Origin of the sequence: Streptomyces sp. NPDC020884, assembly GCF_044333935.1 — a bacterium.
Classification (GTDB): Bacteria; Actinomycetota; Actinomycetes; order Streptomycetales; family Streptomycetaceae; genus Streptomyces.
On sequence record NZ_JBIRRY010000010.1, the window covers coordinates 396,859 to 438,692 of the forward strand.

The window sequence follows — 41,834 nt, forward strand, 5'->3', positions numbered from 1 at the left end:
GGGGCCGGAACGGCGGCCGTTGCGGCGAGGAACCAGTCGGGGCCGTCGGCCTTCTCGGTGATCCAGGCCAGTTCGGCGGGGTGCAGCCCGCTCAGGACCTCGATGACGGCGGCGTGCGGCGTGTGCGGGTTGGCGGCCAGGGTAGCCAGGGTCTGGACCCGGCGGTGCTCGGAGTGGCGTTCCAGGAGCCGGGCCGGGCGGTCGTGGTCAGGATCGATGTTGCTCAGGACGCGGGTCAGCCTCGGGCTCGGAGCGGGGGAGACGACCGCGGGCTGGTCCAGGCGGGCGAGGTGGGCGCAGGCCGCGGCGAGGTGGTCGGGGTTGATGCTGAGGAGGGCCAGGTCCTCGGCGAGGCGCAGGATACGGCTGGTGAACTCGTAGTCGGTCTGCTGCTTGTCCACCCAGTCGAGCAGCCTGCCCCGGATGACGAGTGCGTCGGCGGCGGTGTGCAGCTGCTCGGCGGCGATGTCGGCCAGGCGCGGGTTGCTGTGGATACGGCTGGCGATGTGGTGCAGGGTTCTGCGGGCGGTGACCTCAGGGTTGGGCAGCTCGGCCAGCTCAGGACAGCAGAGGGCCGGAAGGCAGGCCCGCAGCAGGTCTTCGCTGAGGGCGCCGGCCGGATCGGCGGGCGGTTCCTCACCGTCCGGGTTGGTGGCGGCATGCAGCTGGGCGTCCTCGATGGCTTGGGCTTCGGCCCGGTCCAGCAGCAGGTGCTGAACAGCCGCCCCGAATACGGGGTGCGCCGCGAGTTGGGGCCATCGCTCGGGGCACCGGGCCAGCATCGCCCACGCGTCCCGGCCGCTCAGCTCCAGCGACCAGTCCCTCACATGCAGGGACACCGACTCCCAGCCCCCTTCCGGCAGAGGGTGGAGCAGATACGCGGTGAGCGGGGCCAGACAAGCCTCCAGAACGGCGTCGAACAGCTTCTGCGGCAGAGGTGGGACCGGCGCGGCGTCCTTCCTGCGGGTGTAGCGGTCCGGGTCCCAGTCCCGGACGACGCGCTCGACCTCGTGGGCGCGGAGGCGCGGCAGCAGGCCGATCGCCGCGTCGACCTGGTCGGGACGGCGTGCCAGAGCGGAGACCAGCCCGGGCCAGACCGGGCGGTGGCGCAGAATGGCGGGCAGATCCCCTGTGGTCACGGTGCCGTCGGCGGCTAGAGCGGCCAGCATGCTCTCATCGGCCTGCACCAGGAGCTGGCTCCGCAGCCGCTTGGCCGATGTCCGGGCCAGCAGCACGGGCAAGGCGGCCTTGAGTGCCTCCTCCCGCCACCGGTCGGCTTGGGCATCGAAGCCGCCAGCCGGCCCCGTCGCCGGGGAACACAGTGCGCAGATCACCGTCTTGAGCGCTTCCCCGGGAAGGTCCTCGCTCATCGCGAGGTCCCGCCACAGCGGGTACGTACGGGCGTGGACCACCCTGACACCTCCCCATACCTGACCCAGCGTCACCGCTCGGTCGCCAATTGTGGAACCCGACCGTACGACGCGTCCCGCTCCGGCGGTGTGCGATCAGCGAATCTGCTCACCACCCCCGCCTCAGCCTGGACAGCCTCGACGTACACCGAGCCGAATGGACATCAACTGGCCAGTTTGTGGCTGATTGCCGCTTTCGCCCGCAGGGCCGGGCGACACGGACTGACAATCGGTGCGTCGATCCCGGCACAGGAGGAACCTTGACCGAGCTGAATGAACCGCTGGAACCACTGGAGGGCTATCCCGACGAACTGCCTCCGCCCCGCCAGCCCGGCGACGTGGACCTGGTGAGCCTCCTCTGCACGGCCGACGACCTCGCCAACGACCTGTCGGAATTGAAGATCCGGGTACAGCTCCGCGACCCGAAGGCCCCGCTCTTCAGCCGGGAGAGGGACGGGGAGAACACGGAAAGGGAAGTCGACCGGCTTCTGGAGAAGGCCGTCTACCTCCAGCGCACCGCCCGCGCAGCCCTGCTCGGGCGGTGCGTTCTCGGCGCCGGCTCCGACGAGGACTGTTCCACCGAGGGCGCCAGCCTCCAGCTAAACGTCCGGGACGCCACCACGCGCCGGGACATCGTTGAGGACGGCACCTACGGCTGCGTCGCCCACACCATCGAAGTCGCCCGCCGGGTCATGGCCGACCCGGCCAGCCACAAGATCTTCCTCGGCTTCGCCAGTGACGACGAAGCAGCCGTCATCTCCCGCGCCCTCCGTTTGGGGCCGGACGACACCGAGCAGTTCGTCAGTAGCGGCCTGACCCTGCGCCCCGAGCACCGCGTCTTGTGACCTCACCGCCCAGCACCGCACGCATGGAGTTCCACGTTGACGTTCGAGCCGCGAGAACTGAACCTGACCGACCCGGAGAAGGGCTACCTGCACTTCGTCCTCTACACAGAGGCGGGCCGCGGCGTCGCGTCCGCATCGCTGAACGCCGAGCTGGACATCGAAGCGCGTCAGACCGTTACGCCTCACTTTCAAGAGTGGCTGAGCAGGCTGGAGCGCTGTGAACCTGACGCGTTGCACTGCACGCTTGTGGCGCCGGTGAAGATCCCGTCGCTGTTCCACCCGTGCGTCACGGAGGACAGGAACAGCCCCGCTGCGATCGACGGATCGGGCTGCACCTGCCGTCGCACCTTCTACGACCCCGAGTTCGGGCTGCCCGTCGTGGGCGAGCACTTCGAACACGCAGACCCGGGCGGCATCGACCGGTGGAGCTATACGACCTACGCCCCGCTCGAACTGCGCCCCGACGACACCTTCAGCAGGTTCATCACCGGCCGCGGACTGTTCTGGGCCCGAACGGCCAAGGGACTCCTGTCGATCCTGCCGCAGCAGCACGGCCTCGGATACAACCTCGGCTACAGCGGCGGCGGCCCCCACGCCCTGGCCGCCTACCTCACGCAGATCGCCCGCAACAACGGCGGGCCCACACCCGCCGGCACCGCGTACGAGTACGCCCATCCGGCGATCGTCGCCTGGACGCAGAGCACTGCGGACGAGCGCGGCACGAATGAACTCTCGCTCAACGATCTCCAGTCAATGATGGCGAGCTGACCGAAATCGACGAGCCGGCCGACAACACAACCGCACGACGTGCCAGGGAGCTCAGTGGTGTGTGCTCAGGAGCGGCGGCCCTGCCGCATGCGCCGGATCTCATCCTGCCGGGCGAACAGGCGGCGGTTCTCTTCCACCAACGACATCGGCCTCCCCGCAGCCGCCGCGGCCTTCTCCGCCTTGATCTTCGCCTTCCGCGCCCGCTGCTCCGCGGCGAAGGCACGCGCCTTGGTCTCGCACACGTCATGGACCGGCTTTCCGCGGGCCGGCCCCTGCTCCCGGCTGACCCACACTCTCCCGCTGACCGGGTCGCCGCACATCGCGCAGACCGTCGGCCCGCGACGGGAGGGACGCCGCGCCGTCGGCATTGCGGCTCTGGCCTTGCGGGCAGGCTGAGTCTCAACCGTGCCGTCCGCGTTGATGACGGTGACCTCCGAGGCCGGCGTCACCTCGTAGGACCGCAGATCACCCGGCGTGGCCCGGTGCTGCTGTCCCTTCCTGCCCCCGCGTCCGCGCGGGATTCGGCTGCTCATGCCGGACAACATAGGGCGCTGAACCGGGTCATGAACGTACGCCACGACGGCATACCGGATCGGAGTGCCTCGCTGAAGTCGTTCAGGTGACGGCGGCACCCCAGCCGGGGTCCGGGGCCTGGCGGCGTGCGGGGCGGCGGGGCGCGCGGCAGTCGTGGGCAGGGCTGAGCTCGTGGGGTACACCCTCAGGCCGCCGCCGGACCGGTGCCGGTAGTCGACCGGTCGCACCGGGCAGCGGCATGCCCCGCCGAGCCAGGTGCGTCGCTTCCTGGGCGCTCACGCTGACGGTATTGGCTCCCGCTGTGGCGGCAGAGGGCTGGATGACGAGGTGGATGCCGGTGACGCGGCAACCACACCCGGCAGCGGGGTGACATCGCCTGCAAACCCGCCTGAGAGAACGCCCGCGTCGGCCCGGCTGAACACCGCCCGGCCGCCTGGCCGGGCCGTGCCGCGTCGGCTGCGACATGGGGAGCGGCGAGAGCTGCCCGATACGCTCGGCCCATGACGGACTATGTGCAGGTATCGACGGCAACGCCCACGCGAGAGGAGGCAGTTGCTCTCGCCGGGCCGGCAGTTCAGCGGCGCCTGGCGGCGGGGGCGCAGATCGTTGGCCCCGTTACGAGCGTGTTCTGGCACCTGGGTGAGTACGGCACCGGCGAGGAGTGGCAGCTGCTGCTCAAGACCACCATGGTGCGGTACCCGGAGCTGGAGGCGTACCTGCTGGAGGCCCACCCGTGGGACAGCCCGGAGGTGTGCGCCGTGCCGATCGTGGCGGGTGCCGACCGGTGCTTGGCGTGGATCCGGGATTCGGTGTCCCCGGCCTAGGCCGCCAGGTGAGCTATCAGGCCACGGACTGCGGGGACGTCGTCGTGGTGGCGTAGGTCGTCGATGAGGGGAGCGATGCGTTGGAGGGGCCTTTCGGACGCGACACCGTGCGCCAGGTCGACGGCACGGCCCACGGTAGCGGCGGCTTCTTCGACTTCCCCGGCGGTGAGATAGGCCTGCGCCAGCCAGGAGAGGTAGAGCGCCTTGTCGCGGGCGTTGTCGTCGGCGTAGCGGCCCAGTGCGCGGGTGAGGACGGGGACGGCGCGCAGTGGGCGCTGGAGTTCCGTCCAGCAGCGGCCGGTCATGATGTCCAGTTCCTTGTGGTCGACCCAGGCCGCCCAGTCCGGTTGGGGCTCGCTGTCGGGTGCGCTGTTCAGGGCGTTGTGGGCCGCGTCCAGCGCGCGTTCGGCTCCGGTGGCCTGGCCGTCGAGGGCGCTGGCCCAGGCGAGGCGCTCGTAGAGGAGGGCGCGGACGGTGGCCGGGGTGCGGGTGGTGATCGTAGCGCAGGAGTCCTGGGCGCTCGTCACAGCGGTCCGCCTGTCGCTGGCGCCGTAGGCGAGGAAGGCGAGGCTGTTGCCGTACAGGTCGTCATCTCCGGCTTCCCGGGCGTAGTCGCGGCTCTCCTCGTACAGGCCGGTCGCGTCGCCGTGACGGCCTGCGTCGAACGCCGCCCATCCGGCCTGTTGAGCCTGTTCGGCGAGGAGCGCCGTCAGAGGGCGGCGGGTCTCGCCGGTGAAGGAACTGCGGCGCAGGAGGTACTTGGTGTGCTGGACTTCCGCGAGGTACACGCGGTAGGTGTCCCCACCGCCGAGGACCACGTCGAGGCGGCGCAGGCGGGCGGTCCGGGCCCGGAGGCGTTCGACGTGGGCGGGGGTGACCCGGCGGGGGGCGTCGGGCCGGTGGAGGGCAGGGAGAGCTACGGCGAGGCCGGTGGTGGTCGCGGCGTGGAGAACGGTTCGGCGGTCCAAGGGGGCTCCTTCGGTGACGTCGTCGCTGGCTTCCCAGGGCCGGGGGCTGAGGCCGACCATGTGCCCGGGGATGCGTAAGGCGTCCGAGATCCGTGCGATCTTCCCGAAGGTGCCGACGCGGCCGTGGCCACGGGCGAGCGTCCCGACGCGCTCTGCCTTGATGCCGCACTCCTCGGCAATTTTCAGGTAGCTGATGCCGGCGCGTTCCCGGACCAGCCGGAAGACGGTGCCGAAGTCATGGGCGGCGAGCGCCTGCCGAACCTCGTCGTCGCCGTCCAGGAGGGCGCGCGGTAGAGCCGTCAGTGGCTCGTCGGTCATGGGCACCTCCTGGTGGGGCGAGGCGTGGATTTCCACGGGGGTACCCATCATGGGGATCCCCCTGGTGGGCTTGTGGGGTTTTCACCGGAAGACCACTCTCAGACGACTGAGTCCCGGGGCAGCGGTGGCAACCGCTGCCCCGGGAGAAGACGACTGATACGAGCCGCCGTGCGGAAGCGTACCCACCTCAGGCCCCCGGGATGTGCCCGATGACCGCAGTCTGGGCGACCTCAAGTACAGCGTCAGGAACGCTAGTTGTCTCGTCTGCCGAGCGCTGGACGGCATCCGGGCACTGGCTGCTCGGGGCGGCCGAGGATCGCGACCAGGCGCGGAGAGCGTGGGAAGAAGGCGGCGTTGCGATGATGCGGTGCGGAGGACTCTTTTCCGCCGTGCGCATCCCGGAGGCCCGCATTCAGGACGTCGCGCTCAGCCGCGACCCGGACGACATCGACCGGTGCCTCGCGCGGCGCCTGGAAGGCGGCCCGGTGATCTGCGACCGTTTCGCGGGCTGGTACTACGCTCTTGTTCCGGCGTCGGTCGCCCGATCGTGGACGGAGCCGGGCACCATGTGCCTGGGCGTCGGTTCGATGGTCGGTGTCCCCGCGCCCGGAACGACAGGGGCCTCCGGAGCCCGGATCTACTGGTCGGTGCCGATGGACTCACCCGCGATGCTGTGCCACCCCGAGGCAGTGGCCGGGACCATCACGGCCGGTACTCCGGGGGTGATCAAGTGACGGCGAAGGACAAGGACCAGCAGAGCAGCGGCAGCGGGCAGCCCCCTCCGAAGGAGCAGCCTCAGCAGCCGGAGCCAAAGTCCGGCGGCTACAGATACTGACGGTGCGGACGAAGGGCGCTTGGCCGCCGTCGCCGATCACGGCCTGCTTGCGCCGCGCGTCGAGGGTCCGGTTCTCGCATGCCGGTGGCCCCAAGGAGCGAGGTCCGCGGCACGAAGGGCGCTCGCGGTGCGGTTTCTCGCCCACCCGGTCGGCCGCCTGCTGACCCTTTCTGGTCTCCGTCCCGCACGAGCCGACTCGGCTTGCGCGACGGGCTACCAGCGGGTGAGGTCGAGGAGCCGACTGCAGTGCGGGTCGCCGTCGGGCTGCTGACCGGGTTCGGAGAGGAGGGAGTCCAGTGCGGCGAGCACGGCGGTCACGGCTCCGTCGGGCCGCACGTCAGCCGCGACCACCGTGGTGTCGTTCTCGCGGTCGAGGTACAGGCGCAGCCGGTCGGGGCACCGCAGGTAGCCGCGCAGCCGCGGATCGGGCTGCTCCTCGGTCCAGGGCCGCACGAGTGTGCGCAGGATGTTCGTGGTGATGTCCGTCCTGTTCGGAGGTGCCGGGGTCATATTCGTCGGGTCGACGAGCACGAGATGCATGCCCATCACCGTACTCAGCCGGCTGCTGGAGTAGATCTGCGTGCCGGTATGCAGAGCGCGCACCAGGCCCAGGACCTCGTCGCCGCCGAGCAGATCCTCGGAGCCGAGATCGGTCCGCAGCGGGATCTCCCACACCGTCAGGTCTTCGGCGGGCGCCTGCGGAGAGGATCCGGTGGCAACCCGCACGGCCTCCGCCGGCGGGGGGGGCGGCAGCACGCCGAGGATGAACTGTCCGTCGGGCAACGTCTCGTTGAGGTGCGGAAGCAGCAGTCGCATCAGGTCGGCGTGCTGCTCGGCGATGTCGTCGTACGGGAGGTGCACGGCGGACAGAATGTCACCTATTGATCCAGTCGGGGCACATGTTCATGGCCCGACAAGCGTCGTTGTCTGAGCGGAAACCGAGGCCATGTGCTTCATGGGCTGACCGTGCCCGGACAGCGGACCGAGACACCCTCGGAGACCGCAGCATGCATCGATCGGATGACGCCAGTACCCCTTCGGCGACGGCGGGTGCGCTGTACCGGCGAGGAGTGATCGCCGGTACAGCGCACCAAGCATGTCGCACCCCTGATTGGGAAGTACACGGGGGCCGCTGGTCCCGTCTCAGGGCGATGGCACGAGGGGGAGACCTCCGCAAGCTGTCCTCTCCTGGACTGGCTCCACGAAGTTGCCAGCCCTCCAGAGACTACGGTCGGTAGAGGGTCGGCTGTCCAAGCGAGCCGTCGGCGTACACCGGATAGGCGCCCCAGTGGTAGATCGCCCGGCGAGTCTCCTCTGCCGTGAGAAAGTCACGGGCGGTCGCCCTGGTGAAGCCCTCGACCACCGCAGGCACTTCGGCCAGACTTGCGACGTGCAGACGTCCGTCCTCGTCCGCATCCGGGTGCTCGGTCGCGCGAAGCGGAAAGACGTTTCGGTCCGCAGCCTCGACGAGGTACTCAACCGGGGCGCCGCCGACACCGATGGCCCGCATGGCCGTCATCGCGGTGACGGTCGCCTGCATAGCGGCCGTGGCGTCGCGCTGGCCGCGCATGACCACCGTACGGGTGCCGTCCTCAGCGACGTGCTCGACGGTCCAGGGGCCGGAGCCGTCTCTCCAGTCGCTGCGCACTCGGCACTCGTGGCCGAGGTACCAGAAGGTTCGGTCGCCCTCATTCCCGTCGGGGGACCTGAGCAGCGTGGGGAGCGACGGGGTCATGTTGCGGTCGGTCAGCCTCGCGGCCGTGACCCAGAGGGCCAACCCATCGATGTAGTTGAGGACAAACACCGCGTCGGTAGCACTGCTGGCGGGCCGGGTGTGGACTACGACACCAGGCGCATCACCTATTTTCACCTGCATGTCCGGGGTGATCTTCTCGTAACGCATTCTCTGACCTCCGTCGCCGTCGTGGGTACATATCGACGCTGAGAGCCAGCCCACCTGGCAAGCACGCGCGAATGTCTCCACGCGGCCCAGCACGGCGTTGGTGCTGTAGCGGTGCACCTGGGTCTACCTCGCCGCAGCGGGAAGCTCCTGTCGATCCGCAGGATCCGCCCTGCTGCGACAGATGAGGGCTGCCCTGCCGGCCACGCGTTCGAGGCCCACTGAGTGATTCGCCGAAATCTCTCGGAGGAGTGCCACGTTCGCCTACCGTGGGTAGTGACGAACTTCCCCGGGGAGGACTGCAGATGAAGTTCACGCCGAAGGGTGCCGTCGTTCGCGGGGATGACCGCCAGTCCGGCGACGGCCAGGTCGGCGGGCCGTACTCAAGCCCTGGTGACCCGGGCAATCCCATGCCCGAGCCCGACGACAGCGACGAGTAGGCATTAGATGGCCGTCGATGCCGAAAGCCTCCGCTGGCGCTGCGCTGAGGAGATGAGCGCCAGCCCTCGCGGTTTCGCCGACGCCTCTTGGCTGCGGGACTCCTACCTCCGGGTGCCCCGGGAGCACTTCGTCCCGGACCGCGTATGGTGGCCCGCCCCGCGCGAGGACGGCCTCCACAGTCTCATCGACCGAGCTGCGCGGCCACGTGCCTGGCTCAAGGCTGTCTACAGCACCGGCGCCCCCCTCATCACCCAGATCGACGACGGTCGGGTCCTCCCGTCCGCCCCGGCCCGGGGGGCCTTCACCAGCTCGATCTCTTCCAGCGGCGTCATCATCGAGCTCCTTCGTCACCTCGCTCCTAGCCCCGGAAACCGCGTTCTGGAGATCGGGACCGGCACCGCGTACACCACGGCGCTCCTGGCAGCTCGCACAGGCCCCGGAACCGTCGTCAGCATGGAGATCGACCCCGACATCGCCGTCCAGGCTCGCACCAACCTCATCAGCCTCGGCTTCGACCCGCTCGTCATCACCGGTGACGGCGAGCTCGGCTACCCGCCCTCCGGCCCGTATGACCGGATCGTGGCCACCGCCTCGGTACGCCAGATCCCCCCAGCCTGGCTGGAACAGCTCCGTCCGGGGGGCGTGCTGGTTGCCCCGCTGGACAGCCCCTTCGGCTGCGACCTACTCGCTCGTCTCACTGGCAACGGGCGCGGGGGCGCCACCGGAAGGTTCGTGGCCAAGGTGGAGTTCATGCGAGTGCGAGGCCAACGCAACCCTCGCGCGCATACAGAACTCGGGTGGCCCAGCGAGCTCTCGACGGAGTGCTGGCAGGACCTCGGGATCGAAGCCGGGCCCAACGGCCATCAGATCCACATGCCCTCCGCACGGAACACGGTCAGACGTCCACCTCAAACGGCACGGAAGTAGAGCGAAATGGCAGCAGAACCATCGGCAGCCGAAGCCCTCGCCGAGGCAAAGGAACGCGGGTGGCGGGAGTTCACGGCGATCGATGCCGCGTTCACAGCTGGCCGGATCAACCAGCAGGGCTGGCACGAAGCAGTTCGCGCCCTCATCGAACCGGCATACCTCGCCGCCGGCACCCCTCGCGCTCAGTCCGGGCACAGCGGAGATGCCGCCCAGTGGGAACACGCCCGGCGCCCCCTGGTCCAGGCCCTACCGCCTGAAGGAGGAGACCTACTCGATATCGGCTGCGCCAACGGTCACCTCATGGAGTCCCTCGCTGCGTGGGCCGCACGGGACGGCATCACGATCGAGCCCTACGGTGTGGACATCTCCCAGGCCCTGGTAGATCTGGCTCGCGAGAGGTGCTCTCAGTGGACCACTCGGATCTGGCACGCCAACGCCATGGGCTGGACACCTCCGAGGACCTTCGCGCTCGTGCGCACAGGCCTTGACTATGTCCCTCCCACGCTTCGCGAGGACTACGTCCAGCACCTCCTGACCAACATCGTTGCCCCCGGAGGACGCCTGATCATTGGCATCTTCAACGAGGAGCGCGAGCAGAACGCCCTGGAGGCGGACGTAACGGCGATGGGTTATGCCGTAGGCGGCCGCGTCACGGCCCCTCACCGGCACCCAGGCGTCCTCTACAAGGCGTTCTGGATCGATGCGCCAGGTCAAGCGGTCGGTGAGTGACACCACCCCGGAGCATGCGGAGACCCTCCCTCATAGGCGAATCGCCGTGGAGAGCTGGTCGACCAGATGCTCAATCGTCTGAGCACCATCGAGCTCGAAGTCGGCGAAGCTCCGTTTGCTGGCAACGTGCTGATGGTGGGCGGCGCGCCCGCGCGCGAGATACCCAAGCAGGCTGGCTCTGGGGTCGCCGCCGTCCTCGAACTTCCGAAGAATCTTGCGTGCGAGTCGCACGTCGTCAGGCGTGTGCAGGTACACCGCCCAGCGGGCGAGCTCTCGGATCGGATGCTCCAGTGCAAAGGTCCCCTCTACAAGGACGCGCTTGGCGTCACAGGCGGCTCCGATGGCGTGCTGAACACCCGCCCAGTCGATCGACCTGGGGTCGCTGTGGTCGATCACATGTCCAGGACACTCGGAAAAGCTGGGCACCGTCGGAGCTCTATCCAGGTCCGTGTGAAAGTGCTGGTCTAGGTGAACGACAGCAGTGCCGGGCACGGTGACGGCGAATGCCTTCGCCAGGGCAGTTTTGCCGGAACCAGCACCACCGGCGAGTGCGAGAACAGGCAGGGAATCAAGGTGCAAGACAACGTCTCCCGAACAATGCAGTGGTGGCACACGCTGAGCATGAGCCACGGAGCCTTCTAGCCCCGCTCGCCGCCTCATTGGCTACCCGCTTTCCACTGAGACCCACCGGATGATGATCTCGTACGCCCGTAGCCGGTGCCGAACAGAGCTGACGACGCAGATGCAATCCGGACGTCCCTGCTCGAAACCATCGTCAGCAAGGGGCCAGCAGCCGAGAGGACCCCGGCTGTGACGCTTCCCCCGCCACCATCGTTCACTCGATGGTTCGCCTGGCCCCGGGCCCCGGAGCCGGGCCGAAGCAGTCTCCAAACTCTCAGGAGGAAACCTTGTCCTGCACAGTCACCGATACGCCCAAGGCGTGTGCCGCTGACCTGATCCGCGCATACATTCGTGCACTGCTGGAACTCAACCTGGCGCTGGAACAAGACCGGCAGGAGAGGATCCGCACCTACGAGCAATCCGGACATCGCATCGTGAGCGGCGGCCAGATCGGCCTCGCAGACGACGGGCAGAGCACCTGGGAGTACACCGACTGGCGAACGGGCGAGGTCATCGCGAGCGGCTGCGGCAGCACCGAACACCTCGACCCTGAGGGCAAATGGATTCATATCGACTACATGCCTGACGACGATGACGACGACGTCGAGACCGGCGGTGTCCCGGAGAGTCTCGCTGAGAATTTGCGGGACTGGCTTGGCACGACCACAACACCGGACGAAGACGTGGCGTTCCTCGCCGGCTGGCCCCTCGATGTAGTTCGCCGATACCGCGGCAGCGACTAGGCGATGACCCACATCCCCTTGGACAGGAAGTCCACCGCCGCGCCGGCCGCGCCTGCGACCTCCTCGCCCTTGTCGATACCGAACGCGAGGACCGCTCCCATGGAGATCAGCAGCAGGAACCACCCCCGCGACCCGGGCCTTAAGGGCCCGCTTCGGCTCCCGGCGCAGCACGTACTCCACGCCCTGGCAGGCGAGCCACGCAGGATGAACACGAAGGCCGCGCCGTACGCGAAGACGCTGGGGATGGTCTTGTCGAGGAGGCCGCCGATGCTCGCGGCGGGGCGCCGTGTCCGAGGAGCACCCACAGGATGGGAGCGATGAACTGCTGACCCTTACCCAGATCTCCGACCGGTTCGAGGTCAGCCGGCAGACCGTGCACACCGCGCGACAGCGAAGGGTCTTCCCCGCGCCGGAGCCGGTGCAGGGGAGCACGCGGCTTCGCTGGAGGGAGTCGGTCGTGGAGGCGTACTTCGCCGCTAACCCGAAGCGCCCGGGAACTCGGACGGACCTACAGGACGACCAGCCTGACGGCGGCTCACCGCGCGGCACGACGTGAGCCGTCCCTGAGCACGCGCATGGGGCCGGGCGGCGTGGACGTCCGCCCGGCCCCATGCGCTGGACGCGGGGAGAGTACAGCAACAGCCCCTTGCCTCGTTCGAGGCGGGGGCTGTGCGCTGCCCGGGAACTGGCAACGAGCAACAGGCCGATTCGGCTTCCGGTCTCCGGCAGGTGCCGAAGACTGGAGGCATGGAAACCAGCGAGTTACGCGGCGCAGACCGCGGCGGTCTTGTTCGGTCCGTGATCATGTCGTACGGCGACGGTCACCACGCAGCACCTCGGGGGTCGGCGCTCCTCGTGGACACCAGGGTGTTGCGGAATCCGCCGGAGGACCCGGCGGTGCGGGAGAGGATGCTCCACTCCAACGGGATGGTCGGTGAGGTGCGGGACTACGTCCTGGCCACGCCGGGGGCCTCGCGGCTGGTAGAGCGGAGCGTGGAGCAGCTGCTGGCCCTGCTCGACGTGCCGCCCCGGTCGGGCGAGCAGCCGCTGCGGGTGGACGTGCACGTCGTGTGCGGTGGGGGCCGTCATCGTTCGGTGGCGGTGGCTGAGGAAATCGGGGCGCGCGCCCGCGCGGCCGGGGTCGGGTGCGAGGTGGAGCACCTGCACGTAGAGCGACCGATCCTGACGTGAGCGGGAGGCGCCCCGCCCCCGGACAGGCCAGGGGCGGGCAGGGTGTCCCCGCTGGTCAGCGGCGTGAGTGGCGGAGGGTGGCGGATGGCGGCACTTCGCGTGATCGTGTTCCCGCCCAGCTCGCCCGACGGGCGCATGCCTGACCCGATCAAGCCGCCGAAAGTGATCACTCGTATGGGCCGAAGTCAGCGGACTGCCCGGCGCGCGGCAGCTCTCCGTCGTACGGTCGCCGTTCCATTTCGAGGAGGGACGGCATGCGTAGAGGCTGGGTACTGGCTGGAGTTTCGGGGCTCGCGGCGTTAGCGCTGGGCGGGTGTGGCGGCGGTGAGGCTGCGGTCGAACAGTCGCCGGCGCCCGGGGCTCGGGCGACGGCAGCGGCAGCGGCAGCGGCAGCGGCCGAGGGTGCTGCGGTGAAGGACGTCCGGATCGTGAAGTCCGGCGTACAGGACCACGAGACGTGGGGCGAGAAGGCCTTCGTCGTGGCGTACGAGATCACCAACAAGGGCGAGAGCACGTCGAACTACTTCGTCGGCCTGGACTTTCTGGACTCAGACGGTGACGTGCTGGGCTCCACGGGCGTGACGGCGGACAAGCTCGGCGTCGGCAAGACGCACAAGGGCGACACGGCGCCACTGCCTGCCGAGATCACGAACGGGAAGTTGACGGACATCCGGGACGTGCGTGTGTCGCAGGTCGACCGGTCTGCGGTAGGTCCGTGAGCCGGGTGGCCGCTGCCGCGATCGGCTGTCTGCTGGGAGCGGTTCTGGTGGGGTGCTCGTCGCCCAGCCCGGCCGAGGCCGGCGAGGAGTACGGGAGCACGGTGGTGCACAGCGATCCGCTCGTAACGTGCATCAACGAGGCGATCCAGCGGTACCCCGACAACGACGCGGACCGAGAGGCCTTCCGTACGGCGTGCAAGGAGCGGGCGGAACGCTGAGCGCGTTCGGGCGTCGAGTTCAGCAGCCCCGGCCGGGGTGTCCCGGTCGGGGCCGCCGTGCGTCTCGGGGCGTCAGGGCTTGAGGTGCTCGTCGACGTCGATCTCGTGCCGGAGACGCTTGACGAGGTTCAGTTCCGCCTCGTCCATGGCAGCCTTGAGCTCCAGGAAGCGAGGTTCGGTGATGTTGTCCGGCAGGTACGTTTCGTTGAAAGACTGCTCCAGGAATCCGCCCTCGACGACGTGCATGTTGAAGTCGCCCATGGCGGTGGTCGCGGTTTCCCAGAGGGACCGCACTGTCGGTGATCCGAAGAGGTCGACCCTGGCCGCCAGTTCGCGGCGCTTCTGGAACTGCTCTGAGGTGCTCGGCCCGTAGTAGCCGGGGGCGTGCGGCTCGACGGCGAAGGACATCGTGCCGTCGAGGTTGACGAGCAGCTCCAGGTAGAGCGCGGCGCGACGGTCCCACAGGTCCTTGGCGCGAACGGCGTTCTGCTGGTGCCGGGCCGTGAACCAGGCGGTGAGGATTCCGGCGCCGAGGGCGATCACGCCGCCCGTGATGACTCCGATGAGCTGTTCCATAGAGGTACTCCATATTCAGTTGAGGCGACTGACACTGTTCAGTCAGCGCGGCTGACATTACAGCCACGAGTGCCGGTTGAAACCGAAGGTGCCGACATCCTGTGGGGAGCGGGCCAGGGTGCTGCTGCTCTGCCGTCCGGGGCTCTCGAAGTGCCCGGACGGGGCGCTCGGCGTACCGCTGGACGTCCATAACCCGTTCGTCCGCGTCTCCCACTGCGGTCCCGTATTGACGCGCCTGGGGCCGGGAGCTGGGCGGCTAGACAAACTGGATCGAGAACCCGCCCAGCTCGTCCGTGAGGTCCTCGTTCGTCTCGTGGGCGAGCGCGTAGGCGTGCCCCGTGAGCTCGCGGGTCCAGCGCAGCCGCTGTTCCAAGGAGAGACGAAGGGGGATGGCGCGGTGTCCGCGTGCGTCGTAGACGGCGATCAGTTCGAGTACGTCTGCGGCGTTGCGATGGGGCTTCGCATCCGTGGGCCGATTGATGCGGAACTCGGCCCGCGCCGGGTCGATGTAGAGACGGTCTGCGCAAAGTCGGGCCGACTCCTGGCGGAGCGTGAGGGTACTCATGCGGGGATGTCCTTACCAACGGTGGCGGGCGGAGCTTCATACTCGGCGATCTACCGGCCACAGTGCGACACCGCGCGAAATCGCAAGCGGCGACCTCCCGCGGGTGTCCGCTTGAGCAAGGACCATGCCCGGTGTTCACCCACAGATGGCCATCAGGAGGTCCCGTGTCCGCCGACTACGTCTCACCCCCGGGAGACACCACACCTGACACCCCTGAAGAACCGGGCGGAGTCCGTGCGGACTTCGCCGCTTGGGGTTTCGTAGCCGAACCGACAGAGGACCATCCCCTGCCTGCTCTGGTACTGGGGAACGGACACAGCGAGCTCTATCTGGAGCTTGAGCCAGAGACCCTCGACTGGCTGCTCGCCGAACTCACTGCGCAGATTCAGTACCCCGAGGATGACTCGGACGACTATCAGGATGGGTACGTTCGACTGCCTCTGTCCAGACGTGTGGGCATGAGAGCCGCCGCGGCGTCAGGGTGGCCCGCAGCGAACAGCTGGTGGCGGGAAGCGGGCTCGAACACGAGGATCATCGTCGCCGGGGTCATCGCCGCAGTGATGGTTCTGGGGCTACTCGTGACGTTCTGAGCGGAGGCGTGTCCACCCTTCACGCTGCGGTTCGGCTCGTTCGCAGCCCGCGAAGGGACCGGTGCAGCGGCCAGCAGAGGACAGCTCCGAGAAGTCCAGTCCCGACTGACATAGCGGACGCCATATGCCCGCCACCGTGATCAAGGGCCCACGCGGTCGTCAGTGGAGCGATGATGATCGCCAAGGCCAGGTTCGTGCCCCACAGTCCGGCGTACAGTCCCCGAGACTGTGGGGGAGCGATCCGAGTGACCAGATCACCGGCGGCGATGAAGAGTACGACCTCTCCGGGCACAGCCAGGGCTGCGGCAACGCTGTAACCCAGCGTCGTGTCGGACAGGCCTGCAACGCCCATCGCAACTCCGAGGACGAACCCGCTGGCTGCCAGCAGGGCTGTCATGGGGCGTTCTGCACCTGCCCGGCGGCTGAGCCACGGTGTCAAGAGTGGGGAGAGAACGACGACTACGGCCGCATTGGCTACCTGGGTCGTGCCGTAGGCCGCGGCGCTCAATCCGTCCGCGGTCATCAGGATCGGAAGCGCGGTCAAGATTCCGCCGGCGCAGATCAGGGCACCGAGACTGGCCAGGGACAGGAGCCACAGTCGCCGGTCCCGAAACGCCTGGCCGTATCCCGCCCCTGCCGCTCGGGCGCCGCTGGTGCCCGAGCGGGCGGGCAGGAAGCGCATTACGGCGACGCCGAAAGCCGCGCAGGCTAGCGCGTTGACCCAGAAGAGGGCTTCGGTGCCGACACGGATCGCAAGGTATCCCCCCAGCGCTCCGGCCAGTCCTGCGGCACAGTTCACTGCGTAGTGGCGCCAGCCGTTGACAAGGGCTTGCCCCGCTTCAGTGGGCACGGTGTCGGCGATGACGGCCGAGACCACCGGCCGGGCCGCGTCGTAGACCATGCCGGTGAGGAACGCCGCCGCGAAGATGCCCGCAGTGCCTCGGAGTTCAGCGAGTGCTGGCAGGACTGCGGTGGCGACTGCCATCGCTGCGGTGAGGGTCGCACGGTGCCCGATGCGGTCCGAGAGCCGGCCGCACGCCACTTGCCCGACGAGCCATCCGACTCCGAATGCGGCGACGACCCAGCCGGTGGTGCGGGTGGAGTAACCGAGGCCGTCTAGGTGATACGGCAGGAACGGGTAGGCGAAGCCGAGGCCCCGGACGGCGAAGCAGCCAATGAGCACAGCCCAGATCGCGGGCGGCCAGCGCGCTGGATCGGACGGTGCGGAGAGTGTTTTCATCAGCCGGGCGTCTGGTCGGGGCACTGAAGGCTCCTGGGTGATGATCCGTGGGCCGGGACGGCGGGACGGTCAGGCAGGTGCGGGGGAGCGGAGCGATTCGGCGAAGAGGGCGACGCGGTCGGCGGCGGCAGCGATGCCGCTCCGGTCAGGACGGGCCAGGAGGGCCCGGACGATCGGCGATCCGACAACGACTCCGTCCACGAACGCTGTGACCGTCGCCGCGAGCTCGGGCGTGGAGACGCCGACACCCGTAACCACGGGGACGTCCGTGGTGCGCCGGCACCGCTGCACAAACCGCTCCAGTGCGGTGTGGTCGAGGTCGCCGGTGAAGCCGGTAGCGCTAAGGGCAGCGGGCACGTAGACCCACCCTGATGCGACGGCGCAGGTCCTTGCGAGTTCGGAATCGGTGCTCGGCCGGGGCGCGAACTGAGGAGTGCACAGCCCGGCGGCCTGGGCAGCGGCGTGCCAGGTTTCGGCCTCGTCCGCCGGAAGGTCGGGAATCATCGCTCCCGCTGCCCCGGCCTTGGCCAGGTCGCGGCTGAAGGCGCGGACACCGTACTGGTGAACGGGATTCCAGTACGACATGACAACGATGCTTGCCTCAGTGCTCGCTGCGGCCCGGGCGACGGTCGTGAGTACGTCCGTCACCCGGGTGCCGTGCTGCAGCGCACGCTGGTAGGCCGCGGTGATGTCCGGGCCGTCGAGCGTCGGAGCCTGGACCGGCACCCCGATCTCCAGAATTCCGGCACCGGCACGAGCAAATGCGGTGAGCGCCTCGGCGTCCAGGCCGGGGCCGGGGAACCCAGCGGGCAGGAACACCCCCAGCGTGCCCGGGGACTGACAGAGCCGGGCGGCAAGACCGGCGGCTGCGCGGTTCATGACCGTCACGAGTGCGTCCTTCGCGGAAGAGGGCGGTCAGGACACGGAGGGGGTGCCGGTCAGGTTCCAGCTCTTGCTGTTCTTGCCGTCGTCGGCGATGTCGTAGTAGGCGGTGGCGTCGGCGGTCCACTTCTTCTTCTTGGTCTTGACGTAGACCTCGCCATAACCGTCGCCTCCGGTCGGGTACGTCCTGGAGCCCTTCTCGGACCCGTTGATGTCTCCGCTGATCTCGCGCTGCTCACATATGCCGTAGTTGCAGTTCTTCTTGGTAGTCGTGCCGCTCTGGGCGTACATGAGAACCGAGAAGCCGTTGAACCGGGTGCCGCCCGTGTACCAGGACGTTCCGTCCCAGGAAGCCTTGTTCAGCCAGGCCTTGTAGTGCCGGTAGCCGCCGCTCGTGCCCTGGTACTTGATGCAGATGTTGAGGCTGACCTTCGCGTCGGGCTTGCCGGGCAGGGCGAAGGACTTGCTGCTGGTCTTGCACTGGGTGGTGGAGGCTGCCTGGGCTGTTCCGGCCAGCGCTGTCGTGCCGCCGAGGGCGACGGAAGCAACGAGGGCGGAGACGGCGGTGCGCTTCAGGGTGAGCATGAGGGGCCTTTCGAGTTGTGGGAGAGGGAGGTCACTGGGCTCGGCTGACCGGAGGTGCAGCGGGGTGCTCGGCGGCGTCGGTGGGCAGCGGCAATGTGGGGTCGGCGGGGGAGTCGCGACAGGCGGCCTGCTCGGCTGCCGGGCGGGGGGCGGGCCAGGGAAGGTTGGTGAACTTCGATGTCACGGGTCGGGCCTTTCGGGTCGGCGCCAGCGATGGCACTAAGCGGCGGACAGTGCGCTGTCGGCATCGGCAGGTCGGCGGAGGGATCTCGCCAGGGGGCGGCATGCGGCGACGGCGACCAGCGCGCAGCACAGGAGAAGCCCGGCCACGAGGGGCCGCCCGCCGGCGTGGAGAGCGACGGCGATGCCGAGCGGCGGGAGGGACGCGGCGGCCTGGCTGCCGCTGATGACTGCCTGGTAGCGTCCGGTCGCGCCTCGGGGAACGTGGGTGGAGATGTAGGCGCCCAGTCCGATCGAGTAGGCGATCTCGCCGGGGACCAGGAGCACCGCGGCGAGGGCGTAGCCCATCGCCGTGTGCTGCAGAGCGGCGAATCCGATGCCGAGCCCGAGGATGGCGCAGCCTGCCGCCAGGATGGGGGCCAAGGGGTATCTGGGTGTCTCGCCAGCGCCAACGAGAAGTCGGGTCAAGGGCGGGGTGAGGACAAGCACCGCGATCGTGTTCGCCAGCATCACGGCGCCATATGTTGTGGGTGGCAGACCATCGCTCGTCATCAGCAGCGGAAACACGGAGACGAGTCCCCAGGCGCAGGTCATCCCACAGAGTGAGGCGAGGGCGATCCAGCGCACCGAGGGGTCCGCGAGGACTTGTCGGTAGGTGACGCCGGGTTCCCTTTCGGGCGCCGGCGGGTGTGGAGCGAGCACCCGGCGTGCAACGAGCGCGAACGCAATGCAGGCAATCCCGTTGATGACGAAGAGCGCCCGATAGCCGTGCTCGTGGGCCATGTAGCCACCGACCGCAGCGCAGATGGCTATGCCCACGTTCGACGACCAGTAGAGCCAGGCCTGAGCGCGAGTTCGGCCGGCGTCGCTGTCGATCGCGATGTTGATGGTCGCGGAGACGGCGGGCCTGTGGGCTTCCATCGTCAGCCCCAGGAAGAAGGCGACGATGAGGAGCGCCGTGAGTGACTGGGCCAGCGCGAGCGCGAAACAGGCCAGCGAAGATAGGCCCATCAGGGAGATCAGTGCGGCTCGTTGGCCGAGACGGTCGGTGAGGGCGCCTGCCGAAGCAAGTCCCACGCACCAGCCGACACCGAAGGCTGTCAGAGCCGCGCCAGCGGCTGTGGTTCCGTACCCCAGGCCGTCTCCCACGTAGTAGCCGAGAAAGTCCCAGGCGAATCCGGCCGCCTTCAGAGCGAGCGAGGACCCGATCAGGACCAGGACCACGGAGCGCGCTGTCCGCGCTGTCGACGCAGTTCGGTCGGCGGTGGTGGGAGCGGCAGTCATGCCAGCTTCTCCTTGTCGCGAGCCGGTGTTGGCAGCCGGGGGCGGACCGCGCGAAGCCGGCCATGCCTGGGCACGGCCGGCTTCGCGGTGGTGTTACGCCGGGCGCTGGGCGCGGTACGGGCGGTTGCGGCAGGGACGCATAGCGGCACCTCCCCTCATGCAGTTCGGTCGGCCTCGCGGCTGCGGGGTTGAGCCGAAGTTACGAAGAGCTGGAGGGCGCGGCGACGGCTCATTTCCGCTGTGGGGAGACTTCAATATCGAAGTCTCCCCACATGAGAGATACGGGCAATTCGGTCACCGCCGCGTTCGGTATTGAGGGCGGGAACTCCGCCTTCAGGAGGAACGCCGACCGTGCGAAGAACCGCGAGAGTCGCAGAGGTAGCCCGTACTCCGCATGTCGTAAAGGGAACGACAGGTCCCTGCTTCAGTCCCTGCCAAAACACCTGGTCAACCGGGCTTCTGGAGCAGTTAGGGACTGAGTTTCCGAATTCACGTGGGATGGCCGGACGGAGACGAAGCCGCGCCCAAACCGTCAGGCAGAACAGCAGCCAGCGCAGCCACCGCGGCCCGGCGGATCGTAGGGCTCACGCCCCGCCTTCAGCCTGACGGCTGTCCTCGTCAGGCGGTTTGCCGCGTGAAGGACTCTGCACCGCGCAGCACGCTTCCCATGGAGGCCCGGGCCGGCACGCAGGCCGTACGCATCGCAGCACGACGGAGCAGGACCGCGTACTCCTGCACGGCGAGAGGGTCCTGGAAGAGTGCTCGTGAGCCGCTGGCGGTCAGGGTGGCGATCACCGCGTCGCCCCGCAGGACGGGCGTCGCCAGGGCCTGGCCGTCGACGGTCCGGCTCGCCGCCACCCGCGTCGTGGTGATGGATTCCAGCAGGCGTGGCTCAAGCCGCAGTCGCTGCCCCTCCGCGTCGCACGCAACGTGCCCGGAGATGAAGGACAGGGCTGCTCGGCCAGCGGCCGTGTGCCGCAGGTCCCCGTGCTGCTGGGCAGCCATTTCATAGTGTTCAGGCTCGGGACAGAGCAGCTCGACAAGTTCGAGATACATGCCGGTGCCAGGTCGCCACCCTGGTTCGTGGTAGGCGATCGCCAGGCCTGTCTCATCGTGCAGAGCCTGGACGGTCTGTTGGATCCGGGGCGTGCTGGAGCGCGCACTGACTTGCGCATTGAGGAACTTCTTCGTAAGCCGGTAGGCGCCGTATCTGGTTCCGTGCATCACCAGGCCTTCCTGCACAGCAGCGATGAGCATCCGCGACGCGTTCTGCGGCCGCAACTCAGCCACCCGGGCAACGTCGGCGACCTGGTGCTCCTGACGCGGGCCCAGGGTGGCCAGCGCTAGCAGTACCCGCATACCGGAGCGGGCGGACTGATTGGGCAGAGGACGGTTGACAGCGGAGCGGTCGCTGCGGTTGTCAGGGAGCGGCGGGATCGGGTGCAAATTGCCGATAGTGGGCATGACACTCCAGGTTCGCGAAGGCCTGTTGGAATTCCTGGCGTGGGGGCCTGTTGCCGTTACGCCTGATCGGTGCGGGATAGCGGGTTGCTGTCCCGCTGTTGCTCGGCTGCCTGGTATGCCTCGGGCTCGTACTTGGGCTCCAGGAAGAGCCGTTCCCAGCTGGGTTTCGGGGACAGCGGGGGCCGTCTCGTAGGCGAACGACGGTCCCTGTGAGCGGGAGGTGGCGCGGGCATCGGCTTGTGTTCTTCCTCTGCGGAGTCCGGGCGGGCGGACAGTCGGTTTGTACGCGGGCCCCGGGGAACCTGCCTTCCCCGGGGCCCGCGGGTAAGCGCTACGCGCTGTTGGCGTTGTCCTGGCGATGCCGGGATCGCCGGTTGAGATGGGCGGCCCCGATCGCAAGAGCGCCTGCAGCGACCAGACCGGTCGCCGCAACTCCGAGTGCCGTGTTGTCGCCCCCTCCGGTTTGAGCGAGGGCACCGCCGGCGCCGTCGGCCGCGACGTTTCGGGCGTCGCCCGAGGTCGGCGTGACGTCTGCTCGGGGGCTGCTGCTCTCGCCCGACTGGTCGTTGCCGGTCCCGTTGTCGCCGCCTGGACCCGAGGAGGAATCACCCTCGCCGCCGCCAGGCTTCCCCGAGTTGGTCGGGTCAGGCCCCCCGGGGTCGGTCGGGCCGGGGGTGGGGTCCGTCCCGGGGTCCGGGGGGTCCGTCGGATCCGTCGGGTCCGTCGGATCCGTCGGGTCCGTCGGATCGGTCGGGTCCGTCGGATCCGTCGGGTCCGTCGGATCGGTCGGATCGGTCGGGTCCGTGGGATCCGTCCCCGGGTCCGTCGGGTCCGTGGGATCCGTCCCTGGGTCCGTCGGGTCCGTGGGATCCGTCCCTGGGTCCGTCGGGTCTGTGGGATCCGTCCCCGCGTCCGTCGGGTCCGTTCCGGGGTCCGTCCCCGGGTCCGTCGGGTCCGTCGGGTCCGTCCCCGGATCTGTGGGGTCCGCCCCCGGGTCGGTCGGGTTCGTGGGGTCCGACGAGGGAGCGTCGCCCTTCTCCGAACCAGGAAGTTCAGCACCTTCGACAATGACGTCGATCCTGGCCTTCCCTTCCTGTCCCAGATCGGCGGCAGCCGCCCCGACCGTGGACAATCCCAGCGCACCCACGGCGATCGCGAACGTGGACGCCGCCCTCAACGCTGTGCTGCGTGCTCCTGCGCTTCTCTTCTTCATGCGGTCTCGTTGACCTCTCTCGGGTCCTGCCGTCTTGCGACAGCTACGGCTTCGAACTCGACGCACAGTAGGAACTCAAGCGGACACGCACGGATCTGCAACCTGGTCTCGGCCTCAGCCATGACGCACCATGCATTCCGGCTCTCAGGCCGAACGAGCAGAGCAGGTCATGTCCGCTTCGCTGCGTACGTTCTCGGGCATGTTGACGCAGCAGCCCCTGAGCCTCCGCAGAGAGACACCAGCTCCCGCCAGTAGCACTACCGGTGCGCGGAGCAGCCGATGAGTCGGGTCTCCCTCAAAGCCATGGCATTCACTCGGAGCTGGGCCGCGCACAACGTAACGAGCCCCTCAGCAGAAAAGGGGACCTCAGCCACCGCGGCGCGCCTCCGCAGAGTGGGGCAAGGCCTCTCTCTGCCCATTGCGGCAATGCCCACCGCCGGCCTGATGCTCCGCCTCGGACAAGAGGACATGCTCGGCCGTATCTCGTCTCTGCACCAGGCCGCCGCCGTCCTGTCGGGCGCAGGAGCGGCCGTACTCGACTTCCTGCCACTGCTCTTTGCTATCGGCCTCGCATTCGGACTGAACCAATCGCCCGACACAGCAAGCCGAGTTCTCTCCAGCGCGGTCGCGTACCTGATCCTCGCAAGGACCGTTCTGGTACTGAACCCTGCGGACAAGCCCGACACGCCACTGGCCCAGCAGCCCTATGGCGCCCTGCTCGGAATCATCGGCGCCCTCCTCGCCATGGCGACGTGGAAAGTGGTGGACAGATGGAGGCGCACCTTGCCGGTGTTCGCTGTCTACAGCTTGATCGCCGTGGCCTCCGTTGCAGCAGGGGCACTGCTCGGTTTCGTCTGGCCAGCTGTGGACGAAGCCCTGACGGTATCGGCCACAGCCGTCTCCGACCATTCCGTCATCGGCGGCGCCGCATTCGGAACTCTGAATCGGCTTCTCGTACCGATCGGAATCCATCATTTGCCGTCCACGGTCGTCTGGTACATGGCGGGCGACGAATGCGGCGAAGGGCTGCGCGGGGACGTCCCCTGCTTTTTCACCGCAAGGGATCCAGAAGCCGGGATTTTCCTTGGCGGCTTCTTCCCGATTGTTTTGTTTGCCCTGCCGGCCGCTGCACTGGCGATGTGGCGAAGCGCTCCGTCTGGGGCCCGGCGTCGTCAGGCGGCAGCTCTCCTCTTGCCCGCCGCCGCCCTGTGCGCAGCAACAGGTATCACCGAACCGATTGAACTGGCGGTGGCATATAGCGCTCCGGTGCTCTATGTCATTCATGCCATATTGACCGGCGTAAGTCTCGCTGTGGTCAACGCGTTGGACATTCACGCGGGATTTGTGTTCTCGGCAGGCGCAGTCGACTACGTCCTGCAGCTCCCGCTGGCCACGCGGGGGCTCTTGCTCCTGCCCATCGGAGTGATCTTCGGAGCGGTCTACTACGTGCTCTTCCGATGGGCCATCTCCAGGTTCGACCTCCCCACACCCGGCCGTGGAAACCCGGATCCGGCGGCTGACACCTCTACCCCTCACGGCGACCCGAAGGAAACCGTTCATGACCGTGTCGTGTGAGCCTCAAGCCGCATACGTGGGCCTCGGCGCAATCTTCTGTGTCCTCGTCCTGGACCAGCGGCCGGTGTGGGCCAGGAGTGCCCCCGGGGCGGTGCCAGAACGGACTCCCGGGGCTCACGAGCTGCTCGTCATTCGGTGGTGTGGCAGTTCCCACGAGGACCTCGCCCCTCCGGCAGTGCTGTCCCAGGCAGCCCGGACCGCACCCGCGCCCGACTGCGATGACGACACTCTGGCCGCCTGGCGGAAGGGGTTGCCCCCTGGGGTCCAGCTGACCGTGCTGCGCCCCTCCGCTCTCCTCGGGCCATGGGCAGACCGGCCCGGACAGCACCGCCATACACACGAAAGGCGCGAGAGCCGATGACCCCCAGTACTTCCACCACCGCTATTGGACAGGAGCCCATCGTGCACCGAATCGAGCCCCCTCAGGTAGCCGTCATCACGCCCACTGGGCTGCGCCCGGAACGCCTTGGATACCTCAGTGAACTGCACCGCAGTCTCCGAGGCCAGGAAGATGTCTCCTGGGAGTGGATCTTGTCGACCAATGGCGTCGACGCCAGCCCCGAGCGACTCCCACCGGAGATAGCTACCGATCCACGGGTCAAGATCTGTGCCCGGCGCCGGGCGGGCGCAGCTCCCGCACGCAACACCGCGTTGAACTATGTGACGGCCCCGTACGTGACTGCTGCCGACGACGACGATCTGCTCAGCACCCGAAGCCTGGCCGTGCGGTATGAACGGCTCGTCGAGACCGGCTTGGGCTGGGTCGCCGGCCATAGTGCCGACATGGCGGCAGACGGCACTTTGACCACCTGGGCCTGCCCAACTCCGGTTGGCAGACACGAGGCCGGTGAGGTGTGGACGTACTGGCCATCACCTATGGAGAGCAAGCCACCCATGGGTCACACCATGATCATGGCCCGCACGGACCTTGCGCGAGCATGCGGTCATGGCGGCATGCACAAAGGGGAGGATTATGCCTTCGTGATGGGCGTGACGGGGCGGAGCTCCGGCGAACTGCTGGGGCATGTCGTCTACCACTACAGGGACCATGAACATCAGTGGACAGAGCAGGCGGACTACCGCGATCAGGCTGAATTCGATGCCCGAGTTTTCGCCTGGAACATAGGAAGGTCCCTCCACCAGGCACGGCACTCAGGCGACAATTGTAGGTTCCGCGGTTTCGCGAGCTTTTCCGCGTGATCATGGGCACCGTTCGGGCAATTCCGCTGTTCGGTGAGCAGGCGATCTCGCGACCTGCGGGTTCGTCGAACCAGCGGGCTCGACCCCTGGGTCCTTAACCGTGCTGCTGCTCATAATTGGTCGACAGAGGCAGTGCTCACGAAGCACGGATTCCGGTGTTTCCGCAGGAACCAGTGCTTACCAACTCGCGGAACCTACAGACAAGGAAACCGCGAAGACGACGTGAAGGAGACAGACGTGACGCATCAGTTGGACCCGTGGGACCCCGAGCACCTCAAGTTGGAGGTGGAGCGGGAGCCCGAGGAGCCGTGCGGGGGGTGTATCTGGTGCCATGAGGCGAAGCCGAAGTTCGACCGAGTCCTGGACGGCGCCGACTACCTGCGGGTCAGCTATCAGGATCCCGAGCAGTTCAGTTACACCGCCACCGGCAACTATCTGCACCGCACGACCTGCTCCTACGTTCGCCGTCGTATGCCCGCCGACCACGTGCGCCCGGAAGGGGAGGCGTACGCCCGGGCCTTGCAGAAGTGGGCGCACGAGCACCACGACTACAACAGTCCGGAAGCTGAGGAGAGGTACAGCCCTCACCTGCGGCTCTACATCATGAGCCCGGCCCGGGCCCGCCAGTGGATCGCGGAGAACACGGGGCCTCGCGGCGGACGTAACTACCGGCTGTGTAAGGAGTGTCGGCCGAGCGAGCCGTGACGACGGCTCGCCTCTTCAACCAGGCGTCACAGACCTGCCGCGATGGCGCCCACCACCGGTGCCGCGGGCCGTCCTCCACGGCGATGACTGCCAGGCCTTCCTTCCCGCCGCGCCTTCCAGGCCGCCGCCGGAGACGTAGCCGTGCCCGGGGCGGGGTGCGGATGTCCGCACCCCGCCCCGGGCACCTGCCGGCTCAGCTGCTCCGGCTTTCGAGCTCCCCATCGACCGGCCCTGCCGCGACACCGCAGCAGGAGAAGTAGCCCCCGCTGTGCGTGGGCGGCGCGACCAGCGCTGTCAGCTGCTCCCACGGGGTGAACCGTGGGCCCGTCTCCACCAGCGCGTCCACCACGGTGACGAGGGGCTGGTTGGAGCTCGACGCCAGGCCGACAAGCGAGGTTGGCACATCGGGGTGCCACACGGCGTGCTCGATCGCGGCCGCGAGCTCTGCGGGCCGTCCCTGGGCCGGCAGGAGCAGAACCCGGTCCTGGTCGGTGATGACGAAGCCGACGGCCGGAGCCGGCTGCCCGTAGCTGCCGACAGGCTCGGTGCGCAGCAGCACGACCTCCAGCGGCGCGCCCGCCGAGGAAGTGGGTGCGGACATGACCCTCGGTACGTGGAGGGCGACGAGCCCGGTGCCGGGGGTGGTGGCGCACCAGGCCGGACCGGTGACCGCCGGCCAGGTTCCCAGCACGGCTCCGGCAGCCGCGGCGGGGTGGGCGTCGAGAGCGTCGAGGACGCGTTGCGCGCGGTAGCTGCCGGAGGCCTCGGCGGAGGTGACCTGTCCGGTGAACAGCGCGCGCAGCTGGGAGGGCAGAGGGTTCGTGTTGAGGAGCACGGTGCCCGCGCTACCGGGGTCGCCGAAGGTGTCCACGGCGTCGCGCGCCATGTGCTGGGACGGGGCATGTTCCATGACCCACTCCAGCCCCTCGTCGAAGTCACCGCTCGTCGCCGGGACGGGCGGCAGGTTGAACTCGACAGCGACCTGCCAGATACCGGCGTCGCAGTCCTTGGGCAGCGCTCCGAGGTCGGGGAAGACATCTCCACGCCAGTCCGAGGTGACTCGGTTCCACCGATACCTTCCCAGCTCCAGCACGGAGTCGCGCAGAGTGCCCTGCAGGTCGGCTGCGGCGCTCTCGCAGCGCCGGAGAAAAGCATGCGCCCCGGCCAGGGGCGGGGGAACGTGTTCCGGCAGCCGCTGGGCGTCCGGCGCCCAACTGGACACGAGCGCCGGGGTAGCGCAGCCGGGTGGCCACCACGGCAGCCGGTGGCCCAGGGCCTGTGCCAGGTCCCGCAGTTCGTCGGCGGACGGGCGCAGTTGCCGGAGTTGGCTGTGAAAGCGGTCTGCGTCGCGGCCGCCGACATCTCCCTTGTGCAGTTGGAGCACGCGCACGTCCCCGGACATGGAGCCGTACTCGGGTTCGGCGATGGTCGGGAGCAGGACCAGGGTGCCCAGCAAGTCGGTGTCCGCGCGGTGATCGGGCTCGAAGCCGGCAAGGATCTCGTGCACCAGGTGGTCCAGCGGGCTTTCATGGGGCCACCCGGGTGGCCAGCCGAGCAGGCGGCGCATCTCGCCCGGGGCGAGCACGGTCGCCAGCCACACGGACGGGCCGCTGCCGCTGGCGGTGGTGTAACGGATGACGTGGACGTCGATCGGCGGGCGCCGCAGGTCGGGGTGGTCGGGGATGTCGTCCTGCTGCAGCCGCAGCGTCTGCTGGCTCTCGCGGCGCAGGTGCGGGCCGTCCGGTCCCGGCATCAGCCAGGACGCGGTGCGCGGCGGCAGACGCCGGCCGGTACGTGCGCACCAGCGGGCCACGGTGTCACCACGCCACAACGGCCGTGTCGTGGTGCTGCCTGGTGCGTCGGGCTCGGGGAGGGCGTCGGGCTCGCCAGGGGTGCGCAGTTGGGACACCCGGCCGCGGGTGAGACCGGTCAGTCGGGCGATGTCGGCACCGGAGTAGGCGTCGGCGAGGGGGCGGTCGGCACGCGTCCAGAGAAGGGCCATCCCACAAGATTAAACGAAATGCTTAGCGCCGGTAGCTTTTTCCGTTCCGCTCTTCTCTATAGCCGAGGTCCGGGGCCCTGGGGGCGACTTGCGCGCAGGATGGCCGCGTTGTCGGCTTCCGGTCGTGGCACGGCTCGCAGAGCTCTACTTCGCCGGTTTGCGTCGAAACCGGGACACCTCCACCGCCCATGCGGCCAGAGCCGCCAGATCTCCGTTCGTCGGGGGACGGCCCAGAGCGGTTGCGATGCGGGGGTAGGCCGGATGCATGTCATGGTCGGCGCCGGTGACCAGTGCGGAGAGTAGCGGGGCGCTGCCGTCGCGGCTGTGGTCGATCCGAACCAACAATGACGTCTGCTCACCGCGCTCCAGGACAGGAAGCTCCGATGGCAGCTGCTGCCGGATCTGTGCCCACGTGAGGGTGGTCCCCGCGGACGCGGCCTTCTGCAGAATCGCCCTGACCGCCTGTGCCAGCGGGTCGAGCGGCGTGCGCGCGGGGCGGTCCCGGTTTCTGGCCGGCCGTGCGCTGTCCGTGCGCGCGGAATCGCGGCGGTCCGCTGCCCGCTGTCGCCGCTCGCTCTTCTGCTCCCACGACACGACCGCCAGACGGTCCTTGGGGTCGAGCTCATCGCCCGCGGTCTGCGCCGCGCGTACGAGGGTGCCCACGTGCCTCTTCAACTCCGCGGCGGACAGGGAGCGCGCTTCCCGGCGCAGGTACTTGAGCAGCTTGCGCGCGTCCGTGGCGGCTTCTCGGCGCCGCTGAGACCTCGTCTTCCGGGCGGCGGCCGGGCACGGTTCCTTCTTCGGCTTCTTCGGGGCCGGCGGCACCGGCCGGTAGCCCGCCTCCCGCCGGAGTGCGGCTGTGGCGCGGGGTTCTTCGATACGGTCCTGCCCGCGCAGGTAGGAGCGTGCGGCAGCGAGCACACGTTGCTCCGAGACGCTGGCGCCGCGCCGGGTCAGGGCGGCGGCCTGCGGAAGGCGGGAGCGCACGTCCCAGGCGCGGCGCTCGCGGACAGCCGCCTCGAGCTCGGCGAACAGGCGGTGCTGGTAGTCCTCATGGGTGGCCAGCCACGCGCGTGCCTCCGCCAGCGCGTTCTCCACCGCGGTTCGCACGCGCGGGGTCAGGCTCTGCAGCAAGGAGTCGCCGCCTGCACACAGCCGGCGTACGTGTTCGACCGTGCCGGTCCGCCGCGCGGCCTCCAGGCCGCGGACGAACGTCACCACGTTCTCCGGCAGGGCCGCGGAGTGGGCGGCCGGGCTCTCGGTAGCGGTGCGGCGCGGGCCGGAGGCACGGGCACGCAGGAGACGGGCCGCGGCCGGCGTGAGCAGGCCCTCGTCGCCCCAGGTGCACTCGCTGAGCGGAATCCAGTCCGTGGGGTGGGCGAGGCTCTGCGTTCCGATCCAGACCCGTCGGGACGCACCGTCGCTGTCGCACCGCACCCGGTAGACGTACGGACAGCCCGCCAGCGTGCCCGGCTCCGGCACCACACCGGGCCCGAGAACCACGGTCCGCTGGGCGGCATCCCAGTCAGGCCGGACCGAGCCGTCCATGTGGATACGGAAGGTTGTGCCGTCCTCCAGGTCCACGTCGACCAGGGAACCGATCGGCGGCGGGAAGGCGAAGCGCGCGGCGCGGCCGTGGTCCAGCAGCGACCGGGACATGGCCGACTTCACGTAGAGGTGGTCCGCGCTGGACGCACCCACGGCCGGCCGGCGGCAGGTGTTCGGCATGCCGTTCGGCTGAGGGAAGTGCTGGAAGTGGCACTGCCGATCGACGTAGAGCTTCGTGGCGAGCTGGGCACCGCAGCCGCCGAGCAGCACACCGCACCAGAATGTGTCGCCTTCATGGGCGTGGCGGAAGACGTCCAGTTCGATCGCTTCAGGGGGTAGGACGATGGGCACATCCGAGTGCTCGTCGCCGATGACCGCCGTCTGCACCAGCCTGGAATCGCGCACGCGCCGCCCCCTCTTCACCTTCCGAACCACGATAGGCGCGGCGTGCTGGTGCCACGGGCAGTCCGGCGTGAAGGGCCGCCGGAACCGTGTTCATGTCCGGATGTCGCCACTGGCGCGTCACACTGATCTTTCAAAGACAACATGGCGAGGGTGCGGCGGCGGCCGCGCCCCGTTCGGACCGCGCGCACAGGTGATGCACGGGTGAGCAGGACCGGTCGGGGACAGGCGCCGAAGATCATTCGAGATGCAGCAGCGAGCGGAGATTTCCCGGTACCTAAGGCTACCCAGGAGCGAAGCCGCCGGAGTTCCGTTCGGAGATACTGCCTTCTCGCCTGCTACTCCTCACTGATCCGGGCTTCAGAGTGCGGACTCGGGCACGCGCAGTTCCGGCGTCAGCGTGCGCTCTGCTCGATCAGCGGAAGGCGATCGTCTCGGTAGAAGAGGGCCGGGGGCCAGAAGACCTCTCCCGGCGCTTGCATGCGCTCCGCGTACCAGAAGGCATCGCTGAGTGCCTCCAGGTAGGGGCGGGCCTTCCTCCGGCGCCAGGCCCGCCCCCACTTGGTCCGTGCCCCGGAGACGTACTGCTCGGTGATGGCCAGGACGTGCCTCTTCACCTGCTGAAGGTGGTCCTGGACGAGCCACCCTGCCGACTCACGGGTGACGCCGTAGGTGTCGTAGTGAAATGCGAGCTCGGCTGCGTACCCCACCTCCTTCGCAACATCCCGCCATGCAGCGGCACTTCGGAACGTGAACTTTCTGGCAGGAACACGAGGGTGGCGGGCAGCAGCGAGCGGCATGGGTTCTCCGAGGGGACCGGGTGAAGGCGTGAAGCTGGCCTCAGGGTCCAGCGACGGAGTGCATCGGCCACTGCCACCGCGAAAAGTCACCACACTGCCGGCGCGACCGGATCCAGCGACGACCGTCGGCCGAACGGGCCATGGCCGCGATCGGCTCAGCGAACGAGTGCCTCACTCGTCGCGGTCGCCACTCCGCTGACCCGTTCGGCGAGCTCTCTGAGCTCGTCTTCCTCCGACCCGTCCGCGTTGTCGAGGATCCCGGGGAGTTCGCCACCAGTCGCTGCGATGACGCGCATCGCGCGCAGGAACTGCTCGTACCGGTCGGCCTCCGCGAGCGCCGCCTTACTCGGCGGTGCGATCGTCCCCTGGACAGGCTCCGCGCCGGCATCATCGCTGAAATCGCCGTCAGGGTCCTCCACCGCCCACCCTTCATCATCAGAGGGGCCTCCAGCCCCCGTGCCCCGTGGGGGCCGAGCGCCTCCCTGCGCAACGGTGGGCTCGTCCCACATGTCCTCGTCGGGAGGCGGTGCGTTGCGTGAGTGCTCTCGCAACGTGCGGTTGACGACCTCGTCTGCTTCCTCCGGATCATTGGACTCCGTGAGGCGGCTCTCCAGGGCATCCAAGACCTGCGTGTCCCGCGCGGCGGGGATCTCTCGCAGAGCCCGTTCGGTGAGTTTGAGTTCCAGAGCGTCATCACCGAGTCGCACGGTCAGCTCATGCGCGAAGGCCGCGAAGCGGGCGAGGCGGTATCGGTGAGGGCGCGAGGACTGCGTCAGTTCCTTGTGGACGTACTCACGCGGATCCTTGTACCCGAGCGGGACCCACGCCTTCACCCGCACAATTTCCCGCACGGTGTCGTCGAGTTCATCGGCAAGGTTCAAAGCCCGCTCGGTGAGCTCTCGGGCGTACTCCGGTGTGCACGGCGTCCCAGGGTCATCGGTGACCACCCCCTCTAGGACGTCACCCTGCGACGGCTCGTCGCCCGCCGGTGCAAGTTCCTGACCTGATGTGATGTCCACGCTGTTCTCCAGCTCCTGCGGCATGATGGGGGCAAAGCTGAGTCTGCGGTTGGAAGCGGACAACCTGTCTTGGAGATGTCAGCACAGGCGACATGATCACCGTGGCATTGGGGACGCGCCGGTGCGAAGCATGGTGGCTCTCGCAGCATGGCGGGAAGGCCGAGTTCCCGGTACTCGCCTGGAGGAGCCGGGTTCTTGCGGACAGCCGCGGGGAGGCGGTGTACGCCCGGAGCTATGCGCCCGCCGTCTCTCCAGTGGCCTGGCTCGGCAAGGAGGCCGGTGAGAGCCCGTCGAGGGCGGGAAGCCCCGGGACTGCCTGGGCAGCTGCGGTCTGAGGGGTGAAGGTCGTACCGCGGCCGGCCGCCATCTCCACCAGGACGTCCCGGGCGGCCTTTGCATCCCCCAGCGCCCGGTGACCGCCGCCCAGGGCAAGCCAGCGGCCGGAGCCGAGCCACGTCGCGTAGGACTCCATCAGGCAGAACCAGTTGGCGGGGTCGTCCAGGTGCATCGGCCACTTCCCGACCCGCTTGGCGTCGTTGGTGACGACGGTGCGGTCGAAGACCTCGTTGTACGCGCAGATCACCCGGCCCTTGGTGACCTTGCGCAGCCGCGGCAGGATCTTGTCGAAGGTGCGGGCCTTCGCGGCCACCAGGTCCTCGTCGCTGATGCCGTGCACCCAGTACGCCCCTTCGCTGATCGGCGCCTCGGGCTGTACGAGGGTGTCCATCAGCTTCTTGCCGGTCTCGGCGTCGACGACCGCGACCTCCACGGTGCGCCCGTACAGGTCGGTGGTCTCGGTGTCGAGGACGACGGCCGCGCCCGGCTTCAGCAGCTGCCGGGCCCGGCGGGTGATCCGGCCCCACGCCGGGCACAGCGTGATCTCCCCGGCGTACGCCCCGGCAGCCGCGTCCGCCTTCAGCCGGGCGGTGACGTCCTTCTTCGTCGGGGCTCCGTCACGCCGCTCCCAGTCCATCTCCCAGCCGCCGGTGTACGGGGAGCTCCAGGCCCACACGGTGACCCCGTACTGGTCGGCGAGGGCCTGGGCGAAGGCGCGGACCGTGTCGGCCCTGGTGGGCGCCTTCGCGGCGTAGGCGCGCAGTGGGCTCGGTACGCCCTTGGGGAGGTTCCGCGCGGCGGCCCAGTCCACGCCGGGGATCTCGCGCACCGCGCGGACGTCGGCGAGCCGGTACAGCGGCACGGTGACGGTGCGGTACCGGCTGGTGCCGGCGGGCATCTCCATCGTGGTCACCGGGGTGAGCCAGCCGGCGGCCTCGACGTACCGCAGGTCGGTGGGGTACCGGATCTCCAGCTCCTTCGCGGCCAGCTGGCCGGTGACGTGGCGCTCGCCCTCGGCCTCAAGCGGCAGGCGGTCGATGTCCGCGGTGAGGTAGCGGCCGAAGCGGCCGACCTTCACCCGCCCTTCGTCACCCATACGGGCGATGTCGCGCCAGTGCCAGCCGATCCGGGCGACGGCCTCGTCCCGGGTGATGCTGACCGCCTGCCACGCGGTCCGTTCGGCGACCAGCGGCTTCACCAGCTCCGGGGCCAGGGCGAGCGCGTCCTTCGTGCTGTAGAGCGCCCACCGCTTGTACCAGTCGGCGACCTCGAGGTGCTTCAACTCGACGAGTTGCACGACGTCGTCGGCCGTCACCGGCACACCGAGGCGCTCGGCGAGCAGCGCGCCGATCCGCTGCGCCCCCAGGGCCTCGGGCAGCGTCGCCTCCGGCGCCTGGGTGTCCTTCGGCGCGGTCTCCACGGCGGTTTCCGTCATCGGTACGCCTCCCGGCAGGTCGTCATCGGCATCGTGTTGTTCAACAGCATGGCGGCCACCACTGTCATTGCCCGGCCGATCCGGACGCCGCGCTCTCCGGGGCGGCCACCGTCCGCAGCGCCGCGGCGGTGAGCCCGATGACGCCGGCGATGGCCCGGGGGTCGTCCTCAAGTTCCGAGACGATGTCGAGCATCCGCTTCCGGCCGACCAACCCGTGCGGCACCTGCTGAAGCAGGCGCTTCGCCACGCCCCGCGCCCTGGCGGTGCCGGACACCTGGTCCTCGACGTTGCTCAGTTCGGCGGCGAGGCCGCGGCCGAACAGGCCGTCCTGACCTTCGGCGACGGTCAGGACGGTCAGGGCGTCGGCGTCGAGCGGCACCAGCAGGTCCAGGTCCGGGATGCCGGCGCGGGTGCGCAGGTGGGCGGGGCAGTCCTCGAACACGATGACGGACAGGCAGAGCTGGGCGATGTGGAGGGTGTGGAAGGGCGAGAAGTCCGCGGCGTGTGCGGCGAGGACGGGCAGGCCGGCGGTCAGGGGGGCGTCGGGCCGGGCGAGGGCGAGGGAGTACTCGGCCGCACGGTCCTGCACGATGGTCCAGTAGGGGTTCACCAGCGGTCTCCATCCCAGTCGCCGTCGTCGTCGCCGTCGTCGTCGTACGGGTCGCCGTACTCGTCCTCCGGCCCGTAGCCGTCCTCGACGGTGGGCTCGTCGTCCGGTTCCGCGAACCGGTACTTGTCCTCGTACGGGTCGTCCGGCTCGCGAGCGTCCTCGGCCATCTGCTCCCAGTGAGCGGTCTCTGCCTCGGCCTCCATATCGGCTTCGTATGCGGCGCGTTGAGATGGAGACATCCGCGCCAGCTTCAGCTCGAACTCGAGGGTTTCCACGATCGCCCGAGCCTGGGCATACCCGTCCCAGATCTGGACCGGGTAGTGCGGGTCCTTGGAGCAGTAGCCCCAGCCGCCGTCCCGGTGGAGGTGGCCGGCGGGACGGGCGCACCGCCCGCCATCGATCGGATGCACGAGGCCCGAGCACACGAGGACGAGGGCCTTCGACGAGGTCGTCGGGCGGGGCGTGTGGCGTAGTTCGGCGAGGACATCGGGGAAGCGGCGGCCGGTGCTCCGCGCGATCACGCGGGCTTGGCGTTTGAGGTGGTCGTGTCCGCTCTTGGTCACGGTCGTCTCCACAGCGGAATCCCACGCCTCCCGCCGGACGTCGCGTGTGTGCTCGCAGCCGGACAGACAGGTACTGCTGCGCGGGACTCTGGTGCGGTCCTTGTCCGGCGGCGCTGCCCCGGTGCGGCGTGGGCGCGGGGGCGAGCAGCGGAATCGGCGGTTCGCGGCATGCCGAGTTGTACGGGTACCACGGTAGCGGCTGCCACCGACAGTACGAACAAGATCGCCGGACGTGACCGGTATTGAGCGAAGGTGGCCTGGCGGTGCGTCAGGCTGTGAGCGGTACGGGAAGGGAGCAGGGGTGGCCAGTAAGGCGCAGGCGGCGTGGGACGCGCTGAACGAACGGCAGCAGGCGTACATGACGGTGCTGTACGACCACGACCAGGCGGTAGAGGCCGGGCGGGCGCAGGATGCCGCCGCCGGGTATTACGACGACACGCCGGCGTCTGTGTGGCGGTGGTTGGACGTGGTCACGCCGGGGACGAAGCTCACCTCGGTGCAGCGGGCGCTCGCGCTGAAGGACGTGCGGGACGACGGCACCGGGTCCACGCTCCAGGCGCTGCAGCGGTACGGGCTGATCGAGGTCCGTGACGAGGTCGTCGAGACGCACCGGGGGATGTCGAGGAAGGTGACGGTGCAGCTCACCCGGACTGGGCGTGCGGCGGTGCGGGCGGGGACGAAGGAGTCGGGACGGCGCACGACCGGTGAGCTGTCGGCGTACGCGTGGGAGCGGCTGGTCCGGCTGTGGAAGGCGGACCCGGCCACGGTACGGATCTGGGGCTTCAACACCCGCAAGGCGCTGGTCGAACGTCCGTCCCCGCCGTACGCCGAGGGCCGGGACGGCGACTACCGGATCACCGAGGCCGGGCGGGAGCACTACCGCACCCGGTGGGCCCGATACGCAGCTCTGTACCCGGACGTCGCGGCCCCCGACCCGGAAGGGGCCCCCGAGCCGTGGCCGGCCGAGTTGCAGCGCACCCTGGACCGGATGAAGTCCACGGTCGAGCTGGCGCACCGGGCCCAGTGGACGGCGCACCGCCGGTGGGAAGAGGCGGAGAAGGACGTCGGGAAGCACACGGCCACCCGGGAGCCCAAGGCCGAAGCTCAGTGGCACACCCTGCTGTTGGAGCAGGCGCAGGCCCGCGCGGCCCTGGCGATGGCGCACCGGGAGCAGGCGGCGCAGGAGGCGGTGGTGGCCATCCGCCGGTACGCGCACGCCCTCTGCGCGGCGTTCACCGCCTCGGTCGAGGGCAACCCCGCCGGGGCGAACCTGACCACGGCGGTGGTGGCCGCCGCCGACGCGGGCCAGGACAACCCGAAGGTCCCGAAGCCTCCGGTGTGCGGACTGCACCGGGTCGACACCGCCGTCCAGGAGGCGTACGGCACCCTGGCCGGCACCCGGACCCGCAAGCGCCCGCTGCCCAAGCAGATGCAGCCCGTCGCCCGGTCCGTATGGAAGGACTTCACGGACCCGCCCGCGCACGACCTGGTGGTGCAGCGGCTCCAGGATCTGTCGTGGACGGTGGCCTCGTACGTGGATGGGGGTGCGCTGCGCCGGGAGCTGCACCCGCCGGCAGCACGAGCCGGAGCGTCCCCAGCCGGGTCCTGACGGTTCACCGGATCGATAGAGTCGTGCCGTCACCATCGAGCACCGGGAGCGGTTGTGGACTACCACCTCGAGCGCGGGCAGGTCTACCGGTCCTGCGCCGTGACTGCTGGCCCCCCACGGTACGTACGGATCCTGGTGGGGGCGGCTGGGCGTAAGCGCGTGACGATCGTCGACGCGGCCACGGGCCGACGGGAGCGGGTCGTCGAGGCCAAGCAGCTGCACCCGTACCCGGTGGGCCCCCGGGGCGGCCAGCATCGCCGGGGATACGTGCACACCGCGACACGCGAGTGGGTGGAGCACCTGGTGGACCGGGCGCTGCGCGGCCACCCGTTCACCATCGCCGCGTCCTCGATCGCCCAGGACCCGTGGCGCGGTGGCTACCTGCGGCTGCGGCACGAGGTGACTCTGCCCGCGGTGCGCGCGATCGTGGCGGCGCTGGAGGCGGCGGCCTGGACGGTCGAGCCCTCCACGGCCGCCGAGGACGAGCTGCGCGTACGCCTGCGCGGACAGCTGACGTGCCCGGCCACCCGCGCCGGCAGCGCCGGCCGGTGGTACTGCGACCTGGACCGCGACCACCGTCACGAGCACCGGGACAATGAGACGTTGGAGACGTGGGACGACGCCGGGCCAGCCGCTCCCGGGGCACGCACCGGCGGTGTCTGACGTCCTCGGCCTGGGTCCTACCCTCGGCGGATGACCACGAACGACGACACACCGGCAGACGAGAGCCCTGAACTCCAGACGCTGCGCGCGGACCTGGAGAAGCACTTCGCCTTCCTGCGGGACTTCAGCGCCGAGGCACGCGACCCCGTCCTGAGCCGGATGACCGGGTATGCCTACGGCTACGCGATGGCCAAGCTCGAGGACGGCGACCCGGCGGCCGCGGCCAGGCAACTGGCCTGGATGGTGACCAGGTCCTCCCAGCACCAGGACGTACCCGGCTACCCCGGCCCCGGCAGAGCTGACGCCGGCCCGCGGTCAACTGCTGGCTGAGACCCGGGCACGCAGGTCGGCCACCGCGGCGTCGATCGCGGCGTGCACGTCGGGGACGAACTCGAGGACCGCGGCGACGGCTTCGGCTGGGGCGCCCGGGTCGGCCTGCACGGCGGCGAAGGCTTCGAGTTCGGTGAGCGGGGTCAGGTGCTCCCACCACGCCCTCTGCTTCTCGCCCCGGGCGTAGCGGGTGGTGAGGACTTCCAGCGGGGTCAGCGGCAGCCGCTCGTCGGGCTTGCCGGCCGGGATGAGGAGCCAGGACAGGCCGCGCTTGTCGACGAGGCCGCAGATCTCCGAGCCCTCCGCCCAGTGCTGCCCGCGGCCGCCGTCGGCGGCCTTGATCAGGCGCTCCACCATGTCGGTCTCCCGGCCGGGCTTGGGCCGGCCGGGGTTCTTGACCTTCGCGAGGTACTCCTCCACCCGGCTGACGGCCCACCATCCGTTGCCGCCCTGCAGGTCCTCCCCGGCCCGGGCCCAGCCGATCGCGCCGAGGGCGTACGCCTGCTGGGAGTAGCGCCGCTCGTAGCGAACCCCGTCGACGGCTTCCTTGTTGGCGGCCCGGGCCACCCGGGTGACCTCCGTGAGGGTGGGCCCGTCGGTCCACGACAGGGTCCACTCGGCACGACGGTCGTCGTACGCAGCCTCGATCCACTCGTGCTTGCTGTACTCGGGCTTGAACTGCTCGGAGACCAGCTTGCGGATGCGGGCAGAGCGGTTCTTGGGCGCCGTGGAGCGAGGGTATCGGCCGCGGCCGACGGGACAGCTCGGAAGGCTGTCCCGCCTGCTGCCCGGCTAGGGGTGTTCGCCGGCGGACGGCTCCAACTCCGGTTCGGCGCCCTGGGTGTAGGCGTGGTGGACGGCGCCCTGGACCAAGTCGGCGAAGAGGTCCCGTACAGCGCTGTCGCCGAACTGGCCGCGCAGCGCGGCCATCATGTCCAGGCTCAGGGCCGCGTGCTGATACTCCTCGGGAAGGCCCGGCCAGTGGCGGTTGAGCGCGGCGGCCGCGGTGCGGTAGGCGTCGGTGATGACGCGCTGGTCCTCGTCGTACAGTCCCCACGGGCGGCGGGCGCTCACAAGCACCAGCACGGAGACGTTGCGCCAGCCGGGCGCGGCGTCGCCGGGCCGGTTCACCCGGAGGCCAGGCTCCTTCACCAGGACTTCCGGCGAGTCCGAGGCTGGCGGTAGGACGAAGACGTCCGCCCGGGCCGGGTACTCGGTGCCGTCCCGCTCCAGGGTGTGAAGGTTGCGGGCGACCAGGGCGGCGAGGAGGTGCTCCATGGTTGCGTCGCCGATCAGGTCGGCGTCCGGGGCGACGGGGACGGACGCGTCGAGCAGGAAGGCGACCTGGCCGACCGCCGGGGTCTCTGCGTCGTCCTCGTCGAGCAGGTCCGCAGCGGCGCGGGCGCGCAGGGCACCGAACGGGTTGTCGCTGTGCCCGGTGACCCAGCTTGCGTACGACGCCAGGTGCCGGCGGGCCCACGGGTCGGTGATGCCCTGCCAGCCGAGCTCGTCGACGACCTTACCCACGGTCCAGGCGAGGTTCTCGGCGAGTTCCACCACGGTCTCCCCGGTGACCCAGCGGGTCAGGACCCCGGCCACCGCCTCGAGCGCGGCGGTGTCCACGGAGGCGGCAGGCACCTCGGGGCCGGCGTCCAGGGCCATCCCAAGGACGATGGCGGATTCCGTGGAGCCGGGGCGGCCCGCGACCAGGTCCTCGGGTCGGCCGGTGGCGCGCTCGCAGGCCGTCGCCGCGGCGTGCAGCGCGGCTGTGAGGGTGGCGAGCGCCTTCGGGCCGGCCTGCCTCAGCGCCTGGCGGATGGCGTCGCTGTCGCCGTCGGCCGGGACGTCGATGTGCCGGACCGGGCCGGCCTCCGTGACGATCTGCTCGTACGTACGGCTCTCGCTGTAGTGCAGGGCCCTGGTGCCGTATGCGTTGGTCTCACCGGAGTTGAGGTACCAGCTCGCCCCGTGGGCATCGACCAGGCGGACCGGGTACTTGCGGTTCTGCCCGGTCGTGTCGACCTGGCGGACGGCCCGGGCGCGGAAGGCGCCGGTCTCCTGCATCGCGGCGCGGGCAGCCCGGTCGCGGGCGCGGTTCTTCGACATCAGCTTCACTCCATGCCGGTACGCCCCACGCGCGTACCGCTCAGAGCGGACGCTGGTCTTCGCACGATGCGTCAGAGACGACTTGCCGGAGCTGGGGGCCTGGCGTGGGCCTGCGGTCCCCTCACGGATACCAGACGGTCGTGCGCCGCCCGGAACCGAGTGTACTGGGGTGAGTGTGCCGCCCCTTAGTACGCGCCGCATCACCTACGGTTCGTCGGCGTCGGGGAGGGCCTCCTGCTCGGCGGCGCCTGCCGGGCGATCACTTCGGGGGCCACGGAGTTGTCCGCGGTGTCTTGTCCGTGCCGGGGCACAGGCCGGTGAACTCGGCGGAGATGGAGTGCATGCCCACTAGGCCGTCGTCGCCGACGGGGGCCAGGTGCCGCATGCCGGAGCAGCGGGCGACCGGTCCTTCCCAGTGCTTCGGCCCCCGGTACGGCAGCTTCTCTGCGGGGTCCGGGAGGGTGGTGCCCGGATGAGCGATCCGGCGCAGCGGACCCTCGTCGAGGATGTCCTCGAGTCTCGCGGGCTCGCCGGCTCCGGCGGGCAGGAGGATCACCAGCGGGGCACCGTCGTGCGCGGTGGAGTCTAGGGCCTCCCACTGGTCGCCGTCGCGGTCGGCGTAGGGGTAGCCGATCAGGTAGCGCTGTCCGGCGTGTTCGACGGACGGGACGGCGGCCAGGTGCGCCGCGTCGTGCGGTCCGTGCTCGCGCAGCAGGACGGTGGCGAGATGGACGACGTAGTCGACCTCCTCGCAGGGGAAGCCGCCGCAGCCGCCGCAGGCGCAGTGCTCGTGCTGGCAGCAGCACTGCTCCCCGCCCCACATGTGGCCTTCGGGGCCGGTGCCGTCGTAGCGCACCCCGGTGTCCCCGCAGCTGTAACACACCCTGTCGGTGGGGAAGATGGCGTCGAGGGCCGGGTCCGCAGCATGCTGCGGTTCTGTGGCGCGCAGGGGGCCGTGGCCGGAGTCTTCGGACAGGTGGAAGGCGAGGAGGCCGGCCAGCGGCTGGCGTAGGGGGCCGAGCTCCGGAGCGGTGCCGTCCTGCTCCAGCAGGTCGTACGCCCGGTTCATCGTCGCTTCGGCGGTCGTCGCCGCGGTGGTCACGGAGGCTGTCGTCATCGGTTCACCTGGCTGAGGTCGCGTCGGTACTGGAGGTTCTCGGCGACGACGCCGGCCCAGTCGATGTCGGTGCGGGTCAGGGGGACGTCGGGGGTCTTAGCCCAGTTGTGGGCGCCGGTCTCGGGGGTGAGCAGGGCGTGGCGCAGGCACTCGCCGCACACGCCGGTGGCGTGGCACTCCCAGGGGGTGCCCTGGCCAGCAGGGCGCTTCTCGTCGTCGAGGGTCCTCTCGTGGAGGGTGGAGTGCCGCCAGGACGCCTCGGCAAGGAGGCGTGGCCAGTCGATCGCGGCTGCGATGCGTTCGAGGACAGCGGCCATGGCCTCCTCGACGGCGTCGTACCGGTCGGTGGGCATGGTCTGGCACTCGCCGAGCCGGCCGTCCCAGATCTGCGGGCCGACGACGCTCTCGGTGAGGACCCTGGTGACCCGGAGTTGGTTGGGCATCGCGTTCCTCGTGTGGTTGGGCCGCCGCTCCAGACCGGAGCGGCGGTGGGTGGTCAGCAGCAGTAGGGCGGCCATGGAGGTGGCCGGACTAGAAAAGACCGTCCTGCGCGGAGGCAATCGGGGGCAGCGTGGGTTCTGGGGCGGGCTGATGGCAGGAGCAGTTGCAGCGGACCCGGCACTGGCGGTCGGCGAGGTAGAGCGTGGCGTCGCTGCGGTTGAGGCCGGAGGCACCCCGACACGGGAAGGGGCCGTGGCCCCGGCCGAGGACGGCTTCTTCCTCGGTGCCGCGCCAGGCGATCCACTGCTCGTGACCGCACGTGCCGTGTCGGCTGTGCTCGCAGGCGTTGGACACGATCTGGCACGGGCACCGGGCAGACTGCGGCGGGATCTCCTTGGGTGCGAGGACCATGTCGCGGACCCAGGTGGCAGCAGCGGCAGACATGGGCAGAGGCGCGGTCGGCACGCTCCCTCTTTCGTGGCTGGTAAGGCGGAGGCGGGGCCGTTGTGCGCTTCTCCCTGTCCTGCCTTCCAAAAGTGCTCGGCGGGCCAGACGGATGGTGATGCTCGCCTGGCCCGCCGGTCTGGTTCCGCCGTCCTAGAACGGCGGCTCGTCGCTCGGCGGAGCCGCGTTGCTGGCCCACGGGTCATCGGCGGGCGTGCCTTCTGTCGCGTTGGCCGTCTGGCCGCCTCCGTAGCCGCCCTGGCCGCCGCGACCGGTGGTCTTGGTGACCTTGGCCGTGGCGTTCTTGAGGCTGGGGCCGACTTCCTCGACGTCCAGCTCGTAGACCGTGCGCTTGACGCC

43 protein-coding genes and 1 pseudogene (1 of these 44 running past the window's edge) are annotated in these 41,834 nt (G+C 69.5%); 17 read left to right on the forward strand and 27 right to left on the reverse strand.

The window, feature by feature from the left end:
• Positions 1-1,412, reverse strand: the 5' portion of a protein-coding gene (locus ACH4UK_RS29620; protein WP_398361168.1) for a hypothetical protein. It extends 385 nt beyond the left edge of the window; 1,412 of the gene's 1,797 nt are visible here — the first part of the coding sequence; its start codon is at positions 1,410-1,412; its stop codon lies off the left edge, out of view.
• Positions 1,413-1,669: 257 nt separating this feature from the next.
• Between ACH4UK_RS29620 and ACH4UK_RS29625 the strand changes: the two genes are divergently transcribed.
• Both ACH4UK_RS29625 and ACH4UK_RS29630 read left to right on the forward strand, forming a co-directional pair.
• Positions 1,670-2,254, forward strand: a complete 585-nt coding sequence (locus tag ACH4UK_RS29625; RefSeq protein ID WP_398361170.1) for a hypothetical protein — start codon at positions 1,670-1,672, stop codon at positions 2,252-2,254.
• A gap of 36 nt (positions 2,255-2,290) precedes the next feature.
• Positions 2,291-3,022 carry a hypothetical protein gene (locus ACH4UK_RS29630; protein WP_398361172.1) on the forward strand — a complete coding sequence of 244 codons (732 nt, stop codon included), beginning with the start codon at positions 2,291-2,293 and terminating at the stop codon, positions 3,020-3,022.
• A 65-nt stretch (positions 3,023-3,087) separates the two neighbouring features.
• Here the strand turns inward: ACH4UK_RS29630 and ACH4UK_RS29635 are convergent, their stop codons facing one another.
• Positions 3,088-3,555 carry a hypothetical protein gene (locus ACH4UK_RS29635; protein WP_398361174.1) on the reverse strand — a complete coding sequence of 156 codons (468 nt, stop codon included), beginning with the start codon at positions 3,553-3,555 and terminating at the stop codon, positions 3,088-3,090.
• 501 nt (positions 3,556-4,056) lie between these two features.
• On the opposite strand from ACH4UK_RS29635, the gene cutA reads away from it, so the two are divergent.
• Complete coding sequence (gene cutA / locus ACH4UK_RS29640) at positions 4,057-4,380, forward strand: divalent-cation tolerance protein CutA (protein WP_398361175.1); 324 nt, start codon at positions 4,057-4,059, stop codon at positions 4,378-4,380.
• On the opposite strand, the gene ACH4UK_RS29645 is transcribed toward cutA, so the two are convergent.
• A complete protein-coding gene (locus ACH4UK_RS29645; protein ID WP_398361176.1) occupies positions 4,377-5,666 on the reverse strand; it encodes an XRE family transcriptional regulator in 1,290 nt (429 codons plus the stop codon). The two genes, cutA and ACH4UK_RS29645, sit on opposite strands and share 4 nt — an antisense overlap.
• A 389-nt stretch (positions 5,667-6,055) precedes the next feature.
• On the opposite strand from ACH4UK_RS29645, the gene ACH4UK_RS29650 reads away from it, so the two are divergent.
• Entirely contained in the window at positions 6,056-6,400 is a 345-nt protein-coding gene (locus ACH4UK_RS29650; RefSeq protein WP_398361177.1) for a hypothetical protein, read from the forward strand.
• 314 nt (positions 6,401-6,714) lie between these two features.
• Here ACH4UK_RS29650 and ACH4UK_RS29655 read toward each other — a convergent pair whose 3' ends face one another.
• Both ACH4UK_RS29655 and ACH4UK_RS29660 read right to left on the reverse strand, forming a co-directional pair.
• Complete coding sequence (locus ACH4UK_RS29655) at positions 6,715-7,362, reverse strand: hypothetical protein (protein WP_398361178.1); 648 nt, start codon at positions 7,360-7,362, stop codon at positions 6,715-6,717.
• Between the two features lie 364 nt (positions 7,363-7,726).
• Complete coding sequence (locus ACH4UK_RS29660; protein ID WP_398361179.1) at positions 7,727-8,404, reverse strand: hypothetical protein; 678 nt, start codon at positions 8,402-8,404, stop codon at positions 7,727-7,729.
• Between the two features lie 489 nt (positions 8,405-8,893).
• Here ACH4UK_RS29660 and ACH4UK_RS29665 point away from each other — a divergent pair, with 489 nt between their 5' ends.
• On the forward strand, positions 8,894-9,769 hold the full coding sequence (locus ACH4UK_RS29665) for a protein-L-isoaspartate(D-aspartate) O-methyltransferase (protein WP_398361180.1): 876 nt from the start codon (positions 8,894-8,896) through the stop codon (positions 9,767-9,769).
• A 6-nt stretch (positions 9,770-9,775) separates the two neighbouring features.
• The gene (locus ACH4UK_RS29670; RefSeq protein WP_398361181.1) at positions 9,776-10,498 is read left to right on the forward strand and encodes a class I SAM-dependent methyltransferase; all 723 of its coding nucleotides are present in this window, start codon (positions 9,776-9,778) and stop codon (positions 10,496-10,498) included.
• Positions 10,499-10,528: 30 nt separating this feature from the next.
• Here the strand turns inward: ACH4UK_RS29670 and ACH4UK_RS29675 are convergent, their stop codons facing one another.
• Positions 10,529-10,894 carry a hypothetical protein gene (locus tag ACH4UK_RS29675; RefSeq protein WP_398361182.1) on the reverse strand — a complete coding sequence of 122 codons (366 nt, stop codon included), beginning with the start codon at positions 10,892-10,894 and terminating at the stop codon, positions 10,529-10,531.
• Positions 10,895-11,406: 512 nt separating this feature from the next.
• Here ACH4UK_RS29675 and ACH4UK_RS29680 point away from each other — a divergent pair.
• The 4 genes from ACH4UK_RS29680 to ACH4UK_RS29695 all read left to right on the forward strand — a co-directional run bounded on the left by ACH4UK_RS29680 (position 11,407) and on the right by ACH4UK_RS29695 (position 13,990).
• Positions 11,407-11,862 carry a hypothetical protein gene (locus ACH4UK_RS29680; protein ID WP_398361183.1) on the forward strand — a complete coding sequence of 152 codons (456 nt, stop codon included), beginning with the start codon at positions 11,407-11,409 and terminating at the stop codon, positions 11,860-11,862.
• Between the two features lie 804 nt (positions 11,863-12,666).
• A complete protein-coding gene (locus ACH4UK_RS29685; RefSeq protein ID WP_398361229.1) occupies positions 12,667-13,053 on the forward strand; it encodes a hypothetical protein in 387 nt (128 codons plus the stop codon).
• A 410-nt stretch (positions 13,054-13,463) separates the two neighbouring features.
• Entirely contained in the window at positions 13,464-13,772 is a 309-nt protein-coding gene (locus tag ACH4UK_RS29690; RefSeq protein WP_398361185.1) for a hypothetical protein, read from the forward strand.
• Entirely contained in the window at positions 13,769-13,990 is a 222-nt protein-coding gene (locus ACH4UK_RS29695; protein ID WP_032794196.1) for a hypothetical protein, read from the forward strand. The genes ACH4UK_RS29690 and ACH4UK_RS29695 overlap by 4 nt, the downstream gene beginning before the upstream one ends.
• 72 nt (positions 13,991-14,062) lie before the next feature.
• Here the strand turns inward: ACH4UK_RS29695 and ACH4UK_RS29700 are convergent, their stop codons facing one another.
• Together ACH4UK_RS29700 and ACH4UK_RS29705 are read right to left on the reverse strand one after the other, a co-directional pair.
• Positions 14,063-14,566 (reverse strand): hypothetical protein, encoded by a 504-nt coding sequence (locus ACH4UK_RS29700; RefSeq protein ID WP_398361187.1) that lies wholly within the window; start codon positions 14,564-14,566, stop codon positions 14,063-14,065.
• 256 nt (positions 14,567-14,822) lie between these two features.
• The gene (locus ACH4UK_RS29705) at positions 14,823-15,131 is read right to left on the reverse strand and encodes a hypothetical protein (protein ID WP_398361189.1); all 309 of its coding nucleotides are present in this window, start codon (positions 15,129-15,131) and stop codon (positions 14,823-14,825) included.
• Positions 15,132-15,295: 164 nt separating this feature from the next.
• Here ACH4UK_RS29705 and ACH4UK_RS29710 point away from each other — a divergent pair, with 164 nt between their 5' ends.
• Positions 15,296-15,721, forward strand: coding sequence for a hypothetical protein (locus ACH4UK_RS29710; RefSeq protein WP_331759591.1), 426 nt, complete (start codon positions 15,296-15,298; stop codon positions 15,719-15,721).
• 19 nt (positions 15,722-15,740) lie between these two features.
• On the opposite strand, the gene ACH4UK_RS29715 is transcribed toward ACH4UK_RS29710, so the two are convergent.
• The 6 genes from ACH4UK_RS29715 to ACH4UK_RS29740 all read right to left on the reverse strand — a co-directional run bounded on the left by ACH4UK_RS29715 (position 15,741) and on the right by ACH4UK_RS29740 (position 22,569).
• Positions 15,741-16,961: an MFS transporter gene (locus tag ACH4UK_RS29715; protein WP_398361191.1), complete on the reverse strand. Its 1,221-nt coding sequence runs from the start codon at positions 16,959-16,961 to the stop codon at positions 15,741-15,743.
• 69 nt (positions 16,962-17,030) lie between these two features.
• Positions 17,031-17,840 carry a tryptophan synthase subunit alpha gene (trpA, locus tag ACH4UK_RS29720; RefSeq protein WP_331759771.1) on the reverse strand — a complete coding sequence of 270 codons (810 nt, stop codon included), beginning with the start codon at positions 17,838-17,840 and terminating at the stop codon, positions 17,031-17,033.
• A 36-nt stretch (positions 17,841-17,876) separates the two neighbouring features.
• Positions 17,877-18,428, reverse strand: coding sequence for a hypothetical protein (locus ACH4UK_RS29725; RefSeq protein WP_331759589.1), 552 nt, complete (start codon positions 18,426-18,428; stop codon positions 17,877-17,879).
• 219 nt (positions 18,429-18,647) lie between these two features.
• Positions 18,648-19,892, reverse strand: coding sequence for an MFS transporter (locus ACH4UK_RS29730; protein ID WP_331759588.1), 1,245 nt, complete (start codon positions 19,890-19,892; stop codon positions 18,648-18,650).
• Between the two features lie 618 nt (positions 19,893-20,510).
• A complete protein-coding gene (locus ACH4UK_RS29735) occupies positions 20,511-21,356 on the reverse strand; it encodes a hypothetical protein (protein WP_331759587.1) in 846 nt (281 codons plus the stop codon).
• Between the two features lie 331 nt (positions 21,357-21,687).
• A complete protein-coding gene (locus ACH4UK_RS29740) occupies positions 21,688-22,569 on the reverse strand; it encodes a hypothetical protein (protein ID WP_398361193.1) in 882 nt (293 codons plus the stop codon).
• Between the two features lie 303 nt (positions 22,570-22,872).
• Between ACH4UK_RS29740 and ACH4UK_RS29745 the strand changes: the two genes are divergently transcribed.
• From ACH4UK_RS29745 to ACH4UK_RS29755, 3 genes are all read left to right on the forward strand, one after another.
• A complete protein-coding gene (locus tag ACH4UK_RS29745) occupies positions 22,873-24,144 on the forward strand; it encodes a PTS transporter subunit EIIC (RefSeq protein ID WP_398361231.1) in 1,272 nt (423 codons plus the stop codon).
• Between the two features lie 402 nt (positions 24,145-24,546).
• Complete coding sequence (locus tag ACH4UK_RS29750) at positions 24,547-25,344, forward strand: glycosyltransferase (RefSeq protein ID WP_398361195.1); 798 nt, start codon at positions 24,547-24,549, stop codon at positions 25,342-25,344.
• A 237-nt stretch (positions 25,345-25,581) separates the two neighbouring features.
• Positions 25,582-26,049 carry a hypothetical protein gene (locus ACH4UK_RS29755; RefSeq protein ID WP_398361196.1) on the forward strand — a complete coding sequence of 156 codons (468 nt, stop codon included), beginning with the start codon at positions 25,582-25,584 and terminating at the stop codon, positions 26,047-26,049.
• 193 nt (positions 26,050-26,242) lie between these two features.
• Here ACH4UK_RS29755 and ACH4UK_RS29760 read toward each other — a convergent pair whose 3' ends face one another.
• The 7 genes from ACH4UK_RS29760 to ACH4UK_RS29790 all read right to left on the reverse strand — a co-directional run bounded on the left by ACH4UK_RS29760 (position 26,243) and on the right by ACH4UK_RS29790 (position 34,764).
• Positions 26,243-28,051: a hypothetical protein gene (locus ACH4UK_RS29760; RefSeq protein ID WP_398361198.1), complete on the reverse strand. Its 1,809-nt coding sequence runs from the start codon at positions 28,049-28,051 to the stop codon at positions 26,243-26,245.
• Positions 28,052-28,195: 144 nt separating this feature from the next.
• Entirely contained in the window at positions 28,196-30,004 is a 1,809-nt protein-coding gene (locus ACH4UK_RS29765; protein WP_331759580.1) for a hypothetical protein, read from the reverse strand.
• Positions 30,005-30,396: 392 nt separating this feature from the next.
• Positions 30,397-30,711: a hypothetical protein gene (locus tag ACH4UK_RS29770; RefSeq protein ID WP_398361200.1), complete on the reverse strand. Its 315-nt coding sequence runs from the start codon at positions 30,709-30,711 to the stop codon at positions 30,397-30,399.
• A 245-nt stretch (positions 30,712-30,956) separates the two neighbouring features.
• A complete protein-coding gene (locus tag ACH4UK_RS29775; protein ID WP_398361202.1) occupies positions 30,957-31,844 on the reverse strand; it encodes a hypothetical protein in 888 nt (295 codons plus the stop codon).
• Between the two features lie 208 nt (positions 31,845-32,052).
• Positions 32,053-33,591: an exonuclease domain-containing protein gene (locus ACH4UK_RS29780; protein WP_398361204.1), complete on the reverse strand. Its 1,539-nt coding sequence runs from the start codon at positions 33,589-33,591 to the stop codon at positions 32,053-32,055.
• Positions 33,592-33,655: 64 nt separating this feature from the next.
• Complete coding sequence (locus tag ACH4UK_RS29785) at positions 33,656-34,201, reverse strand: hypothetical protein (protein ID WP_331759576.1); 546 nt, start codon at positions 34,199-34,201, stop codon at positions 33,656-33,658.
• On the reverse strand, positions 34,198-34,764 hold the full coding sequence (locus tag ACH4UK_RS29790; protein ID WP_331759575.1) for a hypothetical protein: 567 nt from the start codon (positions 34,762-34,764) through the stop codon (positions 34,198-34,200). The genes ACH4UK_RS29785 and ACH4UK_RS29790 overlap by 4 nt, the downstream gene beginning before the upstream one ends.
• A 301-nt stretch (positions 34,765-35,065) precedes the next feature.
• Here ACH4UK_RS29790 and ACH4UK_RS29795 point away from each other — a divergent pair, with 301 nt between their 5' ends.
• From ACH4UK_RS29795 to ACH4UK_RS29805, 3 genes are all read left to right on the forward strand, one after another.
• Positions 35,066-36,373, forward strand: coding sequence for a hypothetical protein (locus ACH4UK_RS29795; RefSeq protein ID WP_398361206.1), 1,308 nt, complete (start codon positions 35,066-35,068; stop codon positions 36,371-36,373).
• Between the two features lie 159 nt (positions 36,374-36,532).
• Positions 36,533-37,036, forward strand: a complete 504-nt coding sequence (locus ACH4UK_RS29800) for a hypothetical protein (RefSeq protein WP_398361208.1) — start codon at positions 36,533-36,535, stop codon at positions 37,034-37,036.
• A gap of 30 nt (positions 37,037-37,066) precedes the next feature.
• Positions 37,067-37,366, forward strand: coding sequence for a hypothetical protein (locus ACH4UK_RS29805; RefSeq protein WP_331759572.1), 300 nt, complete (start codon positions 37,067-37,069; stop codon positions 37,364-37,366).
• Here ACH4UK_RS29805 and ACH4UK_RS29810 read toward each other — a convergent pair.
• The 6 genes and pseudogenes from ACH4UK_RS29810 to ACH4UK_RS29835 form a co-directional block, all read right to left on the reverse strand.
• Complete coding sequence (locus ACH4UK_RS29810) at positions 37,352-37,933, reverse strand: hypothetical protein (protein WP_398361210.1); 582 nt, start codon at positions 37,931-37,933, stop codon at positions 37,352-37,354. The genes ACH4UK_RS29805 and ACH4UK_RS29810 overlap by 15 nt on opposite strands.
• Positions 37,934-38,158: 225 nt before the next feature.
• Complete coding sequence (locus ACH4UK_RS29815; RefSeq protein ID WP_398361212.1) at positions 38,159-39,472, reverse strand: hypothetical protein; 1,314 nt, start codon at positions 39,470-39,472, stop codon at positions 38,159-38,161.
• A 259-nt stretch (positions 39,473-39,731) separates the two neighbouring features.
• Entirely contained in the window at positions 39,732-40,589 is an 858-nt protein-coding gene (locus ACH4UK_RS29820; protein WP_331759568.1) for a hypothetical protein, read from the reverse strand.
• Positions 40,586-41,107 (reverse strand): hypothetical protein, encoded by a 522-nt coding sequence (locus ACH4UK_RS29825; protein WP_331759567.1) that lies wholly within the window; start codon positions 41,105-41,107, stop codon positions 40,586-40,588. Before ACH4UK_RS29825 ends, ACH4UK_RS29820 begins: the two co-directional genes overlap by 4 nt.
• Before the next feature lie 13 nt (positions 41,108-41,120).
• Positions 41,121-41,474 carry a hypothetical protein gene (locus ACH4UK_RS29830; protein WP_331759565.1) on the reverse strand — a complete coding sequence of 118 codons (354 nt, stop codon included), beginning with the start codon at positions 41,472-41,474 and terminating at the stop codon, positions 41,121-41,123.
• A gap of 153 nt (positions 41,475-41,627) precedes the next feature.
• A pseudogene (locus ACH4UK_RS29835) lies at positions 41,628-41,834 on the reverse strand (single-stranded DNA-binding protein); the annotation flags it as partial.

Excerpts from the sequence above, each read along its gene's own strand:
- ACH4UK_RS29805 (WP_331759572.1), top strand. The coding sequence starts at position 37,067 with ATGACCACGAACGACGACACACCGGCAGACGAGAGCCCTGAACTCCAG.
- ACH4UK_RS29745 (WP_398361231.1), top strand. The coding sequence starts at position 22,873 with ATGGCATTCACTCGGAGCTGGGCCGCGCACAACGTAACGAGCCCCTCA.
- ACH4UK_RS29825 (WP_331759567.1), bottom strand. The coding sequence starts at position 41,107 with ATGGCCGCCCTACTGCTGCTGACCACCCACCGCCGCTCCGGTCTGGAG.
- ACH4UK_RS29685 (WP_398361229.1), top strand. The coding sequence starts at position 12,667 with ATGTCGTACGGCGACGGTCACCACGCAGCACCTCGGGGGTCGGCGCTC.
- ACH4UK_RS29815 (WP_398361212.1), bottom strand. The coding sequence starts at position 39,472 with ATGTCGAAGAACCGCGCCCGCGACCGGGCTGCCCGCGCCGCGATGCAG.
- ACH4UK_RS29705 (WP_398361189.1), bottom strand. The coding sequence starts at position 15,131 with ATGAGTACCCTCACGCTCCGCCAGGAGTCGGCCCGACTTTGCGCAGAC.
- ACH4UK_RS29830 (WP_331759565.1), bottom strand. The coding sequence starts at position 41,474 with ATGTCTGCCGCTGCTGCCACCTGGGTCCGCGACATGGTCCTCGCACCC.
- ACH4UK_RS29635 (WP_398361174.1), bottom strand. The coding sequence starts at position 3,555 with ATGAGCAGCCGAATCCCGCGCGGACGCGGGGGCAGGAAGGGACAGCAG.
- ACH4UK_RS29700 (WP_398361187.1), bottom strand. The coding sequence starts at position 14,566 with ATGGAACAGCTCATCGGAGTCATCACGGGCGGCGTGATCGCCCTCGGC.
- trpA (WP_331759771.1), bottom strand. The coding sequence starts at position 17,840 with ATGAACCGCGCAGCCGCCGGTCTTGCCGCCCGGCTCTGTCAGTCCCCG.
- ACH4UK_RS29760 (WP_398361198.1), bottom strand. The coding sequence starts at position 28,051 with ATGGCCCTTCTCTGGACGCGTGCCGACCGCCCCCTCGCCGACGCCTAC.
- ACH4UK_RS29780 (WP_398361204.1), bottom strand. The coding sequence starts at position 33,591 with ATGACGGAAACCGCCGTGGAGACCGCGCCGAAGGACACCCAGGCGCCG.
- cutA (WP_398361175.1), top strand. The coding sequence starts at position 4,057 with ATGACGGACTATGTGCAGGTATCGACGGCAACGCCCACGCGAGAGGAG.
- ACH4UK_RS29730 (WP_331759588.1), bottom strand. The coding sequence starts at position 19,892 with ATGACTGCCGCTCCCACCACCGCCGACCGAACTGCGTCGACAGCGCGG.
- ACH4UK_RS29735 (WP_331759587.1), bottom strand. The coding sequence starts at position 21,356 with ATGCCCACTATCGGCAATTTGCACCCGATCCCGCCGCTCCCTGACAAC.
- ACH4UK_RS29715 (WP_398361191.1), bottom strand. The coding sequence starts at position 16,961 with ATGAAAACACTCTCCGCACCGTCCGATCCAGCGCGCTGGCCGCCCGCG.
- ACH4UK_RS29670 (WP_398361181.1), top strand. The coding sequence starts at position 9,776 with ATGGCAGCAGAACCATCGGCAGCCGAAGCCCTCGCCGAGGCAAAGGAA.
- ACH4UK_RS29775 (WP_398361202.1), bottom strand. The coding sequence starts at position 31,844 with ATGCCGCAGGAGCTGGAGAACAGCGTGGACATCACATCAGGTCAGGAA.
- ACH4UK_RS29820 (WP_331759568.1), bottom strand. The coding sequence starts at position 40,589 with ATGACGACAGCCTCCGTGACCACCGCGGCGACGACCGCCGAAGCGACG.
- ACH4UK_RS29725 (WP_331759589.1), bottom strand. The coding sequence starts at position 18,428 with ATGCTCACCCTGAAGCGCACCGCCGTCTCCGCCCTCGTTGCTTCCGTC.
- ACH4UK_RS29665 (WP_398361180.1), top strand. The coding sequence starts at position 8,894 with ATGAGCGCCAGCCCTCGCGGTTTCGCCGACGCCTCTTGGCTGCGGGAC.
- ACH4UK_RS29645 (WP_398361176.1), bottom strand. The coding sequence starts at position 5,666 with ATGACCGACGAGCCACTGACGGCTCTACCGCGCGCCCTCCTGGACGGC.
- ACH4UK_RS29660 (WP_398361179.1), bottom strand. The coding sequence starts at position 8,404 with ATGCGTTACGAGAAGATCACCCCGGACATGCAGGTGAAAATAGGTGAT.
- ACH4UK_RS29740 (WP_398361193.1), bottom strand. The coding sequence starts at position 22,569 with ATGAAGAAGAGAAGCGCAGGAGCACGCAGCACAGCGTTGAGGGCGGCG.